Origin of the sequence: Absiella sp. AM29-15 (assembly GCF_003434225.1) — a bacterium.
In the GTDB taxonomy this organism is placed as follows: Bacteria; Bacillota_I; Bacilli_A; order Erysipelotrichales; family Erysipelotrichaceae; genus Hoskinsella; species Hoskinsella hominis.
On sequence record NZ_QVFL01000012.1, the window covers coordinates 57,672 to 115,342 of the forward strand.

At 35.6% G+C, this 57,671-nt stretch carries 50 protein-coding genes (2 of these 50 cut by a window edge); 43 read left to right on the forward strand and 7 right to left on the reverse strand.

What is annotated here, in order from left to right; translation table 11 throughout:
- On the reverse strand, positions 1-316 hold the 5' portion of the coding sequence (ybaK, locus tag DW761_RS12815; protein WP_117518390.1) for a Cys-tRNA(Pro) deacylase. It extends 167 nt beyond the left edge of the window; the window shows 316 of its 483 coding nt (coding positions 1-316); it begins with the start codon at positions 314-316; the stop codon falls past the left edge of the window.
- Positions 317-432: 116 nt separating this feature from the next.
- Here ybaK and DW761_RS12820 point away from each other — a divergent pair, with 116 nt between their 5' ends.
- From DW761_RS12820 to DW761_RS12860, 9 genes are all read left to right on the forward strand, one after another.
- Entirely contained in the window at positions 433-1,308 is an 876-nt protein-coding gene (locus DW761_RS12820) for an HAD family hydrolase (RefSeq protein ID WP_117518391.1), read from the forward strand.
- 64 nt (positions 1,309-1,372) lie between these two features.
- Positions 1,373-1,681, forward strand: a complete 309-nt coding sequence (gene trxA, locus DW761_RS12825; RefSeq protein WP_117452766.1) for a thioredoxin — start codon at positions 1,373-1,375, stop codon at positions 1,679-1,681.
- 88 nt (positions 1,682-1,769) lie between these two features.
- Positions 1,770-2,483 carry a DUF554 domain-containing protein gene (locus DW761_RS12830; RefSeq protein ID WP_117518392.1) on the forward strand — a complete coding sequence of 238 codons (714 nt, stop codon included), beginning with the start codon at positions 1,770-1,772 and terminating at the stop codon, positions 2,481-2,483.
- A 762-nt stretch (positions 2,484-3,245) separates the two neighbouring features.
- A complete protein-coding gene (locus DW761_RS12835) occupies positions 3,246-3,632 on the forward strand; it encodes a hypothetical protein (RefSeq protein WP_233509531.1) in 387 nt (128 codons plus the stop codon).
- Positions 3,633-3,893: 261 nt separating this feature from the next.
- Positions 3,894-6,254, forward strand: coding sequence for an ABC transporter permease (locus DW761_RS12840; protein WP_117518393.1), 2,361 nt, complete (start codon positions 3,894-3,896; stop codon positions 6,252-6,254).
- Positions 6,255-6,267: 13 nt separating this feature from the next.
- Entirely contained in the window at positions 6,268-7,038 is a 771-nt protein-coding gene (locus DW761_RS12845) for an ABC transporter ATP-binding protein (RefSeq protein ID WP_117518394.1), read from the forward strand.
- A 1-nt stretch (position 7,039) separates the two neighbouring features.
- Positions 7,040-7,717 carry a response regulator transcription factor gene (locus tag DW761_RS12850; RefSeq protein WP_117518395.1) on the forward strand — a complete coding sequence of 226 codons (678 nt, stop codon included), beginning with the start codon at positions 7,040-7,042 and terminating at the stop codon, positions 7,715-7,717.
- Complete coding sequence (locus tag DW761_RS12855; RefSeq protein WP_117518396.1) at positions 7,704-8,969, forward strand: sensor histidine kinase; 1,266 nt, start codon at positions 7,704-7,706, stop codon at positions 8,967-8,969. The genes DW761_RS12850 and DW761_RS12855 overlap by 14 nt, the downstream gene beginning before the upstream one ends.
- Before the next feature lie 170 nt (positions 8,970-9,139).
- Positions 9,140-10,936, forward strand: a complete 1,797-nt coding sequence (locus tag DW761_RS12860; RefSeq protein WP_117452759.1) for a DEAD/DEAH box helicase — start codon at positions 9,140-9,142, stop codon at positions 10,934-10,936.
- A 52-nt stretch (positions 10,937-10,988) separates the two neighbouring features.
- On the opposite strand, the gene DW761_RS12865 is transcribed toward DW761_RS12860, so the two are convergent.
- Positions 10,989-11,855 (reverse strand): mechanosensitive ion channel family protein, encoded by an 867-nt coding sequence (locus DW761_RS12865; protein ID WP_233509530.1) that lies wholly within the window; start codon positions 11,853-11,855, stop codon positions 10,989-10,991.
- A gap of 133 nt (positions 11,856-11,988) precedes the next feature.
- On the opposite strand from DW761_RS12865, the gene DW761_RS12870 reads away from it, so the two are divergent.
- From DW761_RS12870 to DW761_RS12980, 24 genes are all read left to right on the forward strand, one after another.
- Complete coding sequence (locus DW761_RS12870; RefSeq protein ID WP_117452758.1) at positions 11,989-12,447, forward strand: hypothetical protein; 459 nt, start codon at positions 11,989-11,991, stop codon at positions 12,445-12,447.
- Positions 12,448-12,532: 85 nt separating this feature from the next.
- The gene (locus DW761_RS12875; RefSeq protein WP_117518397.1) at positions 12,533-13,339 is read left to right on the forward strand and encodes a hypothetical protein; all 807 of its coding nucleotides are present in this window, start codon (positions 12,533-12,535) and stop codon (positions 13,337-13,339) included.
- Positions 13,336-14,133 (forward strand): hypothetical protein, encoded by a 798-nt coding sequence (locus DW761_RS12880; RefSeq protein ID WP_117452756.1) that lies wholly within the window; start codon positions 13,336-13,338, stop codon positions 14,131-14,133. Before DW761_RS12875 ends, DW761_RS12880 begins: the two co-directional genes overlap by 4 nt.
- 22 nt (positions 14,134-14,155) lie before the next feature.
- Positions 14,156-14,287 (forward strand): hypothetical protein, encoded by a 132-nt coding sequence (locus DW761_RS21660; RefSeq protein ID WP_255411893.1) that lies wholly within the window; start codon positions 14,156-14,158, stop codon positions 14,285-14,287.
- A gap of 94 nt (positions 14,288-14,381) precedes the next feature.
- Complete coding sequence (locus DW761_RS12885; protein ID WP_117518398.1) at positions 14,382-21,935, forward strand: MSCRAMM family protein; 7,554 nt, start codon at positions 14,382-14,384, stop codon at positions 21,933-21,935.
- 202 nt (positions 21,936-22,137) lie between these two features.
- The gene (gene nifJ / locus DW761_RS12890; protein ID WP_117452754.1) at positions 22,138-25,644 is read left to right on the forward strand and encodes a pyruvate:ferredoxin (flavodoxin) oxidoreductase; all 3,507 of its coding nucleotides are present in this window, start codon (positions 22,138-22,140) and stop codon (positions 25,642-25,644) included.
- 88 nt (positions 25,645-25,732) lie between these two features.
- Positions 25,733-26,473 (forward strand): N-acetylmuramoyl-L-alanine amidase family protein, encoded by a 741-nt coding sequence (locus tag DW761_RS12895; RefSeq protein WP_233509529.1) that lies wholly within the window; start codon positions 25,733-25,735, stop codon positions 26,471-26,473.
- 113 nt (positions 26,474-26,586) lie between these two features.
- Complete coding sequence (locus DW761_RS12900) at positions 26,587-28,221, forward strand: putative manganese-dependent inorganic diphosphatase (RefSeq protein ID WP_117452752.1); 1,635 nt, start codon at positions 26,587-26,589, stop codon at positions 28,219-28,221.
- A 238-nt stretch (positions 28,222-28,459) separates the two neighbouring features.
- Positions 28,460-31,066: a cation-translocating P-type ATPase gene (locus tag DW761_RS12905; protein ID WP_117518399.1), complete on the forward strand. Its 2,607-nt coding sequence runs from the start codon at positions 28,460-28,462 to the stop codon at positions 31,064-31,066.
- A gap of 69 nt (positions 31,067-31,135) precedes the next feature.
- Positions 31,136-32,452, forward strand: coding sequence for an HAD-IIB family hydrolase (locus tag DW761_RS12910; RefSeq protein ID WP_158553802.1), 1,317 nt, complete (start codon positions 31,136-31,138; stop codon positions 32,450-32,452).
- Positions 32,453-32,459: 7 nt separating this feature from the next.
- On the forward strand, positions 32,460-32,660 hold the full coding sequence (locus DW761_RS12915) for a hypothetical protein (protein WP_117518401.1): 201 nt from the start codon (positions 32,460-32,462) through the stop codon (positions 32,658-32,660).
- A 155-nt stretch (positions 32,661-32,815) separates the two neighbouring features.
- Positions 32,816-33,154 (forward strand): hypothetical protein, encoded by a 339-nt coding sequence (locus DW761_RS12920; protein ID WP_147323326.1) that lies wholly within the window; start codon positions 32,816-32,818, stop codon positions 33,152-33,154.
- A 51-nt stretch (positions 33,155-33,205) separates the two neighbouring features.
- Complete coding sequence (locus tag DW761_RS12925) at positions 33,206-33,658, forward strand: helix-turn-helix domain-containing protein (RefSeq protein WP_158553803.1); 453 nt, start codon at positions 33,206-33,208, stop codon at positions 33,656-33,658.
- A gap of 9 nt (positions 33,659-33,667) precedes the next feature.
- On the forward strand, positions 33,668-34,084 hold the full coding sequence (locus DW761_RS12930; RefSeq protein ID WP_117518404.1) for a hypothetical protein: 417 nt from the start codon (positions 33,668-33,670) through the stop codon (positions 34,082-34,084).
- Between the two features lie 106 nt (positions 34,085-34,190).
- A complete protein-coding gene (locus tag DW761_RS12935; RefSeq protein ID WP_117518405.1) occupies positions 34,191-35,090 on the forward strand; it encodes a peptidase U32 family protein in 900 nt (299 codons plus the stop codon).
- A gap of 1 nt (position 35,091) precedes the next feature.
- Positions 35,092-36,318 (forward strand): peptidase U32 family protein, encoded by a 1,227-nt coding sequence (locus DW761_RS12940; RefSeq protein WP_117518406.1) that lies wholly within the window; start codon positions 35,092-35,094, stop codon positions 36,316-36,318.
- Positions 36,319-36,364: 46 nt separating this feature from the next.
- A complete protein-coding gene (locus DW761_RS12945; protein ID WP_117518407.1) occupies positions 36,365-38,056 on the forward strand; it encodes a proline--tRNA ligase in 1,692 nt (563 codons plus the stop codon).
- A gap of 249 nt (positions 38,057-38,305) precedes the next feature.
- Positions 38,306-40,003, forward strand: a complete 1,698-nt coding sequence (locus DW761_RS12950; protein WP_117518408.1) for a hypothetical protein — start codon at positions 38,306-38,308, stop codon at positions 40,001-40,003.
- A gap of 56 nt (positions 40,004-40,059) precedes the next feature.
- A complete protein-coding gene (locus tag DW761_RS12955) occupies positions 40,060-41,127 on the forward strand; it encodes a hypothetical protein (protein ID WP_117518409.1) in 1,068 nt (355 codons plus the stop codon).
- Between the two features lie 159 nt (positions 41,128-41,286).
- Positions 41,287-42,486 carry a threonine ammonia-lyase gene (gene ilvA, locus DW761_RS12960; protein WP_117518410.1) on the forward strand — a complete coding sequence of 400 codons (1,200 nt, stop codon included), beginning with the start codon at positions 41,287-41,289 and terminating at the stop codon, positions 42,484-42,486.
- On the forward strand, positions 42,479-42,913 hold the full coding sequence (locus DW761_RS12965) for a YaiI/YqxD family protein (protein WP_117518411.1): 435 nt from the start codon (positions 42,479-42,481) through the stop codon (positions 42,911-42,913). The genes ilvA and DW761_RS12965 overlap by 8 nt, the downstream gene beginning before the upstream one ends.
- Positions 42,914-42,922: 9 nt before the next feature.
- Entirely contained in the window at positions 42,923-43,747 is an 825-nt protein-coding gene (locus tag DW761_RS12970) for a hypothetical protein (protein ID WP_117518412.1), read from the forward strand.
- Between the two features lie 14 nt (positions 43,748-43,761).
- Positions 43,762-44,499, forward strand: a complete 738-nt coding sequence (locus tag DW761_RS12975; protein WP_117518413.1) for an N-acetylmuramoyl-L-alanine amidase family protein — start codon at positions 43,762-43,764, stop codon at positions 44,497-44,499.
- A 71-nt stretch (positions 44,500-44,570) separates the two neighbouring features.
- Positions 44,571-45,314, forward strand: coding sequence for a Bax inhibitor-1 family protein (locus DW761_RS12980; protein WP_233513095.1), 744 nt, complete (start codon positions 44,571-44,573; stop codon positions 45,312-45,314).
- 26 nt (positions 45,315-45,340) lie between these two features.
- Here the strand turns inward: DW761_RS12980 and DW761_RS12985 are convergent, their stop codons facing one another.
- On the reverse strand, positions 45,341-46,201 hold the full coding sequence (locus tag DW761_RS12985) for a DUF4438 domain-containing protein (RefSeq protein ID WP_117518414.1): 861 nt from the start codon (positions 46,199-46,201) through the stop codon (positions 45,341-45,343).
- Positions 46,202-46,295: 94 nt separating this feature from the next.
- Between DW761_RS12985 and DW761_RS12990 the strand changes: the two genes are divergently transcribed.
- The 8 genes from DW761_RS12990 to DW761_RS13025 all read left to right on the forward strand — a co-directional run bounded on the left by DW761_RS12990 (position 46,296) and on the right by DW761_RS13025 (position 50,234).
- A complete protein-coding gene (locus DW761_RS12990; RefSeq protein ID WP_158553804.1) occupies positions 46,296-47,258 on the forward strand; it encodes a retropepsin-like aspartic protease in 963 nt (320 codons plus the stop codon).
- 62 nt (positions 47,259-47,320) lie between these two features.
- Positions 47,321-47,758 carry a peptidylprolyl isomerase gene (locus DW761_RS12995; RefSeq protein WP_117452736.1) on the forward strand — a complete coding sequence of 146 codons (438 nt, stop codon included), beginning with the start codon at positions 47,321-47,323 and terminating at the stop codon, positions 47,756-47,758.
- Positions 47,758-48,108: an amino acid permease gene (locus DW761_RS13000; RefSeq protein WP_117452735.1), complete on the forward strand. Its 351-nt coding sequence runs from the start codon at positions 47,758-47,760 to the stop codon at positions 48,106-48,108. The genes DW761_RS12995 and DW761_RS13000 overlap by 1 nt, the downstream gene beginning before the upstream one ends.
- Before the next feature lie 9 nt (positions 48,109-48,117).
- Positions 48,118-48,429: a rhodanese-like domain-containing protein gene (locus DW761_RS13005; protein ID WP_117452734.1), complete on the forward strand. Its 312-nt coding sequence runs from the start codon at positions 48,118-48,120 to the stop codon at positions 48,427-48,429.
- Positions 48,430-48,846, forward strand: a complete 417-nt coding sequence (locus DW761_RS13010) for a hypothetical protein (RefSeq protein WP_117518416.1) — start codon at positions 48,430-48,432, stop codon at positions 48,844-48,846.
- On the forward strand, positions 48,834-49,583 hold the full coding sequence (locus tag DW761_RS13015; protein WP_117452732.1) for a tyrosine-protein phosphatase: 750 nt from the start codon (positions 48,834-48,836) through the stop codon (positions 49,581-49,583). Before DW761_RS13010 ends, DW761_RS13015 begins: the two co-directional genes overlap by 13 nt.
- Before the next feature lie 109 nt (positions 49,584-49,692).
- Positions 49,693-49,842: a SatD family protein gene (locus DW761_RS21860; protein ID WP_117452731.1), complete on the forward strand. Its 150-nt coding sequence runs from the start codon at positions 49,693-49,695 to the stop codon at positions 49,840-49,842.
- A 65-nt stretch (positions 49,843-49,907) separates the two neighbouring features.
- Complete coding sequence (locus DW761_RS13025; RefSeq protein WP_053769005.1) at positions 49,908-50,234, forward strand: MazG nucleotide pyrophosphohydrolase domain-containing protein; 327 nt, start codon at positions 49,908-49,910, stop codon at positions 50,232-50,234.
- Positions 50,235-50,532: 298 nt separating this feature from the next.
- On the opposite strand, the gene DW761_RS13035 is transcribed toward DW761_RS13025, so the two are convergent.
- Complete coding sequence (locus DW761_RS13035; protein ID WP_117518417.1) at positions 50,533-51,270, reverse strand: TrmH family RNA methyltransferase; 738 nt, start codon at positions 51,268-51,270, stop codon at positions 50,533-50,535.
- A gap of 114 nt (positions 51,271-51,384) precedes the next feature.
- Here DW761_RS13035 and nadE point away from each other — a divergent pair, with 114 nt between their 5' ends.
- Together nadE and DW761_RS13045 are read left to right on the forward strand one after the other, a co-directional pair.
- On the forward strand, positions 51,385-53,034 hold the full coding sequence (nadE, locus tag DW761_RS13040; RefSeq protein ID WP_117518418.1) for an NAD(+) synthase: 1,650 nt from the start codon (positions 51,385-51,387) through the stop codon (positions 53,032-53,034).
- 65 nt (positions 53,035-53,099) lie between these two features.
- A complete protein-coding gene (locus tag DW761_RS13045) occupies positions 53,100-54,257 on the forward strand; it encodes an AI-2E family transporter (RefSeq protein ID WP_117452728.1) in 1,158 nt (385 codons plus the stop codon).
- A 45-nt stretch (positions 54,258-54,302) separates the two neighbouring features.
- Here the strand turns inward: DW761_RS13045 and DW761_RS13050 are convergent, their stop codons facing one another.
- The 3 genes from DW761_RS13050 to DW761_RS13060 form a co-directional block, all read right to left on the reverse strand.
- On the reverse strand, positions 54,303-55,247 hold the full coding sequence (locus DW761_RS13050; RefSeq protein WP_117518419.1) for an AEC family transporter: 945 nt from the start codon (positions 55,245-55,247) through the stop codon (positions 54,303-54,305).
- 67 nt (positions 55,248-55,314) lie between these two features.
- A complete protein-coding gene (locus tag DW761_RS13055; RefSeq protein ID WP_117452726.1) occupies positions 55,315-56,988 on the reverse strand; it encodes a Na/Pi cotransporter family protein in 1,674 nt (557 codons plus the stop codon).
- Positions 56,989-57,162: 174 nt separating this feature from the next.
- A protein-coding gene (locus DW761_RS13060) for a glutamine synthetase III (protein ID WP_117452725.1) crosses the window boundary here: on the reverse strand, positions 57,163-57,671 show its 3' portion. The gene runs 1,585 nt beyond the window's last position; only the last 509 of its 2,094 coding nucleotides appear in the window; the start codon falls outside the window, past its right edge — the gene reads right to left on this strand; its stop codon occupies positions 57,163-57,165.

The window sequence follows — 57,671 nt, forward strand, 5'->3', positions numbered from 1 at the left end:
GCGAACATCCTCCACGGATATAGCCAGTAACTTTATTAATATCTTTAACATGAATCATTTCTACACTTTTTACGCCAACAGCTTTGGCACATTTTTTTAAATCTAATTCATGTGCAACTGGAACAACAAATACGAAATATTCTTTCGTATTGGAAATTGTAACCAGTGTTTTAAAAACACTTTCCGGATCCTGTTGTAACATATTGGCAACACTGACACCATCGACAGCATCTTTTCCATGCGCATAAGTAAATACCTCATAAGGAAGTTTTGCCTGATCAAGGATACGCATGGCATTTGTTTTCTGAATTTTCATCCAATCACCTCATGTGACTAAGTATAGCACGTTTTGAAAGGGATGAAAAGATATCAACAAATATAAGATATAGCATAAAAAGCAGCTTTGTTGTATAATGCTGTTTGGGTGATAGAATGGTAAAAATGATCGTAATGGATATGGATGGCACATTATTAAATAGCCATAATCAAATAACAAAGAAAACCAAAGAAATATTATTGGAAGTACAAAAGAAAGGTATTCAGCTGGTTTTAGCCAGTGGGCGCAGCTATATGAAATTACTACCTTATGCCAAAGAACTGCAAATGGATATCTATGGAGGATATTTAGTTGAAGTGAATGGTACAGCAGTATATGATGTGAAAAATAATCAAAGAGAAGTTTTGGCTCAGATGCAGGTAGAACAAATACATGAAATATATGCATATTTTATGCAATATCACGTAGAGATTATCGGACAGTTTGATGATGGTATGTATGACTATATTCCAAAAGATATGATGGAGGAAAAAAAGGCTTATCGTAAACAACATCAATTACCCCAAGATTATCCATGGAGTGCAGGAGCTTTTCATTTTATATTTGATAATCGTAATGGATATCCTAATCTTGTCTATGTGCATGACTACAAAGAAATTACACATAGCATCAACAAGGTAAGTGTCACATATCATCCTAAGCAAATGGAAGAAATAACCTATTATGCAAAACGAGATCTTTCTGATCGTTATTGGGTGGGACTTACAAGTCCTCGCTGGCTGGAAATCATGATTCCAAATGTGACCAAAGCAACCGGGCTAGAAAGAGTTGCACAAAAATCAGGGATTTCTTTACAGGATATGATGGCATTTGGAGATGGAGAAAATGATATTGAAATGCTAAAAGAAGTAGGGTTTGGCATTGCAATGGAAAATGCGTTTGCACATGTAAAAGAAATTGCTGATGATGTCACAAGCAGCAATGAAGAGGATGGAATTGCTGTCGCAATAAAAAAATATATTGATTTGTGAGTAAATCACTGAATGTTTTTTAACTCTTGTGTTATACTGATAACGAACACAGGAGGTAATGAACATGAGAATAATCAATGAAAATGAATTTGAAGCAACCATTGCAAATGGTGTTGTATTGGTAGATTTCTTTGCAACATGGTGTGGTCCATGTAAGATGTTAACACCAGTTCTTGAAGAATTATCTGAAGAACTGGCAGGTAAAATAGAAATTGTAAAGGTAGATGTAGATCAAAGTAATAATCTAGCTATGCGTTTTGGTATCATGAGTGTACCAACGATGATGATTTTCAAAAATGGTGAAGCTGTAGGAACTTTACAAGGATATGCACCAAAACAGCAGTTGTTAGGAAAGCTACAACAATATCTATAAGAGGTCATGATGATCTCTTTTTTTTATTGCTTTTCTTTTCTTTGTGTGATAAAGTAACAGAAAAAAATACAGAAAGAAGGGGTTTTTGATGGGAACAATCATCAATGCACTGGCGGTGGTAGCCGGTGGCGTATTTGGTATGGCAATTAAAGGCGGCTTGCCAAAACGTGTCAGTGATTTATTAATGCAGGCTTTAGGTTTATGTACTATGTTTATTGGCATGACGGGAGCAATCAGCGGTATGATGAAAATAGAAGATGGCGTACTCGTTTCTCAGGGAACCATGTTATTGATTGCTTCTTTGGGAATTGGCGCTGTTGTAGGGGAATTATTAGATATTGAGGGAAAAATGGAACAGCTGGCTGAGCGTATCAAAAAGATGGTACATAGTGATGATAATCGCTTTATTGAAGGGTTTGTGGCCAATGCATTAGTGATTTGTGTTGGCGCAATGGCAGTTGTTGGTGCTTTACAGGATGGATTAACGCATGATCCCAGTATGTTGATCACAAAGGCAATCTTGGATGGAATCATTTCCATGGTGTTTGCTTCAGCGCTTGGAATTGGCGCAATCTTTGCGGCTGTACCACTTTTCATTTATCAGGGAGGCATCACCTTATTAGCTGGTGTAATCGCTCCATTATTTGATGCCGCATTGATCACAAATTTATCATTTGTAGGCTCTGTTTTAATATTTGGTGTTGGTGTTAATTTATTTTTCGGTAAACAGATTCGTATTGGAAATCTGCTTCCAGCTTTATTGATTCCAATTGCTTATGCCATTATCTGTTCATTCTTATAAAAAAATGTGCCGAGGAGTCAGCACATTTTTTCAATTATTATCTTTTATTTTTTAAAGGGAGAAAGTATGAATTTTTGAGGGGAAATTTCATAAGCAAGTCCTTATCTAACTTGCTGACTATAGTATACTAAAAACTTATGGATACAGTTTGTGGCAATTATGTTATATTGTGTGTAGTTTTTGACAAATTTGTGAAAGTTGACGAAAAGGGATATACCAAGAGCAATTTGTCATCATCGCTATATTGGAAATCAGTATCTATTTGATATTTCGTAAAATTTTAAAACAATATTGTGTAGCACAACGCAAAAAAAATATCCGAGGGGAGGGATATTTTTTTTGAATTATATTTTTATTTGAAAGGGAGAAAGTATGATTTTTTTTGAGGGGGAAATATCATACCAGCAAGTTCTTATCCAACTTGCTGACTACAGTATATCAAATAGTTATAGAATAAGTTTGTGGCAATTATGTTAGATTATGTTATTTTACACTAACACATAATCATATACATATGATGAATATGTTATACGGTATAAAAACAAAAGAAGCACCAGAGGGGTAAGTGTGCTTCTTTTGCCAAGAATTAATTTCTTTGAAAGGAAAAAAGTATGAATTTTTGAGGGGAAATGTTCATACTAGCAAGTTTTCAAACTTGCTGAAAATAGTATAACTAAAACTTGTCGCACAAGTTTCGAAAAATCATGTAGAATTGTGTGATAGCATTTGTTATAATGAACCCTGTAAAGTGAAGGTGATATAATGCAGTTTTTAAATTTAAATGAAGAAGAAGTCTTAGCAGCCGCAAAGCAGGCATATCCACAAAATTATATTGAATATGATCACACAGACTTTTATGTACGCGATATCGCAAAAGGTACAATTCATATTGATGATGTAGATTATCCATTATATGTCAGTACGAATTATGTGTATGAAGATCATGTGATCAATGGAAATGATACCCGCTTCAAATCTAAGTTGAGTGTCATCACATTAAAAAAAGATGCTTATGATGTCGTGTATGACAGCTTTGGTAAATATTTTGTGGCATATAAAGAAGATACGATAAAATTTGTACCTTATGAAGATTTCTATGATATGCTCAAGGATCACATTCATGTGGAAAAAGAAAAAAGTGAATCCTGACACCATTCGACAAATTTCTACTTCTTTATGCGGTATGATATAGCAGGCAGATGAAAACTGCTGATACGTTAATATCCCCTAACAATCCCTTTAATTAACGTATTCTATTCTATCCCCTATATTAATAATATTTGGAAATTGATCGCAGAATGTAACGTTTTGCGATCAATTTTCTTTTTGTTATCGTAAATTATAAGATTTAAGGATTTTTTCATATTTGATTCGTTATACTATAGTCACACAAGAAAGGTGGAGATAGAAATGTTATGGAATATATTAAAGAAAGATTTCATAAAACGGAAAAGTATTAATTTGATTCTGTTTTTATTTATCATATTAGCTACGTTGTTTTTATGCAGCAGTGTGAACAATATCAAGGTCACTTCTTCTGCTTTATCTTATTATGTAAATAAGGCAAAAGTACCCGATATTAATTTTATTACGAATACAGATAAAGATCGCAAGGAAATAGAAACATATTTAGAGAAGAAAAAAGAGGAGGGTACCATTGAACGATATGCTAGAAATCATTTTATTGTTTTGAACAGTAAAGATTTAAAAGCTGAAAGAGATGGTAAAACAGTTGAAATAGCTGATTCTCGTGGCAGTTTATATGTTTCAGCGCTGGATGTTGACTTTGTATTAGCGTTTGATCAAAAAGGCAATCCTTTAGAATTAAAAGATAATGAAATTGGCTTATCGCATGCCTTTATGAAGAAGAATAAACTTCAATTAGGAGATACCTTAATTTTAAAAGGTGAAAAGCTGATCATCACACAAGAAGTAAAAGATGCTGCTTTTGGAAGTGATATAGTGGGAATGACCAGATTTCTGGTGAGTGAAAATACCTTTAAGAAAATGGAACCATCTTTTCAGAAATTACGCTTATATTATGTTGATGCACATGATCCTTCCATCATTTTAAAAGAATTAAAAGATATTAGTATTCCTTCCATCATCAATATCGTGGAAAAGGGAACCTACGCTATGGCATATAGTTTTGATATGATGACAGCTGCATTATTTATCGCTATTGGCATATGTTTCATTTTGATTTCGTTATTAGTACTTCGATTCACACTGGTATTCACCATGGAGGAGCAGTATCAGGAAATAGGTATTTTGAAGGTAATCGGTTTAAGAGATCTTGCCATAAAGAAATTATATCTGATGAAGTATTTTGTAATTGTATCCATTGGCGCATGTATTGGACTTATGCTCAGTATTCCTTTAAGTTCTGTCATGATAGAAAGTGTCAGTGAAAATATGCTAATGGAAAGCAGTGAGGCTAATTTTGGTATCAATGTTTTATGTGCTGCTGGCATTGTCTTATTGGTTTTGGCTTTCTGTTACTTCTGTACAAGAAAACTGCATAAGATTTCAGCAATTACGGCTATACGTGGTGGACAAAGTGGAGAGCGTTTTCATGATGATAAATGTTTTTCTTTATCAAAATGTAAGCATTTGCCACTACCTGTGTATTTAGGAATGCATGACATCGTAACACATGTAAAACGTTATGCTGTATTGATTATCACTTTCTGTATTAGTTTTATATTAATCACAATTCCTTTGAACACCGTAAATACAATGCGAAGTGATGAAATGTCAAAACGCTTTACACTTGATCCTTCCTCTAACATTATTGTAAAACAATTTGAACAGGATCAAAAACCAGTCAATATCACAGAATTGAAAAAAGATATGGATATGTTTAAAGAACGATTGAATCAAAAGGGATATAAAGCACAGATGAGTGCTGTTCCACTTTACTTTATTCGATATGGAAAAACGGACGCATTTAAACACAGTTATTTAAGTATTCAGCTAGTTGGGGATCGTACCTCCTATTTAGAATATGAAGAAGGAAATGCACCAGAATTAGAAAATGAAGTTGCTTTTTCAAAAAAAGCGATGGAAGATGAAGGCTGGGTCATTGGTGATCAAATCATCGCTAATATCAATGGGGTAGATAGAAAAATGTTGATTAGCGGGGTGTTCAGCGATTATATGCAAATGGGAAGCAGCGCCCGTTTGAGTCCTGTTATAAATTGTGACAAAGAAACATTATTTGATTACTGGAATGCGCAGCTTTATATTGATTCAGATTTATCCGATGCAAAATTATTAAGTGAACTGCAAAAAGCCTTTCCTCATCAGGATTTCATGAATGCACAGACCTTTATCAATCAGAATATCGGAGGGATTCAGGATGCTTTAGATCAAATGCTGATTCCCATGACAGCGATGTTATGTGCTGTGATCATGTTGATTACCTTCTTGATGGAGAAGTTGTTTATCGCAAGAGAAAAAGGTGAAATCGCAATGATGAAAAGCATAGGAATCCCTTATAAAACAATTCGCTTATGGCAGTTAACACGTATGGTATTTGTGGCATTATGTTCTATGTTGATCGCAATACCGTTATCCTATATCAGTAATCAGTTTATTTTAAAGCCGATCTTTGCTGTGATGGGTGCTGAAGTTAAGATTCAGGTAGATGCTTTACAAGCTTATGGAGGTTATCCTGGTGTCTTATTGATTGGAATTATTATCGCAACATTAGTGGCAACTTATCAAATTAAACGAATTGATATTAAAGAAATGAACAATCTGGAATAGGAGGAGAAGAAAGATGAAGGAATTAACAGTTACGAATTTATGTAAAACCTATATTGTAAATAAACGACAAAATAATGTATTGCGCAATGTGAATTTAATTATCCATGAAGGAGAAATGGTCGCAATTATGGGACCAAGTGGTTCAGGCAAAACCACACTTCTCTATACTATTTCCGGTATGGATGAAGCAAGTGCTGGCAGTGTAGATTTTTTTGGGAAAGAATTATTTCATTTAAAACCAAATGAGATGAGTGATCTTCGCTTAAAAGAAATGGGATTTGTATTTCAACAAATGTATATGCTGAAAAATTTATCACTCTATGATAATATTATATTACCAGCTTATCAAAGTCCGGAAGGTAAAAGCAAAAAGGGAAGATTACAAATTCAACAGCGTGCCAAAATGCTTATGCAAAAACTGCATATCGCCGATGTAAGTGATAATGGCGTAAATGAAGTATCTGGTGGACAACTACAGCGTGCTTGTATCGCAAGAGCTTTGATCAATCAGCCAAAAATCATTTTCGCTGATGAACCTACAGGTGCATTAAACAAACAGAATTCTATAGAAGTAATGGAAGAATTAGCCAATATCAACAAGGATGGCACAAGTATTTTACTGGTCACACACGATATGAAAGTCGCAAGTAAATGTGAACGAGTTTTATATATCGAAGATGGAGATATCAAAGAGGAAATCCAATTGGGAAAATGGCAAACAGGCTGTGATGGATTAAGCAGGGAAAGAAAATTGAATGAATGGTTATTGAAATTGGGATGGTAATATGGACACAATCGTATTTATTGAAGATCAAATAGAGCTTGCGGAATTAATTATCGCCTTTCTGAATAAGAAAGGCTTTTCCCTGTGTCATTTTGTAAATGCTGCCTCAGCTTACACATGGATAGAAACCCATGGAGCTTCTTTGATCCTGTTAGATATCATGCTGCCGGATATGGATGGCTTTGCGTTTATGAAAAAACTGCGTCATCAATTTGATATTCCCGTAATCATCATGAGTGCTAGAAGTGAAAAATCAGATCAGCTGCTAGGTTTTGAATTAGGTGCGGATGATTATATCCCAAAACCAGTTGATCCTGATATCCTGTGTGCCAAAATTCATGCAATCAAGGCGAGAACAACACATATTGCACATCAAAATCAAATCATATCCAATGATATCAAAATTGATATCGCAGCTCATATCGCTTATCTAAAAGATCAGCGCTTAGATTTAAATGCCAAAGAATTTGAATTGTTGACGTTGTTTGTGAAAAATGAAGGAAGAATCCTTCAAAAAGAGTATCTGTTTAATGAAATCTGGGGGATGGACAGTGAAAGTGAAAATCAAACACTGACAGTCCATGTGAAAATGTTAAGATCAAAAATTGAAGAGGATCCCAGAAAGCCTAAACGAATCATCACTGTATGGGGAGTAGGATATCGTTATGAGAAAATTTAATCTATTCCTACCGGTTTCTATCCTGATATATCTGATTTGTGCCATCGTTGTGGGATATCATATGGTACATTTACAACAAGCATCTTCTTATGCTTATCGCATCGAAGTCAATCGTATCATGGAGGAGCTACAAGCAGGAAAAACGATCGATGAGCTTAATATAAAAGCATATCAAACTATAACAGCTGTCACATATTTAGACGCAAACGATAAACAAACAACACAAATTGTTTCCTTTTATGAAGATAAAGATACCCCTTATGTGATTATGCCGTGGATGAAGGATGGTCAAATAGAAGGATATCTTCGTTTTGATTATCATATCCAGAAAAGCCAAAAGCATATTTTCCTGATTGTGGAAGGGATTTTATTCATTGTGGAGGTCTTTGTTTTTACTTTATTATGGTATTTGAAAAAACATTTGATCAAGCCATTTCAACGATTGAGTACACTACCGGAAAGTTTTGCGAAAGGGCATTATAAATCAAACATCAAAGTAGAAAAAAGTCGCTATCTACAACGTTTCCTATGGGGCATGAGTCAGATGCAGGATAGCCTTGATACATCAAGAAAACGGCAGATCGAATTATTAAAGGAAAAGAAACAGATGCATTTATCTTTATCACATGATATCAAGACACCGTTAAACCTGATCAAGCTGTATTGTAAGGCATTAAAGGAACATGTATATGAATCGCATGATCAACAAGCACAGATTTATGATAAAATTGATGATAAATGTAATGAAATAGAGCGTTACGTAAATGAAATTATGAAAACATCAAGAGAAAATATTCTGGATCTACAGGTAGAAAAAGGTGAATTTTATCTATATGATTTAATGAAAAGAGTTTTAGATACATACAAAGAACAATGTGTGCTTCGCCAAATCGAACTATATGTTGGGCCATGCGAGAACCGTTTGTTGTATGGTGATATAGATCGCAGTCAGGAGATATTTGAGAATTTGTTTGAAAATGCTTTTAAGTATGGAGATGGCAGACGTATTGAGATCACATTTTATGAAGAAGATGGATGTCAGCTGATACGTGTATTTAATACAGGACAGGTCTTGGAAGAACGTGAACTTGTGCATCTGTTTGAAAGCTTTTATCGTGGCAGCAATGCACAACACCAAAACGGCAATGGGCTAGGCTTATATATTGCTCAAACATTGATGCGGAAAATGGAAGGTGAAATTTTCGTTCAACAGGAAAAAGATGGCATGGCATTTATCATGGTTTTCCATTAAATTCGTTTGATGATTTTTAATGGAACAGCTTTCATTTCAACTTTTTGTAAGAAACCAAAAAATATGGGTATTCTTTTGTATGGAAGGCATAAATTTGCATTGACGTTTGATATTACGTATGGTACACTTAGTAAGTTATTACGATACATAATGATAGAAAGAAGGTAACAATGACACTATTTAATGAGTTAAACATCAGCAGCGAAGTCATGAAGGCTGTTGAAGAAATGGGATATGAAAATGCAACCGACATTCAGGCACAATCCATTCCAATGATTATGGAAGGTAAGGATGTGCTGGGTCGTTCCAATACAGGAACAGGTAAAACAGCAGCATTCGGTATCCCAGCCATCGAAATGGTAGAAGCGGGAAGTAAATATCCAAATGCAATGATTATCTGTCCAACCAGAGAGCTGGTAACACAGGTCGCAACCGAATTAAGAAAGTTTTCAAAGTACAAGGAAGGTGTAAAAATCGTTCCTATTTATGGTGGTCAGCCAATTGATTCACAGATCAAACTGTTAAAAAGAGGATGTGGAATCGTTGTTGGTACACCAGGAAGAATCATGGATCATTTACGTAGAAAAACACTTCGTTTAAATGATACACGCATGGTAATCTTAGATGAAGCAGATGAAATGCTGAATATGGGATTTAAAGAAGATATCGAAGAAATCTTAAGCAGTATGCCTGCAGAAAATGAACACCAGACAATTTTATTCTCTGCGACATGGCCTGCGGATATTTTGAAAATCACAGAGCAGTTCCAGAAAAATCCTGTACGTGTAGAAATTAAATCTTCACAACGTACAATCGATACGGTAGAACAGCTGTATTATGATGTACCAAGAGGTAAAAAAGCTAATGCTCTTCGTGTATTGTTAAATCACTATGATCCAGATCTTTGTATGATTTTCTGTAATACAAAGAAAATGGTAGATGATTTATGTACAGAATTAAATAAACATGATATCAAAGCTTTATCGTTACATGGGGACATGAAACAGGAATTCAGAACACGTGTTATGGATCAGTTTAGAAATGGCGGAGCTTCCATTTTGATTGCGACAGATGTTGCGGCACGTGGGATTGATGTGGATGATATTGATCTTGTGGTAAACTTTGATTTACCTCAGGATAATGAATACTATATTCACCGTGTAGGAAGAACTGGCCGTGCTGGTAAAAAAGGTCTTGCCATTACGCTTGTCAGTGGTGGAAAACAGCGTGGTGGTATCAAAGATATCATTCGTTATACAAAGACAAATATTACACGTCATGCACTTCCAACGTCAGCTCAGATGATCGAAGCGAATCGTACTGCCTTTATTCAAACAGTAAAAGAAGCATGTGATGAAGGTATTACTGAAGAAAGCATGGAAATTGCAAATGAATTGATCGCAGAAGGTATTGCATTAGAAAATATTATTTCCGCATTGATTTCTATGACATATAAAAATGAAATCATTGATATTGAAGCAGATGAAGATGTAAAACGTTATGCATCTGATTTCGATGCGATTACTTTAAAATTTAGTATTGGACGTAATGCAGGGGTAAAACCTGGCAATATCGTTGCGGCAATCATTGAAGAATGTAGTATTTCTGGCAAAGCAATCGGTAGAATCGACGTACGCAAAGATTTCACATTGGTTGATGTAGAAGCCGATAAAGTAGATACTGTATTAAACAACATGCAAAGAAGCCACATTCGTGGAGAAGAAGTCATGGTTGAAATTGACAGTGCACCAAAACGTAAGAATAGAAAAGATGGCGGACGTCGTGATGGTGGCCGTGATCGCGATGGTGGAAACAGATCACGTTCAAAAGGCGGAGATCGAAGAGATCGTGGAAATGATCGTAAAGGTTCTTCAAAAGATGGTGGACGCAGTAATCGTGGGGGAGGTAGAAGAAATTCTACAAACCATGATAAAAGCGTAAGAAAATCTGGAAAAAAAGTTAAATAAGTATAGAGTCAGTCAATAAAGACTGGCTTTTTTTGTAAAAGAAAAGGATTAATCAATCCTTTTCTCTTGGCTCTTTAAATGTAACGGTTCGATGTGGATAAGGAAAGTCAATGCCTTCTTTATCAAAACGTTTCTTGATTGCTAATCGTAAATCACACAACATCGCAAACCCCTGGGCATTGCTTTGTGAATACACAGTAGCCCGTAGGGTAATGGAAGAATCATTAAAGCTGGTTAAACGGATCACGACTTCTTCTGTATGATTCGCCTTGTCTTGTTCACTTCTTCCATCCTGATAATCAGGATGTTTTTTAATTTCTTCCCGTATGATTTCCATTGCACGATCAATATCACTTTCATAGCTGATATCTAATGTTAAGAAATTGGCTTTGGCATTGTTATTTAAGCTGACATTTTCTAATACAGCTTTGTTCATGGTACTGTTTGGTATAATGACTTTTGTGTTTTCATATGTTTGAATAACTGTATCACGAAGGGAGATATCCACAACATATCCTTCATATTCTCCATTATTGACCTTTACCAAATCACCGATTTTAAAAGGTTTAAAGGTGGTAATCAATATACCATTCACAAAGTTTCCCATGGATTCCTGAGCCGCAAAACCTAAGACTACGGCGATGATACCAGCAGATCCCCAGACCTTGCCCAAGACATCATTGAAAGGTGTTAACAAAGATAAACAGGCATATATCGCAATCGTATATAATGTGATTTTCACGATACGATTTACAAATTTCGCATTTACCTTGACATGCTTTTGAATATAGCGGGTACAAAGACGGCGTAAGAAATAGGCGATCAATAGAAACATGAGCATATTGACAATTGTTTCTATCAGGCCATATTTTAACCAGGTGCCTTTACCCAGTTCATTGATGGTTTTTAAAATGTCCAAATTTATCACTCCTCGTATCCATATTATACATATAATTTTCAAAAATATATAGAGAAATAAGTGGAATTATGTGATATTATTGATATAAAAATTTTTTTAGATATAATAAACTTGATAAGAAGGTGAAGCACACGTGAACGTTAAAAGTAAGGTATTGAAAATCAGAAATCTTCCTTGTGACGGAAAGAAACTTGATACGATTTCCAGTAAGCCATATGGATTTATATGTGTTTTATTGATTGCTGGAATTATTTTGTTATGTTCAAATTATTATTTAGTCGGTTGTGTGATTACCATCTTTTCCGCATATTACTTATTTTTTGTGAAGAATATCAAGCTTGTGGAGTTCTTTGACCGCTATGCTTTGTTTTATATGAATAATGGGAAAGATGAATGTTTCGTGTTATTCTGGGAGGATGTAGACCATTGGGAATTTTCCAAGTGTAAAAATGATCTGGATTCTTTGACGATCACTTTAAAGAATCATCAAAGTGTGAGTATCAAATGTGTATCAAGAAAGAAAATCGAAAAATATTTGACGGAATGTACGACACAAAAAGATACATGTCAAATTCATAAGCAGCATGCATGAAACGCTGCTTTTTTTATGAAATTGATTTTCCTTTCGCAATCTAGTATAATACATCATGTTTCCAACAAAAATTAAAGGAGAGCTTATGAACGAATTAAAATCAATTATACAAGATATGAAACAACAGATGCCACATGCTTTCTTGAAGCTGTTTTTCTGGCTGTTGTTTATAAAAATTGTGAATATGGCAGTATCTGATATATTCCATATGATCATAGACACCCAAAGCAATCTTTATCTGATTGTGAATTTTGTGACTTCATTTATTTTGGTAGCATGTTCAAACACGGTAATGTTTCTGTTTATTAAAACAATACGTAAAGAAAGCTTCCATTTGCAGGATATTATCTGTTCCGCAAAAATGCTGTTTTACCATGTAATTACTGCTTTGGTATTATCCATACTTCAATCAATCATGCAAATGATTGCGGTCATGTTTGCCTTTATTCCCATGCTTGCAATTGTGGTTATGATGCTGATTCAGGCAATCTTTCTATATTGGAATGCCCTTGTGGCTTATGCCATCTATGATCAAAACAAATCTTTAAAGGATTATTTTGGTGGGGCATGCCGTATGATGCTTGTGAATTATAAATTGATTCTCTTCATCAGTATTCCTTATATATGCATATGTATATTGACTCAGCAGTTAGGAATCTCTTTGTATCAGAGCGTTTTTTCAAACGTGGATAACTTTGACTGGATCATTACATCGTTGATGGCCGCAAAAGGACAATGGGGAACAATTTTACTTACATATATCTGTTTCCATGGTCTTCAGATTCTTATCATTACAGCTTTATTTTTGGTGATTGCGAACTTATATGATCGCTATGCTGCTATCTATATGCCTAATCAACAGCCACTATTGGGAAGAAGGGATAAAAAATGATACGTGATTTTTTGGAAATGATGAACAACGGCGGTAAGCTGAAAAAGAATATCGTTTTGATGATTCTTTGTTGTATCATATATGCCCTGGCATATCAATTACTATCAAAAGTACTTTATCAACAAGAGCATGTCTTATTGATTTATGGCTTTGCCTATATATTGACATTACTTGCTTCTATGATTCCTGCATTTTTATCTTTGCGTGTATTACATGATAAGCGACGTGAGAAACAAATGAATCTGAAAATATGTATACTGCCTTTTCTTGGGATACAAAGCATTTTATATATCATCATGTGTGTATTAGGTTATGCTTCTTTCTCACTTGCGATGAGCGCAACTACGGGTATACTTGCTTATCTAGTCAACGTTTTATTGATGCTTGCCTGTTTATTCTATATACCTGTACAGCTGTTTTCCTTCTTACAAATGGAAGAGGAAAGAAATGTGGTCAAGATATTAAAAAACAGTTTGATCACCATATGGAAACATTATCAATCTGTTTTCTACAGCTGTCTGATTGTTGGTTTGCTGTTTATTGGATATCGTTATTTTATGCAGACAATGTTTTCAATGCAGGGTGGTGTAGCATTATTTGATTTGCCAATGGAATTATTAAATCGCTGGTATCCATTCTTAGACAGTGTGGTTTATCTATTTCATGCATTGGAAAATGCCTCCTTGTGGCTGCCGTTTTTATTCTCTGTGATCTTTGGTATATGCTTATGCAATGCCTATATCATTCTGCTTTATGTCAATGCATGTATCCATGATGGAGAAATACGCGTATAATATATGTAAAAGGGTGATGTATATGAATGAACTGCGAATACCGCTGGTATGTAGATTTCAGGTAAACGATATGATCATTATCGTTTCTATAACATTGATCAAACAGGGAAATAGTCCCTTTATCCTTATGCAGATTGAGCCTTTATTTAACTAAAGGCTTTTTATTTTGCCTGAATCGGTCACAATTCTGGTGTAGGCTCATATACTGAAATGTATAAGAAATGTGCTTATATAAGAAGGAGGATATTATGAGCAGACGATTTCAGAAAGTCTTAACCAATGCGTTTCATGTTAGCTTTCTTGAAACAATAGAAAATGACGCATGTGAACGATATTACACGCTGGATATCGAAGCACAAAGTGATGATCCTACAATGTTTAATCAAAGTATGTACATCAAACTTTGTCATTCACAAGAAGAATGCGCACACTATGAAATCCCATTGGATGAGTTTGGAAGAGGACGTATTTCAATTGAAAACCAACAGGCAATTACCGTAAATGTCGTACAGGTAGATGAATGTGGCAATCAAGTGATGAATCAGGATGGTATGGAAATATCTTATATTGTTGAAAATGAGGTACAGCAGGAAGACTACGCCAGATTGCATACGGAGGATTTAAAAGATCATTATACCATCCGTATTGAAAATCATGTTTTACAAAAAGCTGATTTGCATATTCAAAAAAAAATCTCAGTAAACCAGGAGCTGAAGTTACCAAGAGCTGATGAATGCTTTACCATATATATTGAGGGTATGGGGATTTGTCAATATGTCAATCTGGACCAAAACAATGATTTCAGCTGTTGTTTAGAAGGGATTCCTGCCGGTCAATATGCGATTAGTGAGCTGAATGCATACAATGATACGCTCTATCAGCTGAATGGACAGCCAATTGAAGACAACAATTTTATTTTAAATGCAGGAGTGAATGATTTAGATATCATCAATGTATCTGATTTTGATACGACACTGACAATTTCTAAGTATATCCGCAATGAGCGTGGAGAATTATGCCGGCCGCAATGTGATGAAAGCTTTGAGGTACGTATTATTTCTGATCGCCATGATGTGACAGTAAATTTAAGTGATGAAAATGATTTCTGTATTGTATTACATGGATTGATTCCAGGATACTATCGCATCAGTGAACAAAGCGATGAACAGATGTATGATACAACGTATATCGTAAATGATGCCTGTGAACGTAATTTTGCGCATTTGGAAATTAGTGAATGTGGAGAAAATCAGGTCATGATCATCAATACTGAAACAAAATCAGGAGGGTGTTTACCACTTCAGGAATCACAGCTTCGTATCTGTAAATTTATCCGCAGTAAAGATGGATGTTTAAGAAAGCCATGTCATCATGAAAACTTTCAGGTAACATTATCCGGGTGTGGCCTTTGTCAGACATTGAATTTAAATGAATCGAATAATTATTGTGTGGATATCGCATCCTTGTGCAGTGGGTACTATCAAATCGAAGAAACCAGCTGTCATGATTATGTATCCAGTTATATCGTTGATGATGATATCGAACGTACTTCTGCCTGTATCCGAGTAGAAGAAGGCAGTACTTTTTGTGTAACGATCATCAATTCCACACGCAATAGTGGAACTCTTCGGGTATGTAAATATATCCGCAATGATTATGGAGATCTCATCAAACCAGATAAGCAGCAATGCTTTGATATGACATTATCCAGTATTTTCTGTAAACGAAGTTTTATATTAAGTGTCGAAAATGACTGGTGCATGTGCTTTGATGATCTTCGTTTAGGCAGTTATGAAGTGAAGGAGGCAAAAGGCGGCACATCAGATTATGCGGTTATTTATCAGGTAGACTGTGGAAAAGAATCACACCATGCCCGCTTTATGATGGATGGGGGAGATCGTGAAGTAAAAGTTATCAATTATCGCCAGAAACAAAGCTGTGGAACCCTTCGTATCTGTAAGTTTGAAGAAACACAATGTGGAGAGCTTGTAAAACCACAAAGGGATGAAGTCTTCCATGTGCATGTAGAAGGGGATGGCTTAAATGAATGCTATAGCTTAAAAGCATCTAATAACTGGTGTATTCTGTTAGATGGTTTAAAGATGGGAGAATACCATATTCAGGAAGAAGAAGAGGACAGGTATGATGCCTGTTATATCGTGAATGGATGTCGTACACAGGAAGCCTATGTATGCATGCAGTCAGGAAATGAAGAAGTCACGATTTTAAATCATCGAAAACGAAATGGAATCGTTACTATCAATGCCATGCTTCAGGATTGTGATGAACAGATCTCACAGCCATATGAAGGTATGGATATTGAAGTGCTGGTGGAAGGAAAAGATACCTGTTACCATTTATGCTTAAATGCAGAAAACAACTGGTGTGTATTATTAGACGCACTGCCTCAGGATACCTATCGAATCATTCAAAAAGACAGTTTTGGCTTTGTGATTCACTACATTGTAAATGGCTGTGCCTGTGATTTTGCACGTATTGCGTTAAACAAAGAAGATCAAGAAATTACGATCATCAATGAAATTGCCAATTGTGCGGGCATGGTAAAGGTCACAAAGTTTATAGAAGATGAATGTGGAGAGTTATCCATGCCTTGTGCAGATGATGAATTCCATTTTGAATTAAAGGGTGTAGATTTTGCCGCAACGTATACGTTATGTGAAAAGAATGATTTCTGTGTGTACTTTGATGACTTAACTCAGGGATGTTATGAAATTAAAGAACTCAGCTGTGGTTATGATGCTCGCTATCTGATCAATCATCAGCCATGTGAACAGGCAAAATTCACACTGGGTAAAGAAGATATTTATATCGATATCTTAAATAAAGCATCCACACAAAATGCCGTCATGATTGAAAAACGTATTCGTAAAGGAAATGAACTGGTCATACCACAGGTCAATGACAGCTTTAAAGTATTATTAACAGGAAGAAATACACATGAGATTTTTGAATTAAATGATGATAATGATTTCTGTATTCATTTAACTGATTTGTGCAATCAGCATTATGAGATAAAAGAACTTGGCGCAAGTGCGAAGTCATATATCATTGATGGATGTGAACAGGAAAATGGATATTTCCTTTATGAAGGAAATGAAAAGCAAATCACGATTGTCAATGAAGAGGAACGTACAGGAGCCCTTCGTTTGGAAAAGCTGATGGAGGATGCCTGTGGCAATTATATCCGTCCACAGCGCTGGGAAAGCTTTGATATCATGCTGGAGGGAGAATGCTATAAACGCAAAGTTACGCTGGATATCCGGAATAATTTCTGTGCCTGTCTGTATGATCTGCCTTGCGGTCATTATGAAATCAAAGAAATTGGTTCCCGTCATCCAGTATCCTATATGATTCATGATATCCCATGTGATAATGCCATTATTGATTTAAGAGATGAAGATGTCAATGTGACCATCATCAATCATGAAGCAAAAAATGGCTGTTTGCATTTTCAGGGACTGATAGAAAAAGATGGGGAGGTTATGGAGGCGGATCCACTTGATGAGTTTATCTTAACGATTACTTGTGGAGAGGATAGCCAGAATGTGGTATTACATGCAGGCAATGATTTCTGTGCAAGTATCGATCATTTAGAAAAAGGCAGTTATTCCATTTGTGAAGGCGGTAAAGAAGAAGTCGCATTTTTAATTGAAGACCAGCGTTTTGACGATTGTGTCTGTGTCGAATTAAATGGGGAATATGTGGATATACGGGTAGTAAAACGTAAAGAAAATAAACACAGTATCACGATTCAAAAATGGATGGTTGATAAAAAAGGAAAACGCCAGGTTCCTCATAATGATGATCATTTCATGATGACCATGATGTTTAAAGGAAGAAAACAGATGTTTGAGTTACATGCCAAAAACAACTTTACCAAACGTTTGGATAACTGCCAAAGCGGTGATTATGAAATCATGGAAGAAAATGGGCATGCGACATATTCCTTTGATGGAGGAAAACCACAGGAGGATGGTTGCTTCACCCTGAAACAGGAGAACATGCGTATTGATGTTTGTAATCCAATGAAGAGTGAAGGTGTTGTATTATTTCAATTGATGAATGAAGATTGTGGGGAAAATCTGGGAACACCGCCAAGTGATGCATGTTATGAAGTTTTGATATCCGGGGCGCAGGAGGAATGTCTAAAACTGTCAAAAGATAATCAGTGGAAATGTCGTTTGCGTATGCAATATGGAGAGTATCAAATCATGCTTCAAGGGGAAGATGAACATTACTTCTTCATAGATCATGTACGTCAAAAAGAAGGAAATCTATCATTAGACAGTCAACAGGTACTGGTTCAGTTGATTGTAAAACAACCATGTCAGGATGGCATGCTGCTGCTTCAAAAATATATCCGAAATAAAGAATGTGACTGTTTAAGAAAACCATGTAATGAAGAAGCCTACGAAATCGAAGTCAAAGGGGATAACTTTTATCGTATCGTATATCTGAATGAAGAAAATGCCTATCAGGATGTATTGCATCATTTAGAAAAAGGACGTTATGAAATACGGGAATTACATGGGGAACAGGTCAGCTATATCATCAATGGGGGAATGGAAGACAAGCAAGGAATCCTGCAGATCAATCAAAACCGAAATACAGTAAAAATCATCAATGAAGCAGAAGTTATGCATCAGGGAAGTATTGAGATATGTAAATTGATGAAAGATGAAGAAGGCTGTTATTGTTATCCAAAAGCTGATGAAATCTTTTGGATCATTGTCAAAGGGGAAGAAGGCAGCAGTCGTGTTTTATTAAATGAAGCCAATCATTTCTATGCCTCCATGCGTAATTTAAAAGATGGCTGGTATGAGGTCATGGAAGAAAATGGACAGGAGCATGTACGTTATGTGGTAAATAATGGTGCACCAATGAAAAAAGGAATTGTTCATGTGGTCAATAATGCCAATACCGTCAATGTCATCAATCAGCTGCCATCAAAATCAGGTTCTATCCAAATCAATAAATGGATACGAAAAAACGAGCAGTTGGAAAAGCCGGAGCAGGGGGAATACCGAATACATGTATCTATGCCAGGCTATCAAAATCTGATCATCTTAAATAAACGCAATCAATACAGCGAAACACTTTCCAATTTAAAACCTGGTACCTATGTCATATCAGAATTAGAACATGAAAACGTATCTTATATCGTAGATGGACAAAAGGAAACACAGGAGGCAAGAATAGAAGTAAACAACACCATGCATACCATAGATGTGATCAATTCCACGATGAAGGATGGTCAGATTTCCATGGTGAAATATCGCAGGGTCAATGGTACAATGATGCGCCCACAACCTGATGATTCCTATGAATTCTATCTGTCAGCACCTGGCTATCAAAAACTGTTTTATCTGGATCAAAGCAATGAATGGAAAATGACATTTAACGATTTAAAACCTGCCTCTTATGTATTGACAGAGCGTAATGCAACAGATGAAGTCAGCTATATCATTGATGAAGGCAGTGAATCAAATCGTGCAATCATTGATGTGAATGGCACCTCTCATCAGGTAACCATTATCAATACACCGTCCATGGCACAAAAAGGCAGTATTCACATTGAAAAAGTAGTACGTCAGGGAAATCAATTAACCACACCTGATCAAAATGCAAGCTATCGAATACATGTATCAAGACCAGGTTATAATGAAACCTTTACGCTGGATGCTTCCAATCAATTCACTCTGCATATTTCTGATTTAGAAGATGGCATGTATGTGCTGGATGAACTGGATAATACAAATGAAGTCACGTATATCATCAATGGCGGTAGTGAAATCAATCGTGCTGTCATCAATGTCAGAGGCAATGAAAACCGTGTGATGATGATCAATACACCAAGAATGATACAAAAAGGCAGTATCCATGTAGAAAAAGTGATTCGTGAGCATCAACAGCTAATATCTCCAGGGGTTAATGATAACTATCGTCTGCATGTATCAAAGCCAGGTTTTAATGAAGTTTACACATTAGATGCTTCTAATAATTTTATGGTTGATATTATCGACTTAGAAGATGGAACCTATGTGTTAAATGAAATGGATCATGATGAAAGTGTCAGTTATATCATCAATGGGGGGACAGAAACAAATAGTGGCATCGTTGTAGTATCCGCTAATGCCAATGCGGTTGTGATGATCAATCCACCAACATCTTTTAGAAGCGGCAGCATCCATGTGGATAAATTTATAAATCGTAATCATGAACTGATACGTCCTGATTCACAAAATACGTATCGTTTACAAATATCCAAGCCAGGATTCAATCAGGTATATAAACTAAATGCCGCAAATAATTTTATGATAGATGTATTAGATTTGGAAAATGGAACGTATGTATTAAATGAATTAGATCAAGAAGACAATGTTACGTATATCATCAATGGTGGTACTGAAACCAATCAAGGTATCGTAGAAGTCAAAGATAACGCCAATCAGGTAAAGATGATCAATGCTGAACAGCAAATGCATCAGGGCAGTATTCAGGTAGAAAAATTTGTAAGGGAAAATAATGAATTAAAACACCCACAGGATAATCAAAGCTATCGCCTGCATGTATCTAAGCCTGGTTTCAATGAAGTATTTACACTGGATCAATCCAATAATTTCAAAGTGAATATCACACAGCTTGCGGATGGCTTTTATGTATTAGATGAACTGGATGAAAAAGGGGAAGTCAGCTATGTCATCAATGGGGGCAGTGAAACACGATATGGCATTGTGGAAGTACGTGGAAATGCCAATGTTGTAAATATGATCAATGCATCTCAGGGAACCACAGGTAGTATTTTCTTCAGTAAATATATTAAGAATGCGGATGGCAGTCTTAGTGTACCAGCAGATGGGGACCAGTATATCATAGAAGTATATAATCAGGAATTTTTACAACGGGTTACGCTGAATGGACAAAACAACTTTCAGTCAACACTTCTCAATTTAAAAGAAGGGGTTTATCATTTAAGAGAATTAGACAGCAGTAATTTCAGGGTAACGTATAAGATCAATGGCAGTGAGGAAACCAGTGAAGGGGTTGTATATGTACAAGGCAACCGTAATATGGTAGATGTCATCAATGAGCGTAAAACCAATATGAACACCGTAGAAGTATTTAAATATATGCTGGATAAAGATGACAACTATCTGCCACCAAGTGCACCTGATGTTTATCGTTTTGAAATAAGTGCACCAGGATTCATGCGGGAATATGATCTGGTACCAGAAAATAACTGGCATGTGACGATTTCCGATTTACCCGCAGGCCGTTATCAGATAAGGGAGATTACACAGGATCCAACCCGTGTACGTTATTTGATCAATTCACCACAATTGGTAGAAGAAGCCTTTATTACAGCGGCACCGGGGGTAACCAATATCGTGGGAATCATCAATATTGAAGATGATGTAGAAAATGGTACAATGACGTTAAATAAACGCATAAGAGATGCAATGGGACAGCTTATCATTCCATCTGATGAAGAAAGCTTTGTCATGCGCATCAAAGGCAATAATTTTGAGCGGCTGGTTGCTTTAGATATGGATAATGCATTTACGTATACGATTGAAAATTTAGCCTATGGAACGTATACGATTGAAGAAACAGATAGTCAATATGATGTGAGTTATCAAATTGATGGGGGAGAAGAGAAAAGTAATGCAAGCTTGCGTATTCAAGATGGCACAAAACATGAAATTCTCATCATCAATACCAAAAGTGCAATGTTCTTTGATGCAAAAAAGGATGATACCGTAAAGATCATAATTGACTAGGAAAGGCGATGAAAACTCGCCTTTTCTTTCATTGTTTATCATTTGTTTTCATTAAATGAAAATATATTGGTTAATATTTACAATTTTACGCGTTTGAGATTAAAACGTAAGATTTAATGTGAAAAATATAACAAAATCCCTAGTAAAATAAACAATTCCGTTTTATAATAGGGGAGTAAAAATTATGCAAGGAGGAAAACAAATGACTAAGAAATTTATGTCAATGGACGGTAACACTGCTGCTGCACATTGTGCCTACGCATTTACCGAACTTTCTGCGATTTACCCAATCACACCATCTTCACCTATGGCTGAAGTTGTTGACCAGTGGGCTACGCAGGGTCGCAAGAATATTTTTGACAGCGTTGTAAAAGTCGCTGAACTGCAATCAGAAGGTGGAGCAGCTGGAGCTGTACACGGTGCTTTACAGGCTGGTACATTAGCTACAACATTCACTGCATCTCAGGGTTTATTACTGATGATTCCAAACATCTACAAGATGGTTGGTGAATGTTTACCAGGTGTTATCCACGTCGCTGCACGTGCACTTGCAACAAGAGCATTGAACATCTTTGGTGATCACGAAGACGTTTACGCATGCCGTCAGACTGGCGCATGTATGCTTGCATCTCACTCAGTACAGGAAGCAATGGACCTGGCTGGTGTTGCTCATTTGGCTGCAATCAAAGGAAGCGTTCCATTTATTCACTTCTTTGACGGATTCCGTACATCTCACGAAATTCAGAAAATCGAAGTTATGGATACAGAAGTATTCAAAGACATGATTGACAAAGAAGCTTTAGCAAAATTCCGTAAGAATGCATTAAACCCACACACAAACCCAGTTACTCGTGGTGGTGCAGAAAACGATGATATCTTCTTCCAGGGTGTAGAAGCTAGAAATACACACTTTGATGCTATTCCTGACATCGTTGCTGATTATATGAAGAAAATCAGTGAAATCACTGGTCGTGAATACGCTCCATTTACTTATTATGGTGCTGCTGACGCTGAACGTGTTATCGTTGCTATGGGTTCTGTAACAGAAGCTGCAAAAGAAACTATCGATGCATTAACAGCTGCTGGCGAAAAAGTTGGTATGATCAAGGTTCACTTGTATCGTCCATTCTCTGTTAAATATTTAACAGCTGTATTGCCTGAAACAGTTAAGAAGATTGCTGTATTAGACCGTACAAAAGAAACAGGTGCAATGGGAGAACCATTATACTTGGATGTACTTGCTGCATTAAAAGATAAAGACATCGAAATCATCGGTGGACGTTATGGTATGGGATCTAAAGATACTCAGCCTTACCACATCAAAGCCGTATTTGATGAATTGAAGAAAGATGAAATGAAGAACAGCTTCACAATCGGAATCAATGATGATGTTACTCACTTAAGCTTAGAAGCTGACAAGAACTTCACAGTTCCTGCTGACTACACTTCTTGCTTGTTCTGGGGACTTGGTTCAGATGGTACCGTATCTGCTAACAAATCAACTGTTAAGATCATCGGTGACAACACTGATCAGTATGCTCAGGCTTACTTTGCATATGACTCTAAAAAAGCTGGTGGAGTTACACGTTCTCACTTACGTTTCGGTAACTCACCAATCCGTTCTACTTACTACATCGGTAACGCAGACTTCATTTCTTGTTCATTAGATGCTTACATGTTCAAATATGACATGGTAAAAGACATCAAAGAAGGTGGTACTTTCTTATTAAATACTACATTCTCTAAAGAAGAAATCGTTGAACACATGCCTAACCGTATGAAAGCACAGTTAGCTAAGAAACACGCTAAATTCTATATTATCAACGCTACTAAGATCGCTCAGGAAATCGGTATGGGACGTAGAACTAACACAATTCTGCAGTCTGCATTCTTCGCATTGAACGAACAGATTATGCCTTATGCTACAGCTGTTGATTTGATGAAAGCTGCTGCTAAGAAATCTTACTCTAAGAAGGGTGATGCAGTTGTTCAGTTGAACTACAAAGCAATCGATGCTGGTAAAGACGGTATCGTTGAAATCGCTGTTGATCCATCTTGGGCAGAATTAACTTACGATTCAGCTCGTAAATTAACTGGTGATGAATATTTCGACAACCATGTTGCTGCTATCAATGGTTTGGAAGGATATGATATGCCAGTAAGCGCATTTACAGGTGACTTCTTATTAGATGGTTCTATCCGTAATAATGTTGCTTTTGAAGAAAAACGTACAATCGCAGTTCAGGTACCTACATGGCACCCAGAAAACTGTATCCAGTGTGGTATCTGTAGTTTCGTTTGTCCACATGCTACAATTCGTCCATTCTTATTAACTGAAGAAGAAGTTAAGAATGCACCAATGGAATTCAAGACAATCGCTGCTATGGGTAAAGGTGTTGAAAACATGCAGTACCGTATCCAGGTATCTCCTGCAAACTGTGTAGGTTGTGGATTATGTGCTGTTGAATGTCCAGGTAAAGCTGGTAACAAAGCTCTTGAAATGGTTGATATCAACGAAAAACTTGATCAGGAACCTCTTGCAGATTACCTATTCAAACACACAGAATATAAGACTGAATTCTTCCCAACAGATACTGTTAAGGGTTCTCAGTTCTTAATGCCTTACTTTGAAGTATCTGGATCTTGTCCAGGATGTGGTGAAACTCCATACTACAAATTAGTATCTCAGTTATTCGGTAGAGATATGTTAGTTGCTAACGCTACTGGATGTTCAATGATTTACTGTTCATCAACTCCATCAACTCCATTCGTAAATGATGCTAATGGTGAAGGTGTTGCTTGGGCTAACTCATTATTCGAAGACAATGCTGAATTCGGTTATGGTATGGCATTATCTCAGAACTACAAAGAAGCTAGAATCCTGAAAGCAATGGAAGACAACATGGAAAATGTTGAACCTGCATTGAAAGAAGCATTCGCTAAATATATCGAAGTTCACGGTGATCGTGAAGCTGAAAGAGAAGTTGCTCCAACAATCAAAGAATTGGCTGCTAAATCAGACATCGAAGCTGTTAAAGAATTAGCTGACGTTGATTTGATTAGTAAATCAATCTGGATCGTCGGTGGTGACGGATGGGCTTATGACATCGGTTACGGCGGATTAGACCACGTATTAGCTAACGACCTGAATGTAAACGTATTAGTATTAGATACTGAAGTTTACTCTAACACAGGTGGTCAGTCATCTAAATCAAGTCAGGCTGCTTCTATCGCTAAGTTCGCTGCTGGTGGTAAAACAACAGCTAAGAAAGACTTAGGACAGATTGCTATGGCTTATGGACATGTATATGTTGCTTCTGTTTCTATGGGTGCTAATAAAGCTCAGACTTTAAAAGCATTGAAAGAAGCTGAAAGCTACGATGGACCATCTTTGATCTTAGCTTACTCTCCTTGTGCTGAACACGGTATCAAGGGTGGATTAGCTAACCACCAGAGAACACAGGCAAAAGCTGTTGAATGTGGATACTTCGATCTATATCGTTATGACCCAAGAAAAGAACAGCCTTTGACAATCGATTCTAAAGAACCAGATTACGATAAGATGTTAGACTTCATGATGACAGAAACTCGTTATAGCCAGTTACCAAAAGTAAAAGGTGAAACAGCTTACGAAATGTTCGAGAAGACTAAGAAAGACGCTATGAAACGTCACAAGAGATTATTAGCAATCGCTAAAGAAAGCATGTAATCTTAAAATATAAGGACCACTTCGGTGGTCCTGTTTTTTTCTTGTCACAATTATGTGTAAAATTATGGTATAATACTTTCGTTTAGGAGTGAGAAGATTGGCAAAAAAGAGAAAAAAGAAACATAGAGATCCAATGAAACTATTAATGATTCTTTGTTTAGAATTGATTGTCGTACTTGTTTTATTGATCTTGTGCGCTAAAGTATTTCCAGATAATCCGATTACACGTTCGATTACATCACTCATAATAGAAGATCCCCAGGTAGTATTGGATGCCGGACATGGTGGATATGACAGCGGAAGTAATTTTGGCGATATATATGAAAAAAATGTAACACTTGCTTTAACAAAGAAGATTGGTACAGCGCTGGAAAATAAAGGCATCAAGGTTGCGTATACAAGAACAAGTGATGAAGTCAGCTGGCCAGCAGATGAAGTCGCAGATTTAACCAGACGTGTAGAAATATCCAATACATCCCATGCAAAAGTATTTGTGTCCATACATACCAATGCAAGTGAACTAGGTAGCAGTGTAAATGGCTTTGAAATCTGGGGTAAAATTAAAGATACTAATGTTTTTGAATTATCAAAACAAGTAATGGGACAGATGGAGCAGTTACAATATACACAAAACAGGGGAATCAAAGATCAAGATCTTGCGCCGCTTCAGGTATTGCAGGATAATCAATTACCTGCTATTTTGATAGAAACCGGCTTTTTGGAAAATGAAAATGATCGTGCATATTTAACAAATGAAGCAAGTCAACAGGCATTAGCAGATAAGATTGCTCAGGGTATTTACAACTACATAAAGCAGAATGAACCATAGACATCTCACAGGAGATGTTTTCTTTTTACGAAAAAATGTAAATGCTTACTTTTTACTATAGAACTTTTTCTTCAGATACGATACAATAAAAGTAATAAGAAAGAGGGACGAGTATGAAGGAACAAATATATATCATAGGGCATAAAAATCCGGATACAGATTCGATTGTTGCTTCCCTTGCCTATGCTAAGTTAAAACAGGAGTTGGGAGTTAATGCAATAGCGGCAAGAATTGGTGAAGTAAATACAGAAACGGATTATATTTTAAAAAAATTTAAGGTGGAAGAACCAGTTTATTTACAGAACGCGAAAGTAAAATTGTATGAAGTAGCATTTGATGAACCGTTATTGATTCAAAAGGATCATACGATCAAAGATGCATGGAGCCGTATGTCTGCGCGTAAATCTAAGGTATTATACGTTGTGGATCATGAGCAGAAGCTGATAGGTGTGGTATCTTTATCTGATATTGCGAAAGTTTTATATAATGAAAACAGTGAAATGAACCGTACGTTGATGAAGGAAACGCCAGTAGAAAATATCTGTCGTGTATTAGATGGAGAATTCGTTCATCAAGATGAACGATATCGTCCTAATGGAAATGTGTATATTGTGACGAATCATCAAAGTGTATATAGTGATGATAATTATAAAGATGCGATCGTAGTATTAAGTGATGATTTACAACTACAGAAACGAATTATTTCAGATGGCGCGGCATGTTTGATACTGGTTGGTGTGGATATCATATCACAAAGTATTATGAAACTTGCGAAAGAATATCATTGTACCATCATTAAAACAAAGCTGGATATGTTTAAAGTCGCAAGAAGAATCTACCGTTGTCCAAGTGTGGAATTGATAATGAGCCGAAAAATCGTAGCATTTAATGATCATGCCTATATTGATGATGCGTATCATCAAATGTCACAAAGCCGTTATCGTTCTTATCCAGTCTTGAATAATCAGGGAGAAGTCATTGGTTCAATTGCACGTTATCATTTATTGAATTATGCGAAAAAGAAATTTATTCTAGTAGATCACAATGAAACAAGCCAGAGTATTGATTATTTAGAAGATGGGGAAGTATTGGAAGTTGTGGATCATCATCGTATTGGGGATGTAGAAACAACAACGCCTGTGCATTTTCGAAATGAAATCATTGGCAGTACCTGTACAATTATCGCAAAAATGTATAAGGAGCATGGCATCACACCTTGTAAGACGATAGCTTCTTTACTATGCTGTGCAATTATTTCTGATACCATGAATTTTCATTCCCCAACATCTACCCATCAAGATCGGGAAATTGCCAAAGAATTATCTAAGATTGCTGGGCTTGATTTGGATGATATGGCCGCAGAAATGTTTGGGGCAGTCGCTACTTTAAAGGGGCGTTCAACTTCTGAAATCTTATATAATGATTTTAAAGAATACAATATTGATGGAAAGCGTATTGCGATAGGGCAAATCAATATCGCAGATGAGGAAGAATTAAGGGATATACGTGAAGAAATGTTATCCTATATGGAAACAATCAATACGATTAATAAATTTGATATTTTGATGATGTGTTTTACTTCTGTAGATGGAAGTGGCAGCAACTTGTTATTTGTTGGAAATCTAAAGAAAGTTGTGGATGAAGCATTTAAGGAAGATATCATGGATGATTTATATTTTGTAGATGGTATTGTTTCGCGTAAAAAACAAATTATTCCTACTTTATCCAAATTATTGAAGGAAGGATGAAATGTTAAGAATCTGTTAATTTTAGAAATATTGTTTACAGAGGGACAAAGATTTGGTATCATATGAACCAATAAGGGAGTAGTCAGCACAATGTGTGGCTCTGGTCAACAAACCCGAATGAAAATTCTGGTCAGAACCTGAAATGACGAGACTTATAGAAAGCTTTTCTATAGTCTCGTTTTTATTTTGGAAAACTGGTAAAACTATAGAAAAGACTTGCAGAGAAAGGAAGATGTTTATGCAGGATAAGTTTTATCAGAAAAGTGTGGAGGAAACATTGTCCTCGACGAATTCGAATCGACAGGGAATAGAAGAAAGTGAAGCGACAAAACGTATAGAAACCTATGGCTATAATGAATTAGAGGAAACAAAACCCAAAAGTGCATTTATGGTGTTTTTATCACAATTTAAAGATTTATTAGTAATTATTCTGATTATCGCTGCCATTATTTCTATGGTATCCGGTGAAGTAGAAAGTACGATTGTTATTTTAGTGGTAATCACAATGAATGCGATATTAGGTACGGTACAAAGCATCAAAGCACAGAATTCATTGAACAGTTTAAAACAGTTGTCTACACCGCATACAAGAGTTATACGTGGTGGTAAAACCATGGAGATATCCAGTAAAGAATTAACGATAGGGGATATCATATTGCTGGAAGCTGGAGATGTGGTAGGCGCAGATGCTAGAATTATTGAAAACTATACGCTACAGGTCAATGAAAGTGCTTTGACAGGTGAAGTAGAAAGCGTAGAAAAAGATGTAGCGGTCATTGATTCAGAATGTGGCATCGGTGATCAAAAAAATATGGTGTTTTCAAGTGGACTTGTTACATACGGACGAGCTGTCTGTGTGGTCACAGCGATTGGAATGGATACCCAAATTGGTAAAATCGCCTCTTTGATGAATGAAACCAAAGAACGACGCACGCCATTACAGTTAACATTAGATGATTTTAGTAAAAAGTTAAGTATTGGAATCATCTGTATTTGTATTGTTGTATTTGGCTTAAATGTATGGCAGGGTGATCCTGTGATGGATTCCTTAATGTTTGCGGTGGCATTGGCAGTTGCGGCAATTCCAGAAGCACTTGCCAGTATTGTGACCATTGTACTTGCTATGGGAACATCACAAATGGCGAAAGAAAATGCAATTATCAAAAATATCAATTCTGTAGAAAGTCTGGGATGTGTCAGCGTCATTTGTAGTGATAAGACAGGAACATTGACACAAAATAAAATGACTGCCCAGCAGATCTATCGAAATCATGAATTGATTAATGCATCTACACTTCAAGAAACAAAACCAATAGATCGTATGATGCTGTTAGGATTTGCTTTATGTACAGATGCCCAGACAACCAATGATCAAAGAATTGGTGATCCTACAGAACTAGCATTAATTGATTTGTTGGAAACTTATCATATTGATGAGCTGGCGACAAGAGAGAAATATCAGCGTATTGATGAAAATCCATTTGATTCACAACGTAAATTGATGTCCACGTTACAGATAATCGATCAAAAACCTGTTTTATTATTAAAGGGAGCCTGTGATGAGATATTGAAACGTTGTCATAAGATACAGTTAGACGATGGCATTCATGATATCACACAAGAAGATAAAGACATGATCTTACAGCGCAATGAAGCATTTGCGGAAGATGGTTTACGTGTGTTAGGATTTGCTTATCGATATGTAGACAAAAAGACGATCGGCATGGAGGATGAAGAAGAATTGATATTTATCGGCCTGGTATCTTTGATGGATCCACCAAGGGTGGAAAGTAAAGATGCCGTTGAAAATTGTCAACGTGCAGGTATCATTCCAATCATGATCACAGGAGATCATAAAGTAACCGCAAGAAGTATTGCCCGTTCCATTGGTATTTATCATGATGGCGATATCTGTTTGGAAGGTATGGAATTAGATGCAATGGCGGATGATGAATTAGATGAACAATTAGAAAACATTCGTGTATATGCAAGAGTTGCGCCCGAACATAAGATTCGTATCGTGAAAGCATGGCAGAAAAAAGGCAATATCGTCGCAATGACAGGAGATGGTGTCAATGATGCACCTGCTTTGAAACAATCAGATATTGGAATCGCAATGGGGATTACAGGGACTGAAGTCAGTAAAGATGCTGCTAGCATGATTTTAACGGATGATAACTTTGCGACCATCATAAAAGCTGTGGCTACAGGTAGAAATATTTACGCAAATATCAAAAATGCGATTATTTATCTGTTAAGTGGTAATTTATCTGGTATCATATGTGTTCTTGCGGCATCTTTATTAGGACTGCCTGTACCATTCTTGCCTGTTCATTTATTATTTATCAATTTAGTGACAGATTCTCTTCCAGCGATTGCGATTGGTATGGAGCGCTCTACAAAGGATGTATTGAAAGAAAAACCAAGAGATCCAAAAGAAGGAATTCTGACAAAAGATACAATAAAACAGCTGGGTGTTCAGGGAATCATGATTGCTCTTGTGACAATGGCTGCATATTTTATTGGATTGAAAACCAGTTGGCAAATTGCCACAACTATGGCTTTTTCTACTTTGTGTCTTGCTCGTTTATTCCATGGCTTTAACTGTCGTAGTAAACGATCTATATATCGCCTGAAACTTATGAGTAATAAATATTCAGTCATGGCATTTGGTGTTGGATTTATATTCTTAACAGCTATTCTGATGTTGCCGGCACTTCATTCATTATTCTCTGTTACAACGATTTCTTTGGAACAATTGCTTACAATTTATGGTCTGGCATTTCTTCCAACCTTGTTAATTCAGGCATATAAAACCACAAAAGATTTACATTTAGGTAAATAAGAAGATTTTTCTTCTTATTTACTTTTTTTTTCGAAACATTTATAATGGTGGAAAAAAGGAGAAATGCCTATGCCGAAAATTGGAATGCGCATTATAAAATCAAGTTGTGCAGTCGCTATATGCTTTTTGATATCGCTGTTTCGCTCAGAAGGTATCGTCTTTTATTCCTGTATCGCAGCGGTATTATGTATACAACAGGATGTGACCAATAGTAAAAGAGTCGCTATCAATCGTGTAAAAGGAACTTTGCTTGGCGGGTTTTGTGGAATGCTAGTGCTATTGGTTGAAAAAAGTTTTTTTCCTAATGATGCTTTATGGCTTCGTTATGCAATCATATCTTTGATGATCATACCAATTATTTATAGTACGGTGCTGTTAAAAATGACAACCGCTTCTTATATTTCCTGTGTTGTATTTATGAGTGTTACAGTATCTCATGGTATGGATATCAATCCATATCTGTTTGCCTTTAATCGTATCATTGATACCCTGATTGGTATTTTTGTGGCACTTGCGTTAAATACATTACACATGGGTACTGCCAGAAATAAAGATATCTTATTTGTAAGTGATCTGAATCATACATTATTGAATGATGATCAGGAATTATCAGCTTATACAAAGGTGAAATTAAAACAGCTTTTGGAACAAGGTGCCAATATTACAATTGCGACCTGTGAAACACCATCGATGTTTCTTCATAAATTACAGGGAATCCCTTTCACTTTGCCCATCATTACGATGAATGGGGCAGCGACCTTTGATATGAAAAAACAAGAATATAACCATTGTAAAGAAATACCATTTGAAACATACCATTCCTTAATGGAAGTATTCAAGCAACAACATATGAATTGTTTTGTACATACGATTATTCATCATATGCTACATGTGTATTATGGAGATTTTCAAAATCCTGTAGAAGAAGACTATTATCATGCAATGCGTAAAACACCATATAAAACCTATGTATATAGCGAGCTTCCTGAACAACATCATGCCATTTATATTCATGCGATTCATAAAACAGCGCAGATCCATACATTATATGATGAAATAAAAAAATTGCCTTGTTTCTATGAATTACATATCGTAATCAAAGCAGATGAACTTCATCAAGAATATTCCAGTATGGAAATTTACAGCAAGGATGCTGGGAAAAAGCAGGCAGTGGATGATATCATGAAACAATATCATTTTGAAAAAGTATATGTATTCGGGGATGATTTGGAAGATTTACCATTGATGGGGTCAGCAACCCAAAGTTTTGCGGTACAAAATGCCAAAAAAGAAATTCTTGCCCATGCAAGTATCATTCCTAGCAATAATGATGATGGAGTTGTTCAAAAGATTGCACAATTGTTTTATAAGAAGCTGAAAGGATAAAAGGATCATGAAAAATGAAGTGATCGAACTGAGTAAGGAAACTACACAGGGATGCTTATGCTTTGAATGTAAAGAGCATATCGCAAGAGAAATTGAAAACTACTATGGCGCTGGACATGTTTCTTCTGCAGGATCTATGCCATGTGAACATAAGCAACTTAACGCCTTCTCAAATCGTACGTATCAAAGCCACAACAGAAATGATTAAGTGCCATTAGGGCACTTTTTAGATTATTAATTGTATATTTAATGATTTAGCTTGCAATAAGATGCAGGTTTTGTTAAAATGTATATACCCTATTAAATAGGGTATATACATTGATGAAGGGGGATGGCGATATCAATAGGAGAGTAATCAATCCATTGGAATGGAAAGCACTTATAAAAGATTTTAAAAAGGAATATGGCTTTGATTTAGAAAAAGACTTAAAAAATGTGAATATGACGTCTTATGAGTTTGTTAAAATTTTAAAAGATCTTTCTTTTGATATCAATTCAAATCCAATAAAAGGGAATAAAGTAACTTCAATTCCTCCAATTAGTGTGTATAAAATGAGATATAAAGATGAAAATAGACATATAGGAACTTCTAACGCGTATAGATTATTATGCATGATGGATGAAAATAGTGCCATACCATTTCATTTGTATCATAAAACTTCAGGTAGAAAGCCAAAATTAGATTTAACAGAGAAAGAATAAAACTAGTTAAAAAAATGGTAGAAGATGCTGTGGCGCAAAGGAGGTAATAAAATGTTTAATTGGAACGATGCATTTCGTAAACCTGGTTACGAAACAAAGATTAAAGATATTGAAAAAATTGTAACACCAACATTTTTAAAAAAATTGCGACAAAAAAGAAATGTTTCACAACGCTTGCTTGCAAAAATATTAGGTGTAAGTGAAAAAACAATAGAAAAATGGGAACAAGGAGTAAATCCCATTAAAGGGACAGCTAGTCGATTACTTTATCTTTTAAATAAATATGATTGGTTATTAGACGAATTTTATGTATTTGAAAGAAATGATGAATATTGCCAGTTACAAAACGATTATAAAATAAAAGTGATTCCTACTAGAAAGAAAATAAAAAAAGAAACAAATACAAAGTTTGTAAAAAATAATGATTGTATAGAAATTAATCAGATGTTATATAAAGAAAATAGTCAATCTCAACAAGATGCTTCTACATCTTGCTATATATAGGAGGAAAAAATGGAAAATCAGCCTTATTTATTTTTAGGATTTCATTTAGAAAAAATTAATTTTCAAAAAAACCAGATAGAAGACTTACAAGAGATAAGAATTAGTATATCTTCTTATGGATATGATGAAGAAGAATGTGTCTTTTCTTTAAGTATTGTAATAGAATTAGATTATGAAAATTCAAAGAACAATGAATTCCATTATATAGCTGGATATAAAATTCAAGATGAGGAAACGATGGAAGATATAAAACGAGATAAAAATATTAATGATTATATTTCTGTTTTTGTATCATTTGTTATCCCATTCATTCGATCTAATATTACGTCTATTACCATTGATTCAGGAACTGCTGTAGTATTGCCAACTATAAACTGCCGGACAATAACTCTAGACAAGACAATTGTATTATCAGTTGATAAATGATAGATCGCGTCAAATAGACGCTTTTTATTTTTTAGGAAATATTTTTACTACCCATTTAGATAGAAATAGTTTATAATAGGAAAGCAAATAGAAAATAGGTGATGATATGTTAGATTTTATCGCAACTCCATTTGAAATGGAGGACTTACATAAATTAAAAGAAGCAGGTGCAGATAGTGTTGTAATTTCAACACCGTTTTTTTCTGTACGTGGTGCTGGCTATTTTGAAAGAGAAGCACTGCCGTGTGTGAAAAAACAATGTGAGAATCTGGGATTAGCGATGTTAGTCATGGTGAATCGTTTTTTTACAGAAGAAGAACTGCCTAAGCTTCGTGAATTCTTAAAAGAATTAAAAGCCATAGAAGTAGATGGTATCTATTATGGTGATGAATGTGTTTTATATGAAGCGGATCTACTGGATATGAAAGATAAACTGATTTATAATCCAGATACCTTGATTACCAATCATGCGGATGTACAGTTCTATTTAGATGAAGGTATTTCCATGGTTAGTATTTCTAAAGAAATCACAAAAGATGAAATTTGTGAAATTGCCCATCAGGTAAAAGGCGATATTGAAATCATCATACATGGTCGTGTCAATATGATGCATAGTAAGCGAAATCTGATTTCTAATTATTTGAAATTTATTGGCAGAGAAGAAGATATCAAAGGAAAACGTTCGTTATTTATTATGGAAGAAACCCGTGATGAGCATATGCCGATTATGGAAGACGAATTTGGTACACATGTATTTAGTGGCTATACACTGGCAAGTTTTATGGAAATAAAAGATTTTGTGGATGCAGGTGTTCGCCATATGCGTATTGATGGGATTTTTCATAATATTGATTATGTATGTGAAGCATTACGTTTATACCATGAAATCCTGGATGGAAAAGACGCAAAACAAATTGATGAAATGTATCGTGAAAAATATAAAGAAGATCATGTCACAAGTGGTTTTTATTATACCAAAACAAGTAAAGTGAAGGTAGGTGAATAGCGTGAAGAAAATTGAATTGTTGGCACCAGCAGGTGATTTAGAACGTTTAAAAATTGCGGTATTATATGGCGCAGACGCTATTTATCTAGGAGGAAAACAGTTTTCATTACGTTCCCGTGCAAGTAATTTTTCTATTGAAGATATTGCAGAAGGTGTAAAATTTGCGAAAGCCCATGGTGCGCATATTCATGTGACAGTCAATATGCTGCCCCATGAAGAAGATATGCATGGATTAAAAGAATATCTGATGGAATTAGAACGAATCGGTGTTACTGCGATCATTGCTGCATCTCCTGCCATTATGAAATGTGCCAAGCAATATGCACCTAAACTGGAGGTACATGTGAGTACCCAGCATTCCTCTACCAATTCCTCAGCCGCAAATTATTGGAAAGATAAAGGAATGGATCGTGTGGTATTAGCAAGAGAGCTGACACTTGATCAAATAAAAGAAACAGCCAAACATGCCAAAGTACCATTAGAAGTATTTATTCATGGAGGAATGTGTATATCTTATTCAGGCAGATGTGTATTAAGCAATCATATGACAGGAAGAGATGCCAATCGTGGAGGTTGTGCACAAAGCTGTCGCTGGAAATATCGTTTATATGATGGTGAGCGTCAGTTACATGATGATCATGACTTATTTTCCATGTCCAGCAAAGATTTGATGGCAGCACGGTTTATCCCTGATTTGATAGAAGCAGGAATCGCCAGTTTAAAAATCGAAGGAAGAATGAAAAGTGCTTATTACATTGCGACACTGATTAAGACATATCGCATGCTGATTGATGAAGTATATGAAAAAGGATGTTTAAGTGAAGCACGTTTACAATATTATTATGAAGAATTATCTAAGGCGGAAAACCGACCGACCGCGATAGGATTCTATTTGGGACAGCCAAAGCCACAGGATCATTTATATGGTATTAATGGCGCAGGTGTCACACAGGAATACATTGCTTATGTGCTAGATTATGATGAAAAAGAACAAATTGCTACCTTAGAAGTTCGTAATCATTTTTTGCCGCATATGGAAGCAGAAGTATTTGGACCGCATATCCCAATGACAAAATTTATGATCGATGATTTATATGATGTTGACGGCAATCTTGTGGAAGTTGCGAATAAACCTATGCAGATATTAAAAATGAAATCAAAGCTGCCAATGGAAAAAGATGCCATGATACGGAAAGTCATGAAAAAAGATCGTTCAGATATTTATTAAGCATGAAAAACGTGATAAAATAAAAAAGATTGTGAGGAGAGATTACATGAAATTAAGTAATAGTTTCTTTTATACGATAAGAGAAAATGCAAAAGATGAAGACAGTACTAGTGGAAATCTGCTGGTTAGAGCAGGAATGATCAAAAAAAGCAGCAGTGGAATTTATATGATCATGCCAATGGGGAAACGAGTATTAAAGAAGATTGAAGAAATTGTACGTGAAGAAATGGATCATGCAGGAGCACAGGAATTATTAATGCCTGCGCTGATTCCAGAAGAAATTTATGAAAAAAGCGGTCGTAGAGCAGCATTTGGATCTAATATGTTTGCGCTAAAAGACCGTTATCAGAAAAACTATGTATTAGGACCAACACATGAAGAATTATTCACGATGGCAGCGATGATGAAAGGAAAATCTTATAAAGATTTCCCATATAATCTATATCAGATTCAAACCAAATTCCGTGATGAAACAAGACCTCGTTATGGATTGATCCGTGTACGTGAATTTATCATGAAGGATGCTTATTCCTTTGATATCGATGAAGCAGGATTACATGAATCTTATATGAAAATGTTTAATGCATATAAGAATATTATGGAACGCTGCGATCTAGAATATAAGATTGTAAAAGCAGATACCGGTGCAATGGGAGGAAGTCTAAGTGAAGAATTCCAGGCCATTACAGAAATTGGTGAAGATGTTGTTGTGACATGTGATGCTTGTGATTTTTCAAGTAATTTAGAAATTACAGAAGTTGTTGATACAGCACAGGAAAGCAATGAAGAAGAAAAAGCCATGGAGGTCGTAGAAACACCAAATGCGAAAACGATTGATGAAGTAGCGGCTTTCTTTCACCGTACAGCTGATGATTTTGTGAAAACACTAATCTATTCTGTAGATGGTAAAACATATGCATTCCTGTTAAAGGGAAACCGTGAATTAAATGAAACAAAAGTATTAAAACTGTTGAAGGCAAATGAAATTGAACTAGCAAGCTTTGATGAAGTAGAACGTGTTACACATGCAAAGGTTGGTTTTGCAGGTCCTGTTGGATTAGAATGTCCAATCATTATGGATCGTGAAGTTGCGAAAATGAAAAACTTTATCGTTGGCGCAAACAAAACAGACCACCACATCGCAAATGTTAACCTAAAAGATTTCACAGTTGAAATGATTGCGGATATCGCACAGGTACACGAAGGTGATATTTGTCCAAACTGTGGAAAACCACTAAAATTCTGTAAAGGAATTGAAGTAGGAAATACCTTTAAACTGGGTACGAAATATGCGAAAGCACTTGGCTTGGAATATCTGGATAAAGAAAATAAATTACATCCAGTAGAAATGGGATGTTATGGCTTTGGATTAGAACGTTGTATGGCAAGTATCGTTGAACAGCACAACGATGAACAGGGAATTATCTGGCCAGTAAATGTTGCGCCATATGTTGTGGCAATCGTCATCGTATCTATGAAAGATGAAGAACAGGTACGTATCGCAAATGAATTATATGATACTTTAAAAGCACAGGGTGTAGATGTGGTATTGGATGATCGTAATGAACGTCCAGGAGTAAAATTCAAAGATATGGAACTTGTCGGTATCCCTTATCGTATTACGGTTGGTAGAGGAATCAAAGAAGGTAAAGTTGAATTCCGCGCAAGAACAGCAGATGCGAATGAAGAAGTAGCACTAGATGCAATCGTAGAAAAAGTAACAGCTTTAGTAAAATAAGAATCAGCGGAAATTATTCCGCTGGTTTTTCTTATAGTTATGAAAATTTTGAAAACAGAAATCGTGAAAAACACCATTTTCATAGTAATGTAAACGGTATTACAAATGACTCTAGTGAAAATTTTTACATAAAATGAAAATATTACAAAAATGTCTTTCTTTCTTTTTCTTTTTATTGTATAATATATGACGATAGGGTTATTTCACCTTATGATAAAGGACAAAAAAGAGAGTGAAAGGAGCAGATTTATGAAGGAAACATTGTATTTAACAAATGACTTAGCAATCGTGAACTATAGTGCAGGGTATGCACAAAATGGAGATATGTTATTAAATTCCACTACCTTCAGCAACTATGTTCATAATTATATTGACTATTTAAAAGACACACACGAAGATTTATACTATTTTGCATTAAATGGTAAAACACCGAGAGAAGCGACTACTGAAATCTTAAGACTGTTCCGTATGATGCGAGTATTTAAGGTGGATGAAATTGAATCACAATATTTAAATGATAAGAAAAGATTATTGGAATTCGTAGAAGAAATGTATAACTTCTGGAAGAAACACCAAAGATTCGCTGTGATCAGCGTTGGAGAAGGTAATGCATTACAGGATATGAGCTTTGTATCTGCGGACTCTAGTTTCAACTTATTGATTCTAAGCCTGTATCGTTCTATTGAAGAACAGATCATGGGTAGAAAAAATAAAGTATACCGTCAGTTACAATCAGGTACCAATGCAGCAATTTCTGTACGTAAAAACAAAACAAAGCTATCAGCAAAATATGATAAGCTGAAAGATATTGAATTTATTAATTCAGTTATGTTACGTACACCTATGCTGTTACACCCAAAATCAAATAAACGTACAGGTATGTTTGAAGAAATTGATACAAACCCAATTGAAGAATTCACAGGAACACCAGATGAATGGTTCTGTTATCCATGTAAAATTGGAACATTGCTGGCATTTATCTATTTCCACCGTGATTTTATTTCTTCAGCAGTATCACTTGCAAACTTGTTTGAATTAGCAAATGAAGATGAATGTTCAAAGAAACCAGATATGATCGTATTGTTTGGTAATGAAGATGGAAAAGACCAGACTACATTCCACTATGATAAAGAAGAAGATGTATGGGTAGGATGCGTTAGCTATAATGAACGTGTTGAATACTTTGGATATCTGAAGAAAATGTCATTAACATTGCACAACGTAAGAAAAATGCAGAAGGGCTGGCTGCCAATCCATGGTGCTTTCGTAGAAATCACATTGAAGAATGGTAAACGCAAGAATATCATGCTGATGGGTGATTCTGGTGCAGGTAAGTCTGAATCCATTGAAGCATTGAAGAATGTTGGTAAAGATATCATTAAGGATATCGTTGTTGTATTTGATGATATGGGAACTATTCACTTAGAAGATGGTGTTCCATTTGGACAGGGTACTGAAATTGGTGCATTCATCCGTTTGGATGACTTGGATCCAGGTACTCCATATCGTGATATGGACCGTTCTATCTTCATGAACCCTGAATCAAGCAACAATGCCCGTGTTATTACACCAGCAGCTCCTTATGAAATCGTTGCGACAAATCATCGTATTGACTTGTTCGCATATGCAAACAACTATGATGATAAGAATGGTTTACACCGTTTTGATGATATGGCAGATGCTATCGCAACATGTAAAGAAGGAAAACGTATGGCAAAGGGAACTACACAGGAGGTTGGTATTTCCACAACTTACTTTGCAAACCCATTTGGACCAATGCAGCAGGAAGAAATCTGTGAACCATTGATTCATGAGATGTTTGACGCAATGCAGAAAAATGGTGTCTTTGTAGGTGAAATTTATACACACTTAGGTCTGGATAAAGAAAACCGTGAAGGTATCAATGTTGCCGCAAAAGAATTATTAAACTTCATCGAAAAAGATTAATGAAAACAAGGCTATCCATAAGGATAGTCTTTTGTTAATAGAAAGGATGTGATAATATGGAAATCAAAGATATATATTTTGATCCTGCTTATCATACTGAGGTGCTTTCATTTCAGGTAAATAATGGAAGTGGATTTCTTTATGAGGTCTATTATGATGAAGATGAACATCAATATATACAACTATGTGCTGGAAACAAACCATTAGTTGAGCTTGAGGATGAATGTTATTTCATTTCAACACATGAAGCATTTTTACGATGTGGATTACAGGATGATGAAGTATTGCCATATACATGGGACACAACTTATACATCTTTACAGGATGCATTTCATAAACTACAGCCATTATTTCAATCATTGATGAATGGAGAATATCGCTTAATGTTATGTGAATGTATTCCTACAAAAGGTGATCATTCATTCTTCTGGAATAGCGAAGCTGGTTATGCATCAGCAAGCTGTACTTATGATGATATGAAATATATAGAAGGAAGACCATTATTTTTATATCCGTCACAAAGTGTGAAACGATATAATCCAAGACAGGTGGAATATTATGAGAAGCATCCTGAAGCGTATGCTGTTGCTTATTATATTGGTGGATTTGGATGTGTGCTTTTGGATGGACATCATAAAGCCTGTGCAGCAGCGAAATGTGGAAGAAAGGTAAAAACGGCTGTCATTGTTCCTGTAAGGACAACGCATATGCGTAACCCCCTTCCACATAAAACCGATAGCATACAATCAAGAAAATGGGATCAGGATATCGTACAGAATTGTAAAAAGTATATGACAGTAATCGATGCCATTCATATCGAGGATATCGATTTAAAAACAGCCCAGCAGATTGCGGATGCAACAATCAATCAGAATGTAAAAGAAATAAAGTCATATGATATCTATAGCATAGCATTGAGGCTTTATGCGGATGCAGATCAACGCCTTTTACCATATGTGAAGTGTTATTTATTTGATGATTTTTTTCATATCTATCATGCGGAATTAATTGAAATCCTAAGCAAAAATGTGAATGAAGAAATACAAAAAATCTTCTTAGATTATATCATCCAATATGATAATATCGATGATGATTTATATCAAATACTTTGCGATAATATATAAAGTATTCTATTCTTATGTAAGAATTCATGATTGGAAAATAGATGTTCACAAAATGCATACAAAAATATAAATTTGTATTCAAAAAGTAGAAAAAGTATCTTTTCAAGTAAATGAAAACGGTGTACAATGAAGTTAGTTAGTTTTGGGAGGAAATCAAACATGAAATTAGATCGTATTCAAAAGGCAAAAGAAGTTTTGGAGCCAATCATTAGTAAAACACCAATTGTACACGCTGGAAAGATTCATGAAAATCTTTATATCAAATCAGAAAATTTGCAGGGAACAGGAGCTTTTAAGTTACGTGGCGCATACTTTAAACTTTCTAATCTAAGTGAAGAAGAAAAAAAGAAGGGTGTCATTGCCGCAAGTGCAGGAAATCATGCACAGGGAGTTGCTTATTCTTGTATGAAAATGGGAATCAAGGGAACCATCGTTATGCCAAAAACTGCCCCATTATCTAAAATTGAAGCAACTAGAAGTTATGGTGTGAATGTAGAATTGCAGGGAGATACTTTCAATGATGCATATGAATATGCAAAGAATCTACAGGAAATCACAGGTGCTGTTTTTATTGAACCATTCAATGATGAAGATGTCATCGCAGGACAGGGGACCATTGGATTAGAAATTCTGGAAAAAATGCTGGATGTAGATACTGTCATTGTGCCAATTGGCGGTGGTGGATTGATCAGTGGTATTGCGACGGCAATTAAAAGCATTAAACCAAGCTGTAAAGTGATTGGTGTACAATCAGAAAATGCACCAAGTATGAAACGTTCGCTTGAAGAAGGAAAAATTATTCAGCTGGACAGTGTGAATACGATTGCAGATGGTATCGCAGTGAAAACACCAGGTACATTGACTTATGATATCTGTAAACAATATGTAGATGAAGTCGTTACGGTGAATGAAGAAGAAATCGCAGCCGCAATTCTTGTATTGCTTGAAAAAATGAAGATGGTAGCGGAAGGTGCAGGTGCAACCAGTGTAGCAGCGGCAATGTTCCATAAAGTTGATTTAGAAAACCATAAAGTCGTATGTGTATTAAGTGGAGGAAATATTGATGTCAATCTGTTAAGCAAAATTATTGATCTAGGTTTGATTAAGACTGGAAGAAAAGCAGTGATCAATATGGATGTTGTGGATAAACCAGGTAACTTGTCAAGAATGATTGAACTGATTTCTCAGACAGGTGCCAACATCATATCTGTCAATCATAACCGTATCCAAAATGGTATCTTATTTAATAAATGCCGTGTAGGACTTGTGATTGAAACAAATAATCAGGCACATATCCAGCAAGTCATGGATATCCTGGAAATCAATGGCTATACACCACATTTAATCGATCATGCCTAAAATATTGATAGATGGAGATGGATGTCCGGTCGTAGAAGAAACAATTGAAATTGCGAGAGCGTATGAAACAGAGGTGGTCATTGTATGTGACACCTCTCATTTCTTTTCTTATGATGATGTTAAGGTAATCGTGGTGGATAAGGGAAAAGATGTTGCGGATTTTACACTCTTGCGAAATACAGAAAACAATGATATCATAATTACTCAGGATTATGGACTTGCGGCATTAGCACTGGCAAAAGGTGCTATCGTCTTGTCACAAATGGGATTTGCCTATACCAAAGACAATATTGACAATCTGCTGGCACAGCGTCATCAATCCTATAACCAGCGAAAGCATGGACATTATGCACATGCGAAAAAACGGACACACAAAGAAGATGAAGCATTTTGTGAACTGTTAGAGGATGTATTGTCATCCATGTAAGAGGTAATTATGTCAGAAACAATTTTAAAAACACTCGCTTATCAAACGATGGTTCAGGAGCTTTCCTCCATGTCTTTAGAAGAAATAAATGCACAGCTAAAATCAATGGGCTGTGCTTTACGTTATGATCAAATAAAAGAGCAGCTTGTTCATACATATAATGAACTTTCCATTGCGGATATGATCTTTGATACTTACGATATTCATCCTGCAAAATATCCAAAAGAATTTATTGATGAAGTAGTTTTAGAGATTGCAATCCGAGAAAATTATGGATTTATGCATTATGGTATTTTATCTAGTCAAATTCGTGATATAATGGAGGAGAATCTTGCACAAGTTGAAAAAATCAAACAAGTGGCAGGATGTTATCGCAAATTATGTCAAACAGCGCAGAAGTTTGGCATTAAAGCTATAGAAACGATGCAGTATCAGGTAAATGATGGTGTTGATCTATATGCTTATTTTATGAGTCTATTAGATATGATGATGCAGGAAGGCATGAAACAGCGCCAAATGTATCGTGAAATTGTGGATTTATGCGATAAGATGTTAAAGACATTTCCACAAAGTCATCCATTTCTAAGAGCAAGTATGCAATATGAACAGGCAACTGCCTACATAAAAATGAAATCTAAAAAAGGTGAACAGATATTTCAGACACTGTTAAAAAATCATTTAGATCCATGTGATGCACTTTTACATTATGCACTTGCTTATCTGGATGAAGATGAACAGCGTGCAATTCGTATTCTAAAGAAGTATCGAAACTTATGGGATGAAAAAAGCGAAGCTTTTGAGGTCATCCAGCAATTGATCGAAGAACAAAAATAAAAGCGAGGAACCATATGAAGAAAAATTTTATACAGAGAAACATTATTTGGATATCGTTGATTCTTTTATGCTTTACAGTAATTCCCGGTATGCGTGAAAAAGGCTATGCATTGGATAAAGAGCATGAAAATGAAGTGAGTAAACAAAGTATTCCCACAGATGAGAAAAAAGAAGAAAAAATCAAGGTTGTGATTGATCCAGGTCATGGAGGATATGACAGCGGAAGTGAAAGCACCAATGGAAAATTAGAGAAAAACCTGAATTTGAATATTTCAAAAAAAGTTGGCGCTATATTAGAGAAAAACAATATAGAAGTAATTTATACAAGAACAGATGATAATGTCACATGGAGTGATGATAACGCTGAAGACTTATTAGCACGTTCTGAAATCGCAAATGAAAGTAATGCAAAATGTTTTGTGTCCATTCACATGAATTTCTCTGAAGAATATGCAGATGAAATACGCGGACATGAAGTCTGGGTTAATTACGATAATAATGAAAATGTGAAATTGGCAGAAAATATTATCTCAAAGTTTAAAGCTGTGAGTGAAAGCACAGATCGAGGTATTAAAGATCAAGCAATCAGTCCATTATCTTTATTGACGTTTAATCATATTCCATCCGTTTTGGTAGAAGTTGGTTTTATCAGTAATGAAGAAGATTCTGCATTTATCGAAAGTGAGGATGGGGCTTCTAAGATTTCGGAAGCGATTGCGAATGGAATTATTGCTTATGTGAATGAAAAATAATGAAAACTTGTAAATTTAATGAAATATAATTCAAAATAGTGTATACTAATGAAATAAAGGAGGTTTTATCAATGTTTGGAAAACATGATGATGTATTAGATAAAGAAGAAAGAAGCATGTTTGATGGCACGAATGATTATTCATCCGAGTCAGATATCATGCGTAAACAGGTTGCGAAAACATTCTTATGGATGGCAGCAGGTGTTGGTGTAACTGCAATTGTATCCGCAATCTTATATAATAGTATCGATTTTTGGTTCTTATTATATACAAAACCAATGACACCAATGGTATTACTGGTTGCTCAATTAGGTATTGCAGTTGTATTCTCAGCACGTTTATTTAAAATGAAAGTCGCAACAACAAGAATTCTATTCTTAGTATATGCTGCATTACTTGGTGTTACCTGTTCTTCATTAGCAATGATTTATACAGGGGAATCCATTGCGATTGCATTTGGCTTATCTGTTGCGTATTTTGGTGCTTTAGGTGTGATTGGCTATACAACAAAAATGAATTTAATGAAAATTGGACCTGTTTTATATATCGGTTTAATGATCATGGTTGTAATTGAAGTCGTAATGATGTTTTTAGGACAAGATATTTATACAATGTTATTTGCAGGTATCGGCTTAGCATTATTCACTGGTATTACTGCTTATGATACACAAAAAATGCGTAAGTTATCTGAACAGTGCATGGGGGATACAGATATGATGAATCGTATCTCTATCTATAGTGCTTTCCAGTTATATCTGGATTTCGTTAATATCTTCCTGTATATCTTAAGAATCATGGGAAATCGTAAATCTTAAAAAAACACAGAAATTAATCTGTGTTTTTATTTTACGCCTAAGTACTCTGCGATATTTGCATGCTGGTCAATGACCGGTTGTAGTTGTTGAGATTCACTTGTCAGAATAATGGTAAGTCCTGGGCCATGTCCACTGGTAAAGGAATCACTGTGTACGACGACACCAATGGAAATTGCACCTTTTAGATAATGAGGTCCATGATGATTGTCATGATCTTCAATTGCCACAAGATCGCCAAAACAGAGTTCATTTAAATGGAATTTTTGATTTGCCTGTTTATCCTGCGTCATGATATCATAATCCCCATTCATCATACTCGTACTGCCTAAACCACTTCCCATCAGATATGCAGGGATGATAGTTTTTACAGGTATCCTTAAACCATTAGCTGTTTCCTGGATGTTTAATTTATCCAGTAACTCAGGATCAAGATTCATCACCTGTATATCTTCATGATCATCTAATTTTAATCCCTGACCGTATGCTTTAATTAAAATACGATCATCACATGTCATTTTATCCAAAGTATCATCATCAAAATAAACCATAACATGATCAATGCCACCATGTTTTCCAGTCACATATCCAATACTACCTTTTGCATCACCAGAAATAACTTTCGCTTTATTACCAATACATGCAAATGCCATTAATGCATTATTCTCTTTACTTCCTGGATGCTTGATACTAACACCTGGTTCAATATGATCACCAGCAATACCCATACAGCAATCACCAATTTTATAATTATAGGTGATACCTCCAACAGACATGGAAATTCTTCCCCAGCCATCATATCCAACCCAATAGCCATCCCCTTTTAACCCTGGATGATCTACACAGCCTTGTACACTCATGATTGGCAAACAGTTTTTATTCGTTTTCATAACACACACCTCCATCTGTTTTTTATTATACCGCAAAACACATGGAAACACACGAGAAACAATGTTATAATACCATCGAGGTGAGGCAATGATCATGCACAAATGTGTAACAAACACAAAAGAAGAAGTCATCATAGAAAAAACAGAAAGAGATCGTATCATAGAAAAATATGTCCATGGAAGCTTTTTAACAGCTTTACAACAGGCAAGAGAAAGCGTAAATGGAAGTCATGAGGTAGAAATGAATCAATACCAGGATGAATTTACACTTCCTATGAAACGAAATGTATTTGGCTTATTAACCATCCCTGTTTATATCAACCATGTACGCTGTACCTTTATCATTGATACAGGTGCACAGATCAGTGGGATGAAGGAATCTAAAATAAAAGAACTGCAGTTGAAAGAAACAGGCAGGACATTGTCTGTGGGCAGTGTTGGTGGAAAAGAAAAAGCAATGAAAGGCATGCGTGCAGATACTTTACAATTTGGCGCAATCGAATATCATAATTTTCCGATGATTGCTTTAAAGGAACAAGACTTTTCTTTGAAATTTGGAAATATTGACTTATTTATGTTTGATGGTATCTTAGGATGGGATATCTTAAGTACGATTGATTTTGAACTAGATGATATCGCAAAGCAGATGAAGGTATTAAAAAATCGTTTTCGCTTTGATCATCCCAATATGGTGATGGGAAGTTTTCCTTTTTTTATCGTAAAGACACCAGATAGGAAAACCGGTATCTTTGGATTTGACAGTGGATCAAAAATCAGCTGGATAGGAGAACATGCGATTGATAAATTTCAATATCAGATCGCAGATGAAGGAAAGACATTAGGATTTGGCGTGCATGGCTTGGAAGAATTGGATGTGAAAGTATTATCATCAGTAGAGTTATATTTATATAAGGCACATATCCATTTGAAACATGTAGGAACAGGCAGAGTACAGCTATTTCCTGAATTTTGTTTTGATGGTGTTTTAGGAAATGAAATATTTAAAGGAAGAAGAATAAGATTTGTGAACAGTAAAGCAATGGTTCTGATTGCATGATTGTTTTTTCTTTCAATTTCGTGTATAGTATATAAGGTAAAAGCGAAAGGATGGTATCAATTATGATTATCAAAGGTAAAATTACAATGCACAATGGGGAAGTCATCCCATTTGAATTATATCCGGATGATGCCCCAATCACAGTAGAAAATTTTGTGAAATTAATCAAGGAAGGCTACTACAATGGCAAAACATTCCATCGTGTAATTCCACACTTCGTATCACAGGGTGGATGTCCTTATGGAACAGGTGCTGGAGATTTAGGTTATACAATTCCATGTGAAACCATGCATAACCCAAATCGTCATGTAACTGGAAGCTTATCTATGGCACATCGTGGAAAAGATACAGGATGTTGTCAGTTCTTTATCTGTCATGAACCACAGCCACATTTGGATGGTGTTCATACCGTATTTGGAAAAGTAACGGATAACATGAAAGCTGTGACATCTATGCGTAATGGCGATGTTATGGATATGGTTGAAATTGAGGAAGCATAATGGATGATGTAAAGCGTTTAGGCTTTCCTGTATTGGTCATTGTTGTTTCAGCGGTATTAACAAAACTGATTGAAACCTATTTAACAGGTGCTTTTGTTTCTACATTGCTGATTATCGTCACGGTATCCGCATTATTTATGTTTGGGGTATCTCTGAATAGAAACAGAAAAAAGAAAAGCAATGCAATTTTCCGTAAGGTATTTGCGGTTGTTGTCGTAGTCCTGCTGCTGTTTACACAGCTTGGATATTTTCGTATCCCATATGTCAGTGACTGGATGGCTTATCTTGGAATGGGTGCTTTTTATATTAATATGCTGTATATCTTTTGTGGATATCTGTTTGTCGATTAAGGAGGAACTATGTTCAATTTTGATAAAACAATGGAAGAAGTACGAGCGGATATGCAGGATGACGATGTCCTGCTTGTCGATGTAAGAGAGATTGATGAATTTGCGAATGGTCACATTCCAGATGCAATCAATGTACCTTTGAGTGAATTAGACCAAAGTGCAGAAATCATGTTGCCAAAGGATAAAAAACTGTATGTATACTGTCGTAGTGGACAGCGTAGTACTACTGCAAAACGTAAATTATTAGAAATGGGTTTTGAAGAAGTATATAACGTTGGTGGAATTATCAGCTGGCCTTATGAAGTAGAAACTGGTGCGTAAATGAAGAAGAAACTGATTTGTCCAAAGTGCGGGCAGGAATTTTCTTTTCATTATATGAAAAATAAATTTTCACCACGTGTACAATGCGATCACTGTAAGGAATCATTATATATAGAAAATAAGATATTTCCATACCTGATCATTGCTATCGTTTTATTATTTGTGACAGATACGATTTTTATATATTTTGATCAGATCAATCTACAAGGCTTTTTACGTTATCTGATTGTATTTATTGTGTTGTCTGCCATATGCATTTTTTTAACAATGTTGCTGCGATTTATTTTTGGTGATGGATTTCTATATAAAGTAAGAAGTAGAACACAGGAACTGGAAGAACGGGAACGAATTGAAAAAATGCGTAAAGAACTGCAGGAAAGTAAAGCCAGGGGGAAAAAGAAGAAATGCAAAAAGTAAGAAGATTACCATTACATCATGCTTGCAATGTTAGAGATTTAGGTGGCTATGCCATAGATGAACATTGTATGAGCAGCTGGCATATGCTGTATCGCAGTGATTCTTTGGAAAAACTGGATGAACATGACTGGCAATATCTGGCAAATTGCAATATTAAATGGATCATCGATTTACGTAGTGACAGTGAACAACAGCAAATGGGTTATGATGCAGCTGCTCATGGCATGACGAAAGTTTCATTACCATTCATGAAAGAGGACAAAAGTCCTAAAGAACTGCTGGATGATGAAGCCAGAGAACAGTTTATGGAAAGCATGAAATTAAAATATGATGAGATGATTGAAGATGTGCCTGAACAAATTATAAAAGTATTTGATGTGATTGCTAATGCTTTATCACGTCATGAAGCAGTATTGTTTCATTGTACTGCTGGAAAAGATCGTACAGGCATGTTGAGTGTCTTGTTATTGTCTTTAATTGGGGTTGACCGTTATGATATCCTTGCGGATTATCAGGTAAGTGCAACGTATAACACATTAGGTGTCAATCAAATGTTACCAAAGGAACTTATGCAGGTACCACAAATTCGTGCTTTATTTGAAAGTACGCCGGATATGATGGAACCTCTTTTAGATAAACTGGAAACAAGTGGTGGTTGTGAAGCATATCTGTTATCCATAGGTGTTTCTAAAGAAAGTCTGGAAATCATCAAAGAGCATTTCATCACTTCTCGCTAAATAAATATATCAAGAAACAGAAAATCTAATATGATTTCTGTTTTTTTATATAGAAAAAGGGGAGTGATTCCTTATATAAGGAATCAAATTGATGATATAATAGTATCAGTTGAAACAAGTTTTAGAAAAAATCAATTCTATTTATAAAAAATCGTTAGCCGCAAAATTTCAAATAAGTCTAGGAGATGAATTTCAAGGATTAGTACAGGACTTAAAGTATAGGCTAATTAATAGCTTTTCAAAAGCAGAAAAGAAATGACAATGCTTATAACTGCATGGTATAATGCAGGTAAAGACAAATTGAAATTTATAGGAGATATTTATATGAGTGAATTTACAATAAATGAAATGAAAGAAATGCAAAAAATACTACAAGAAAAATACAAAGATAAATGGGAAGGTATTTCTGCTGAAGTAGGGCAAAACAAATTACTATGGATGGTTGGAGAAATTGGCGAAGTAATTGATATTGTAAAAAAACATAGCGGATTAAAAGCCAGTCAAGATGAAGATTTGAGAAAGGATTTGATTGAAGAATTAGCAGATGTTCTGATGTATTACAATGATGTTTTATTATGTTACGATATTTCATCCGAAGAATTAAAATCTGCATATGTTAATAAGTTTGAAAAGAATATGAAGCGTTGGTAAATAAGAATATGTTTGATGAATTGTTATATAGTGCTTCTAATGCTTTCGATATTGATGTTATGTATATAAAAAAGATGGCATAACTATCAACACCCTATACAGGAGGGCTGTTATAAATCGGTGTTGAACGGTGTTGTAAAGAAATATAACAAGAGCCATGAGAAAACGCCATTACCGAAGATAACGCCCCACAGCCTAAGACATGTGTTCTGTAAAAAAGATAATGTGAGAGAGGCAGAAAAATATTGAAATAACTATCAATTATAACTAAAAGAAAAAAGGCTTATTTTGAAGCCTTTTACTGTTTTTTGATCATCCGCTGTCTTAATAATTCAAAAGCGAATATGGTAGCACTGCTGCTGGCACTCATTGCATTTTTAAAATCATTCGCATAAGGTATGAAGACATTTTGATCACAAGCCTGTGCTACGATTTTACTTAAGCCACGCATTTCACCACCAATGGCGATACAGACACGTTTTGGAAATGTATATTCATAAAGATTCACTGCATCTTTTCGCTCTGCGGCGATTAAATGTATATCGTTGTTTTTCATTTCAGTAAGTAATGCTTCCATATCATCTGCGATGATCATGGATAAATATTCACTGGCACCAGCACTGGATTTTGCGACAACACCTGCGGCAGTTGTCCAGTTTCTTGGTGGAATGATGACACCATCACATCCTGCTGCATACAGGGAACGAAGGACATGGCCAAAATTAAATGGATCTTCAATGCCTTCCAGGATACATAAGAAGCAATCATCATTCATGATACAATCGGATAGTTTTTGATAACTTCGTTCTCCACAAAATGCAATCATACCCCCATGGGTTTTGCCTTGCGCATATTCATCAATTTCTTCTCGTGTGTGGATTTCTACCGGTATCTTTTTTTCTTTTGCTTTACGGATGATAAAAGCCGTGTCGCGGTCTTTTTTCTTTTTATCAATATAAATCTTATGAATGCAGCGTTTATTTGCCAAAAGGGCAGCTTTAACGCTGATATTACCTTCTAAAATATAGTCTTCCATTTCGGTTACCTCTCAATCAAAGGTATTATAGCATGCCTTAGGAAAATTTAGAAATACTTTTGTTTTCATTATACGTGTTCTGTGGTAAACTATAGGAAAAAGTGAGGTTTTGATATGAAGATAGCAATCGTGACCATGATGGTCAAACCAAAAAAATGTGAAGAAAATTTTGTTTATATGAAGCAAAGAATTGAAGAAGCCAAAAAAGCACAGGCGGATATGATCGTATTTGGACAAAATGCCATCAGTGGATATCTGTTAAGTGAAGACTGGATGGATGATGCATGGTGTCGCTATGTGGACAGCTTTAATGAACGATTAATCGCAATGAGCGATGATATCGCTATTGTATGGGGAAATATTCGTTATCGCAATAAACGACGTTTCAATGCCGCTTTTTTTGCGTATCAGGGCAACACGCATATGCGTGTAAAGAAAAATGAAACGACAGAATATGTAGATGATGCTATGTATTTTGAAGAAAGTGACATCAATAGTGCTATTGAATTTAAAGATATGGTGTTTGCGCTTAATTTTGGGAAGGAACTTCAATTAGCGGATATGAATATCAATCTAGATGCACATCCTTATGATATGGATGAAGAAAGCACTTATCATGGAAATATTATATACGCCAATGTTTGTGGCGCACAAAATAGTGGAAAACAGGTAAAGGTGATGGAAGGTGGAAGTTATATCTACCGCAATCATGAATTAGTTTATCAGGCAGCGTATTTCACTGATACGATGGACATTGTGGATATACATGACACAAAAGATACACCTAAAGAAAAACATATATTAGATGCCTTATTAATGGGAATCAAATCCTTTGATGCATCTGTATTTCCATCTTCCATGCCTTGGGTTGTTGGATTGAGTGGAGGACTTGATAGTAGTGTCACAGCTGCATTATTAACAATGGCACTGGGAAACAAGCGGATTTATGGCTATAATATGCCAACTGGCTATAACAGTACGAAAACCATTGATAATGCGGAAAAAGAAGCAAATGCTTTGAAAATTGCTTATCATAAAGGCAGTATTCAAAAGATGGTAGATGATATGAAAGATCAGTTCATGGAATCATTTGGATTTGATGTAAATGGCATGCCATCTCTTGTACAGGAGAATTTACAGGCAAGGATTCGTGGTTTTGTGTTAAATGGAATATCCAGCATGCTTGGTGGTGTTGTAGTGAATAATGCCAATATGGTAGAAGCAAGTCTTGGATATTGTACATTATATGGTGACAGTATTGGTGCACTTTCTTTAATTGGTGATTTGGATAAGGTAACACTGTTTGAAATCGCACATGAAATCAACGCTCGTATGGGAAAAGAAGTTGTCCCTGAGAATCTGCTGCCAAAATTTAAAGACGGTAAAATGATTTGGGATATGATGCCAAGTGCTGAATTAAAAGATGCACAAAAGGATCCAATGAAATGGTTTTATCATGATGCATTATTGAATAAAATTCGATTAGGTGCAACAAAAGCTTCTTTACTATTGGAGTATCGCAAAAAAACACTTCAAAATGAGCTAGGAGAATGGATGCAGTATTATCATATTGATACAGAAGAAACGTTCTTACAGGATTTAGACTGGCTATTGTCCACAATGAAACGCAATGCCTTCAAACGTCTGCAACTGCCTCCTTGTATCACTTTACATGCGAAAACCATTACTGGACGTATCAGTACACAGGGTGGATATGGCAAGGATGATGAGGGCATGCTTAAGAAAATCATGAAGATTTCTTAAAATTTTGTAACTTTTCGTTTTCTTAGTCGAAGTCATGGTACAATAGCGGTAATGGAGGTAAATGCATGAAGTTTAAAGTAAGTGAAGATATGCGTCATAAGATCATTGCGGCAATCATTGTTGTTGCAGTGGGGATTACAATCTATTTCGCATATTATAAAATTGATGTATTGGTGGGGGTTTTTAATACAGTTACCAGTTTGATGATGCCATTTATTTTGGGGTTTGCGATTGCATTCTTATTGAATCGGCCAATGGAATTGATAGAAACGAAGGTTTTAGGGAAAACAAGATTAAAAAAACAGACAAAACGAAATCTTTCTACGATTATTACGATGGTTTTGGCAATCATTATTGTAGGATGCTTTATGGCTTTATTGATACCACAGCTTGTGGACAGTGTATTTTCACTTGTAAAGGCATTCCCTGGATATGTTGAAGAATTCCAAAAGTTTGCGGAAAGTTATATGTCAGAACATGCAATCAATGCAGAACATGTGAGTGATTATATACAGAAAAGTGATTTCTTTAATAAAATTACGAATATGGTTACCACGGCATTGCCTCAGATGTTGAAGATGACTTTTCAATTTGGCAGTACCCTGCTGGATGTGCTTTTAGGTATCATGTCAGCGATTTATATGTTGATGGATAAAGAACGCTTGATGAGATATGTTAAGAAAATAAATTATGCGATTTTCCCAACACAAGCAAGTGAATATTTACATCGTATGGCAATTGCCAGTGCAGATATTTTCAATAATTTTATTGTAGGTAAAGCTATTGATTCCTTGATCATTGGAACCCTATGTTATATTGGTTCATTGATTTTTCAGTTTCCATATGCATTACTTTTATCGGTATTTGTTGGTGTGACAAACATGATTCCGGTATTTGGACCTTTTATTGGTGCTGTGCCAGGTATATTCATTCTATTTATTATTCATCCAATTACAGCGTTATACTTTGCTTTGTTTATCTTTGTACTTCAACAGTTTGATGGAAATATTTTAGGACCATTGATTCTGGGAGATAAACTGGGTTTGCCAAGTATTGGTATCTTGTTCTCCGTTGTTGTTGGCGGTGGATTATTTGGTGTCATTGGTATGTTTATTGGAGTCCCATGCTTTGCGGTATTCTATACAGCGGTTCGTGAATTTGTGAATTATCGTTTACATAAGAAAGAACTGGAGCTAAAAGATTTAACATATAAAGATGAGTAAAAAAGCGTTAGACTTTGGTGTATTCCATAAGTCTAACGCTTGTTTTTAGATATAAGATAAAGTTTTTAAGATGAATAGCCACATGGTTAAGGTAAACGCACTACACAGGGTCGTTAGCATGACAACGGTACTAGATAGTGTTCCCTCATGTCCCATATTCTTGGCCATGATGAAACAGCTGACAGTTGTGGCACTGCCTAACATAATCAGGATGGCAACCAGTTTTTCTGATGTGAATCCCATCCATATGGCGATGGGCAGAAATATTGCCACAAAGACAATTAATTTGATAAAGGTACAAAGGATTGCCGGCTTCCATAATCCTTTGGCATTCTGTAATTGGAAGGATGCTCCCATCGCCATAAGACCAAGAGGTGTTGCCAGCACAGAAAGATTGTTTAATGTTTTCTGCATGATTACAGGCTGCTTGATTCCGGATATTGACCAAAGAAAACCAGCTATAATTCCTAAAATGATTGGATTGCTTGCAATTCCTTTGATTGTTTTGATGAGAACTTCCTTTCCCATTTTGGTACGTTCTCTTTTTAATACAGAAAGCACAATGACAGCCATGACATTATATAAAGGAACACTGGCAAAAATCATTAATGGTGCAATCGTGGAGTGTCCATAGATATTCTCAATTAAAGCGATACCCAGAATAGCCGCAGAACTGCGATAACTTGCTTGTACAAATTCTCCCTGTATTGCTTTATTGTGTAATCGAGTTGACACCAGATAGGAAAAGATAATGGAAATCAAGGTAGCAAAGAAACAAAATAAGACAAAGCGGGTATCCCAGACAGAAAAGAAATCTACTCTTGATAAATCATTAAATAACAAGACGGGCAGGGCACAAGAGAATACAAATGCATTCATTCGTTTAACAAATTCATCTGTAAATATATGCAAATAACGAAAGATCATCCCTAAGATCATCGTTAAAAATACCGGTATGGTAACATTTAAACAAAAAATTAAATCATTCATAAAATCCACCTTTCATTTTATTCGCATTCCATTATACCACAAAAAAACATATCACTATAGATATGTTTTAAATTGCAGGATTCAACTGTATATTTTCGTTGAATGCATCCTCCGTAAGTGTAAAGCTGCAGCGGCGGCATTCCTGAATGATATTCATGATATGATCGCTTACACGTTCAATATCAGTTAGGATTTCAGAATAGATGACACAATCTTTTGCGTCAACACTCTTGTCTTTCATACGGTTGATTTGAAGCTGTCGATAATTTTCAGTTAACTCATCAATGCGGTCTTCAATGCGCTCAATCTTTTCGTAACAATCATTATCACTATCGAAATCATAAGCGAATAATAAGGAAAAGCTTTTCATCAATAGATCGTGCAGGGTAGTTAATTCCTCTGTGACCATGTGAGAATCATCTAATGATAATTCATTATGCTTTGTATATTGCAAGATGTTAATGGCATGATCGCCAATGCGTTCAATGTCCGCAAAGCACTTGAATAAGGCATTAACAGTTGTACTTTCTTTTTCACTCATATGTAAAGAAGAAACTTTCGTCATATAATTGGTAATTTCATAATTGATATAATCGATACGTTTTTCACGCTTGTTGATTTTTTCAGCATCGCATTCTTTGGTTGTGATACCCTTGATAGAATCACTTAAATTCTGTTGTGCTAATTGTAACATTGCCACCGCTTCCTTACGTAAAGAGGAAACTGCAATTGTTACTGTACCAATGTTATCCGTATCCACAAATGTAAGGGGAATGTTGTATCCTTTGTTTTCTTCGATTTCTTCTGGTTTGATTGGCATAATGATCTGTGCCAGTTTTGCCAGTTTATTACCAAATGGAATCAGCAACAAGGTTGTCGCAATATTGAAAATCGTATGTGCATTGGCAATCTGTGCAGCAGGATTGGATGTGATGGCTTCCATCCAGCCCACAAATGGTATTAAATGTACTACGATAAAGAAGATGGCTGTACCAATAATATTAAAGGACAAGTGAATAATGGTTGTACGTTTTGCATTTCGATTTGCACCAAGAGATGCAAGTACTGCAGTGATACATGTACCAATATTCTGACCAAAAATAATATAAATGGAAGTATCTAGTCCAACAAGACCACTTAATGCAAGTGCCTGCAAAATACCAACAGATGCTGAAGAACTTTGAATTAAAGCGGTGAAACCAGCACCTAGTAAAATTGCTAATAATGGATTTTTGATTGTTGTCATTGCGGAAATAAATGCTTCACTACTCTGTAGTGGCACCATCGCATTTTTCATCATATCCATACCAATGAACAAAATACCCAGACCTGCCATGATTTCTCCAATAGCATTTAATTTTTTATTCTTGAAGAATGTTACAAACACAACACCAATAATTGCGACCAATGGGGCAATCTTACTGGCATCTAATGCAATTAACTGACCAGTGATCGTTGTACCAATATTGGCACCCATGATAATCCATACAGCCTGATTTAATGTCATCAGCTGTGAATTTACAAATCCAACGACCATAACAGTCGTCGCACTAGAGCTTTGTATGACCGCAGTAATCAATGCGCCTACCAGTATGCCTAAAAAACGATTGCTTGTTAATTTTTCTAAAATCGTTTTCATTCGATCTCCGGCAGCAGCTTCCAGCCCATCACTCATCATATGCATGCCGTATAGAAATAGCGCCAAACCTCCCAGCAACGCCAAAATGTTTTCAAATGTCATCCTTTATATCCTCCTGAAAAAAGTCATTCTTTATTACATCTCAAGTATACAAAATAATTGTAAAGCTATTGTAAAAATTCTGTTAATAATTCACAATGTATTGATGAAAACCGCTTACAATCAGGGGAATGTAAAAGATATGTAAAAAAGTGACCTTAAGGGTCACTTAGGATATTATTGCATACTGACAAACATATCATCATAAGTTGGATATGGATAATTATCAGAAGAAATAGCATCTTCAATTTGATCAATGACAGAACGTAAATCAGTCATTGCAGGCACAACCACAGTATTTAAATATTGTGCTTTCGCCATATTATCAGGATATTGCTGGCGATTTTCCATTTTTTGTTTTAAATCATGATACTGTTTATCAAAGTTATCCAGTAAAGATACCAGATGTTTGATCTTGCGCTGATAATAACTATTTTCAAAGCCCAGTGAATTTTGCGCATCACTATAGAACTTGATTTCACGTACCAGGGCAGGAAGGATTTCTTTCTTGCTCATATCTAATAATGTTAAAACTTCTACTTTTACACTCTTACGATATTCTTCTGTCAAGATATCCACACGTGCTTCCAGCTCAGCACGATTATAAACCTTCATACGATCAAACATCGCAACAGCTTTTTCAGAAGATAAAGAAGAAATAGAGTCTAAGTAACATTTGATATTTG

Excerpts from the sequence above, each read along its gene's own strand:
- DW761_RS13005 (WP_117452734.1), top strand. The coding sequence starts at position 48,118 with ATGTTCAATTTTGATAAAACAATGGAAGAAGTACGAGCGGATATGCAG.
- DW761_RS12970 (WP_117518412.1), top strand. The coding sequence starts at position 42,923 with ATGTCAGAAACAATTTTAAAAACACTCGCTTATCAAACGATGGTTCAG.
- DW761_RS13045 (WP_117452728.1), top strand. The coding sequence starts at position 53,100 with ATGAAGTTTAAAGTAAGTGAAGATATGCGTCATAAGATCATTGCGGCA.
- DW761_RS13035 (WP_117518417.1), bottom strand. The coding sequence starts at position 51,270 with ATGGAAGACTATATTTTAGAAGGTAATATCAGCGTTAAAGCTGCCCTT.
- DW761_RS12925 (WP_158553803.1), top strand. The coding sequence starts at position 33,206 with ATGTTTAATTGGAACGATGCATTTCGTAAACCTGGTTACGAAACAAAG.
- DW761_RS12840 (WP_117518393.1), top strand. The coding sequence starts at position 3,894 with ATGTTATGGAATATATTAAAGAAAGATTTCATAAAACGGAAAAGTATT.
- DW761_RS12955 (WP_117518409.1), top strand. The coding sequence starts at position 40,060 with ATGGAAATCAAAGATATATATTTTGATCCTGCTTATCATACTGAGGTG.
- DW761_RS12950 (WP_117518408.1), top strand. The coding sequence starts at position 38,306 with ATGAAGGAAACATTGTATTTAACAAATGACTTAGCAATCGTGAACTAT.
- DW761_RS12935 (WP_117518405.1), top strand. The coding sequence starts at position 34,191 with ATGTTAGATTTTATCGCAACTCCATTTGAAATGGAGGACTTACATAAA.
- DW761_RS12980 (WP_233513095.1), top strand. The coding sequence starts at position 44,571 with ATGTTTGGAAAACATGATGATGTATTAGATAAAGAAGAAAGAAGCATG.
- DW761_RS12965 (WP_117518411.1), top strand. The coding sequence starts at position 42,479 with ATGCCTAAAATATTGATAGATGGAGATGGATGTCCGGTCGTAGAAGAA.
- DW761_RS12985 (WP_117518414.1), bottom strand. The coding sequence starts at position 46,201 with ATGAAAACGAATAAAAACTGTTTGCCAATCATGAGTGTACAAGGCTGT.
- trxA (WP_117452766.1), top strand. The coding sequence starts at position 1,373 with ATGAGAATAATCAATGAAAATGAATTTGAAGCAACCATTGCAAATGGT.
- DW761_RS12910 (WP_158553802.1), top strand. The coding sequence starts at position 31,136 with ATGCCGAAAATTGGAATGCGCATTATAAAATCAAGTTGTGCAGTCGCT.
- DW761_RS12860 (WP_117452759.1), top strand. The coding sequence starts at position 9,140 with ATGACACTATTTAATGAGTTAAACATCAGCAGCGAAGTCATGAAGGCT.
- DW761_RS12875 (WP_117518397.1), top strand. The coding sequence starts at position 12,533 with ATGAACGAATTAAAATCAATTATACAAGATATGAAACAACAGATGCCA.
- DW761_RS12835 (WP_233509531.1), top strand. The coding sequence starts at position 3,246 with ATGCAGTTTTTAAATTTAAATGAAGAAGAAGTCTTAGCAGCCGCAAAG.
- DW761_RS12845 (WP_117518394.1), top strand. The coding sequence starts at position 6,268 with ATGAAGGAATTAACAGTTACGAATTTATGTAAAACCTATATTGTAAAT.
- DW761_RS12900 (WP_117452752.1), top strand. The coding sequence starts at position 26,587 with ATGAAGGAACAAATATATATCATAGGGCATAAAAATCCGGATACAGAT.
- DW761_RS13000 (WP_117452735.1), top strand. The coding sequence starts at position 47,758 with ATGGATGATGTAAAGCGTTTAGGCTTTCCTGTATTGGTCATTGTTGTT.
- DW761_RS12905 (WP_117518399.1), top strand. The coding sequence starts at position 28,460 with ATGCAGGATAAGTTTTATCAGAAAAGTGTGGAGGAAACATTGTCCTCG.
- DW761_RS12855 (WP_117518396.1), top strand. The coding sequence starts at position 7,704 with ATGAGAAAATTTAATCTATTCCTACCGGTTTCTATCCTGATATATCTG.
- DW761_RS13050 (WP_117518419.1), bottom strand. The coding sequence starts at position 55,247 with ATGAATGATTTAATTTTTTGTTTAAATGTTACCATACCGGTATTTTTA.
- DW761_RS12945 (WP_117518407.1), top strand. The coding sequence starts at position 36,365 with ATGAAATTAAGTAATAGTTTCTTTTATACGATAAGAGAAAATGCAAAA.
- nadE (WP_117518418.1), top strand. The coding sequence starts at position 51,385 with ATGAAGATAGCAATCGTGACCATGATGGTCAAACCAAAAAAATGTGAA.
- DW761_RS13010 (WP_117518416.1), top strand. The coding sequence starts at position 48,430 with ATGAAGAAGAAACTGATTTGTCCAAAGTGCGGGCAGGAATTTTCTTTT.
- nifJ (WP_117452754.1), top strand. The coding sequence starts at position 22,138 with ATGACTAAGAAATTTATGTCAATGGACGGTAACACTGCTGCTGCACAT.
- DW761_RS12995 (WP_117452736.1), top strand. The coding sequence starts at position 47,321 with ATGATTATCAAAGGTAAAATTACAATGCACAATGGGGAAGTCATCCCA.
- DW761_RS12830 (WP_117518392.1), top strand. The coding sequence starts at position 1,770 with ATGGGAACAATCATCAATGCACTGGCGGTGGTAGCCGGTGGCGTATTT.
- DW761_RS12850 (WP_117518395.1), top strand. The coding sequence starts at position 7,040 with ATGGACACAATCGTATTTATTGAAGATCAAATAGAGCTTGCGGAATTA.
- DW761_RS12930 (WP_117518404.1), top strand. The coding sequence starts at position 33,668 with ATGGAAAATCAGCCTTATTTATTTTTAGGATTTCATTTAGAAAAAATT.
- DW761_RS12820 (WP_117518391.1), top strand. The coding sequence starts at position 433 with ATGGTAAAAATGATCGTAATGGATATGGATGGCACATTATTAAATAGC.
- DW761_RS12880 (WP_117452756.1), top strand. The coding sequence starts at position 13,336 with ATGATACGTGATTTTTTGGAAATGATGAACAACGGCGGTAAGCTGAAA.
- DW761_RS13015 (WP_117452732.1), top strand. The coding sequence starts at position 48,834 with ATGCAAAAAGTAAGAAGATTACCATTACATCATGCTTGCAATGTTAGA.
- DW761_RS21660 (WP_255411893.1), top strand. The coding sequence starts at position 14,156 with ATGAATGAACTGCGAATACCGCTGGTATGTAGATTTCAGGTAAACGAT.
- DW761_RS12915 (WP_117518401.1), top strand. The coding sequence starts at position 32,460 with ATGAAAAATGAAGTGATCGAACTGAGTAAGGAAACTACACAGGGATGC.
- DW761_RS12885 (WP_117518398.1), top strand. The coding sequence starts at position 14,382 with ATGAGCAGACGATTTCAGAAAGTCTTAACCAATGCGTTTCATGTTAGC.
- DW761_RS13055 (WP_117452726.1), bottom strand. The coding sequence starts at position 56,988 with ATGACATTTGAAAACATTTTGGCGTTGCTGGGAGGTTTGGCGCTATTT.
- DW761_RS13025 (WP_053769005.1), top strand. The coding sequence starts at position 49,908 with ATGAGTGAATTTACAATAAATGAAATGAAAGAAATGCAAAAAATACTA.
- ilvA (WP_117518410.1), top strand. The coding sequence starts at position 41,287 with ATGAAATTAGATCGTATTCAAAAGGCAAAAGAAGTTTTGGAGCCAATC.
- DW761_RS12975 (WP_117518413.1), top strand. The coding sequence starts at position 43,762 with ATGAAGAAAAATTTTATACAGAGAAACATTATTTGGATATCGTTGATT.
- DW761_RS12990 (WP_158553804.1), top strand. The coding sequence starts at position 46,296 with ATGCACAAATGTGTAACAAACACAAAAGAAGAAGTCATCATAGAAAAA.